Origin of the sequence: Nocardioides sp. T5, assembly GCF_048161455.1 — a bacterium.
Taxonomy (GTDB): domain Bacteria; phylum Actinomycetota; class Actinomycetes; order Propionibacteriales; family Nocardioidaceae; genus Nocardioides.
This window is the reverse complement of sequence record NZ_CP182415.1, coordinates 2303272-2359596: the sequence shown is the minus strand read 5'-3', so window position 1 is coordinate 2359596 and position 56325 is coordinate 2303272. Positions and strand designations below refer to the sequence as shown.

The following is a 56325-nucleotide window of genomic DNA, read 5'->3' as shown; positions in this document are numbered from 1 at the left end:
CGCTGCGCCGGCCTCCCGAGGTGCTGGTCACCGACTCGCTGCCTCCGGTCGCCGACGCGGCGGCCCTGGCCGTCCCGGTCGTCGCCGGCGAACCACCGCCGAGCGACCTGCACACCGACACGTCCCAGCTCGCCGTGCTGGGTTTCTCCGGCGCGCCGAACGAGGTGGTCGTGCTGCCGGATCCCGGCGGGCGGGCGCTGGTGGCGCTGGGCGTGGGTGAGGCCCCTTCCGTGGACGCCAGCCTGGTCCGCGACCTGGCCGCGACCTTTGCGCGGGCGGTTCCACGCCACACGACGCTCGCCGTGGAGCTGCCGGGGACCGACCTCCCCCTCTCCCCCGACGACTTCGCCCAGGCCGTGGTGGAGGGCGTGCTGCTGGCCCGGTGGCGCTTCTTCCTCGGTGCCGGCAAGGACGAGCCGAGGCTCACCCGCCTGACGCTCGTCGTCCCGCCCGGGCTGGTCGAGCAGGCACGCGCCGGTGCGACGCGGGGGGAGGTCACCGCACGGGCGGCCGCGATCAGTCGGGACCTGTCCAACTGCCCGGCCGCGACGCTCTCGGCCGAGCGCATGGGCCAGGTGGCCGAGGAGGTCGCGCCGCTCGCCGGCCTGGAGGTCGAGCTCTTCGACCGCCAGCAGCTCGAGGAGATGGGATGCGGCGGCATCCTCGGCGTCAACCGGGGCAGCGTCGACGAGCCGCGGCTGATCAAGGTCTCCTACCGGCCGGACTCCCCCACCGGGCACCTGGGCCTGGTCGGCAAGGGGATCATGTACGACTCCGGCGGCATCAGCCTGAAGCCGAGCGACGAGTCGCACGCCCAGATGAAGAACGACATGACGGGCGCGGCCGCCATCCTGGGAGCGATGACCGCCCTGCGCGACCTCGGGTGCACGAGCGCGGTCACCGCCTACCTCTGCTGCACCGACAACATGCCGTCGGGCTCGGCGATGAAGCTCGGCGACGTGCTGCACATGCGCAACGGCACCACGGTCGAGGTGCTCAACACCGATGCCGAGGGACGGCTGGTGATGGCCGACGGGCTGTGCCTCGCGGTGGAGGACGGCGTCGACGCCGTGGTGGACGTGGCGACGCTCACCGGGGCGTGCCTGCGCACGTTCGGCGTGGACATCGCCGGCGTCATGGGCAGCGATCCCGGACTCGTCGAGCAGGTGCGTTGCGCGGGTGACGTCGCCGACGAGCCGGTGTGGGAGCTGCCGCTGCACCGCGGCTACCGCTCACAGCTCGACTCCCAGGTCGCCGACATGACCAACATGGGTGGCCCGAACGCCGGGTCGATCACGGCGGCGCTGTTCCTCGAGGAGTTCACCGACGGCATCCCGTGGGCGCACGTCGACATCGCCAGCACGGCCCAGCAGCCGACGGAGCGCACGTGGCGCAACAAGGGTGCGAGCGGGTTCGGCGCGAGGCTGCTCGTCGAGCTGGCGACCCGCTTCGAGTCACCCCGGACCGGGCCGTGAGCGCCTCGGCCGCTGCGGAGCAGTCCTCCGGGGGGTTCCTCGGCTGGATCGAGCGGGTCGGCAACAAGGTGCCGCACCCGGCCATCATCTTCCTCGCCCTGATCGTCGGGGTGATCGTGCTGTCGGCGGTCCTCGCCTGGGCCGACGTGAGCGTGACGACCGAGGTGGCCGAGCCGGAGGACACCCCGGTCAGCCAGGAGTACAACGGCGGCACGTCCTACCCGTCGCTCGAGCACGACCCCGAGGTGGCGATCCCGGAGTACACCGTCCGTACCGAGACGATCGAGGTCGAGAGCCTCCTGTCCGGTGACGGGATCCGCTACATCTTCACCACCGCGGTGCAGAACTTCAACGACTTCGGCGTCGTCGCGGTCATCCTCGTCGCCATGATCGGCGTCGGCGTGGCCGAGGAGGCCGGACTCATCGCGGCGCTGATCCGCAAGATGGTCCAGGTCGCACCGGCGGGGGCGATCACCTTCATCATCGTGCTGCTCGGCGGGATCTCGAGCGTCGCCTCGGATGCCGGCTACCTCGTGCTCATCCCCCTGGGGGCCGCGGCATTCGCCAGCCTGGGGCGCAACCCGCTCGTCGGCATCGCCGCGGCGTACGCCGGTGTCAGCGCCTCGTTCTTCGTCAACGTCCTGATCACGCCGGCGGACGGGATCATCACCGAGGTCACCAACGAGATCATGGCCGGCGTGGCGCCGGATGCCGCGCCGCTCAACGTCACCCACAACTTCTACTTCGCCGTCGTCTCGACCCTCTTCACCGCGGCCGTCATGACGGTCCTCACCGAGCGCTACATCGAGCCCCGCGCCGGGAGGTGGGACCCGTCGGAACGTCCGGCCGACGCGCCGGTGGACCACGTCCCCACCGGGGACGAGCTGTCGCACGAGTCCCGCGGGCTGCGGATGGCCGGGATCTACAGCCTGGTCGCGATCGCGATCATCTCGGCGCTGACCTTCCTGCCCAACGCCCCCCTGCGCAACCCGGAGACCGGCGAGATCTTCGGCAACTCCCCGTTCATGAGCAGCCTGCTCTTCATCATCTCGATGCTCTTCCTCGCGGCCGGGCTGGGGTACGGCTCCGGGTCGGGCAGCCTGACCGGTGCCACCAACGTCATCAACGCGATCATCAAGACCTTCAACGGCCTGGGCGGGCTGATCTTCCTGATGCTGCTGATCGCGCAGTTCATCGCGTTCTTCAACTACTCCAACATCTCCAACGTGGTCGCGACCCAGCTCGCGGACCTGCTCGGCCAGGCCGACATCGGGGCGCTGCCGCTGCTGATCGGCTTCATCCTGCTGGTCGTCGTGATCGACATGATCATGCCGGGCGTCATCCCCAAGTGGGCGATCATCGCGCCCATCTTCATCCCGCTCTTCTACAACCTGGGGATCGCGCCGCAGACCCTGGTCGCGGCATACCGCGTGGGAGACGGCCCGGTCAACGTGATCACGCCCCTGATGGTCTACCTGCCGTTCATCATCCTGGTCTGCCAGCGCTACCGCGCATCGGCAGGCATGGGCACCGTCATCTCGTTGATGATCCCCTACACCGTCGTCGTGCTGGTCACCTGGACGCTGCTGTTCACCGGCTGGTACCTGCTCGAGATCCCCTGGGGCCCCGGCTCGCCGGTCCAGCTCGACTAGGGCTGCGGGATGGCACTGGACGAGGCGACCACGGCGCTGGTCGTGCTGGGGCTCGTGGTCGCACTGTTCGTGTGGAACCGCCTGCCCGTCGGCGTGGTCGCCATCCTGGCGGCGCTCACGCTGTGGGCCACCGGGCTGGTCACCACCGAGGAGGCCGTGGCCGGGTTCGGGGATCCGGTCGTCATCTTCATCGCGACGCTCTTCGTGGTGAGCGAGGCGATCGACTCGACGGGCGTCACCACGTGGGCGGGGCAGGCACTGCTCGAACGCGCCGGGACCGGGGCGACCCGCGTGCTGGTGGCGGTGTGCCTGCTGTCCGCGGTCCTGACGTCGCTCATCACGCTCAACGGGGCGGTCGCCGCGCTGCTGCCGCTGGTCGTGCTGGTCGGCCACCGCATCGGGCTGCCGCCGTCCCGGCTGCTGATGCCCGTGGCCTTCGCCGGCAGCGCCGGCGGGATGCTGCTGCTGATGAGCAGCCCCGTCAACGTCATCATCTCCGAGGCGGCCGACGACGCCGGCGAGGGACCGTTCCCGTTCTTCTCCTTCGCCCTTGTCGGCATACCCCTGCTGGTCGGCACGGTCGCACTCTGTGCGCTCCTCGGTCCTCGCCTGCTCCCGCAGCGCACCCCCGAGCACGCCCCGCCCGACCTCGGCTCCCTGGGCGAGACGCTCGAGGGCCAGTACCAGCTGACCGACGGCTTCTACCGCCTCCGCGTGCGCTCGCGCTCGGACCTCATCGGACGCGGCCCGTCGCGCACCCTCGGTGGGGACGAGCGCGTACGCGTCGTGGCTGCGGAGTCGCCGACGGGGCAGGTCGTGGTCGGTCCCGTCGGTGACGACGACACCCTCGTGGTGACCGGGGATCCGCACGACGTGACGCGGTTCGCCCTCGAGCACGGCCTCGCCGTCGGCATGGTCGGCCTCGGTGACGGGGCCGGGCTCATGAACCGCGAGGCGGGCCTGGCCGAGGTGGTCGTCCCGCCTCGCTCGCGGCTGGTCGGGGAGCGCGTCCACCGTGGCATGAAGCGCGAGAACGCGCTCATCATCCTGGCCGTCCAGCGTCTCGGCACCGACCGGGGAGACGGGCCGATCGAGCTGGCGGAGGGTGACGCCATCCTGCTCCACGGCCGGTGGTCGGCCCTCGACAAGCTCAACCGGGACCGCGACGTCCTGCTGGTCGACTCCCCCGACCTCGTCCGTCGCCAGACCGTCGCGTGGGGACAGCGGGCCACGCTGGCCGTCCTCGTCCTGCTCGGTCTCGTCGTGATGCTGGGCTCGGGCCGGGTGCCGCCCGCCATCGCCGGGCTGAGCGCCGTGGTCGCCCTCGTGCTCCTGCGGGTGGTGTCCGTGACACAGGCCTACCGGAGCGTCTCCTGGCAGACCGTCGTGCTCGTCGGCGCCCTCATCCCCCTCTCCACCGCGATCCGCACGAGCGGGGCGGCCGACCGGGTGGCGTCGTTCCTCATCGACGCCGTGGGTCCGGGGCGCCCGATCCTGCTGCTGGCGGCGCTCTTCGTGCTGACCGCCGTCCTCGGCCAGGTGGTCAGCAACACTGCGACGGTGCTCGTCGTCGTACCGATCGCGTTGGCCGCGGCCGAGGCGACCGGCGCGGGCGCGAAGCCCCTGCTCATGGCGGTGGCGATCGCCGGCTGCGCCGCGCTCCTGACCCCCATCTCGACCCCCGGGAACATGATGATCATGAGTCCGGGCGGCTATCGCTTCGGCGACTACTGGAGGCTCGGGCTGCCCGTCATGGTCTGGTGGTTCGTCGTGGCGCTGGTCGTCGTGCCGCTCGTCTGGCCCCTCTGACGGGCGGCTGGCCGGCCTTCACCCGAAACTCGTGAGGGCCGCGCCCACCCGCCGGTGGTGGGGTGACGTGGCGCGCGTGTCGATGCGCGGGTGGGCGACGAGGAGGACGACATGCTGACGCCGTCGAGCAGGCGCCAACGGCCCGGCGCGGGCGGTCCCGGCACGAGGGCGGTGCTGGCCGCGGTCACCGTGGCGCTGCTGACGGCGTGCGGCGCTGACGGTGACGAAGACGCTGCCAGTGCGTCCGGACGTGAGCCGCTGCAGAGCGACATGGCGTTGCTCGAGGCGGCCACCTTCGTCTCCACGTCGGTCGAGGGGTACGAGCTGGTGCCCGGCACCGAGCTCCGACTGTCCTTCGACGAGGACACGTTGGCGGTGACGGGAGGCTGCAACACCGCGTTCGGCGCCTTCAGCGTCGAGGACGGCACGCTGAGCTGGGAGTCAGGACCTGCGACCACGATGATGGCGTGCTCGGACGAGGACGCCGTCCAGGACCAGTGGGTCGCCGACCTGCTGGGCGCGGGTGTCGCCGCGACCACGGACGGCGCCGACCTGCACCTGACGACCGACGACGTCAGCCTGGTGCTCGAGCGCGAGCCACCGGTCGACCTGAACACCCTGCTGGGGCGCACGTGGTCGGTGGTCGGCACCCTGTCCGACGGCTCGACCTCACGCCTTCCGTCGCGGGTCCGCACGCCCCGCCTGGTCGTGGGCGAGGACGGCCTGGCGCGGCTCGACACGGGGTGCAACACCGGACGCACGCGGGTGCAGGTCGACCGCGTCTCGGTCTCGTTCGCCCCACCCACCGTCACCCGGGTCCGCTGTCGCGAGCCCGATCGCACCATCGAGCGCATCGTCCTCTCCGTCGTGGACGGACGCTCGGACTACGTCACCTTCAATGGTTGGATGCTGCTCGTGGTGCGCGACGGGTACGGCCTGGTCTTCGAGGTGGCCTGACCTTGGCGAGCGAGGTCGAGCCGCGCTGGTCGCGCCTGCTCCGACGTCCCAGCCTCCTGGGCGTGGTGCTGGCGACCTGGTTCGCCGCCCAGTCGCTGGCGCCGTCGCTCCTCGTCCGCTCGTGGCTCTTCCAGGGGGTGCTGACGGGCATCTCCTTCGCCCTCGGGTACGGCATCGGGCTGGGCCTGACGCGGCTCGCGAGGCGCCTGCGGGCGAGGTTCGACTGGCCGTGGCACCCGTTCGACCCGTCGCTGGACCGGCAGGTCCGCCTCGCGGTGCTCGGTGTCTGCCTGGCGTACGCCACGTGGGCGGCGCTCGAGGCCGTCGACGCCCACCGGTGGACCTGGGAGCGGCTCGGCTACGCGCGGTCGTCGTACTGGGTCGTCTTCGGTGGCGCGCTGCTGCTGGCGACCGCGGTGGCCCTCGTGCTGTTCGCGGTGGGCCGCCTGCTCAAGGTCGTCTGGCTCGCCGCCACCCGGGTGGGGTCCCGGATGCTGCCGGCCTGGATCGCCGGCGGGCTCGCGCTGGTCCTGGTCGCGTGGGTGGTGCTCGCCTCGCTCAACACGTTCGTCCTCGAGCGGACGCTCGACGGGCTCAACGCCGGTTTCGCCCTCGGCGACCGCGATGTCGGCGGCGCACCTGCTCCGCCGACCTCGCTGGTGCGCTCCGGTGGACCGGACTCCGCCGTGGTGTGGGAGGAGGCCGGCCGCGAGGGCCGGCGCTTCCTGACCCGGGGACCGACCACGGAGGACCTCGAGGAGATCTCCCCCGGGGAGGTCGTCGAGCCCGTGCGGGTGTTCGTCGGGCGCGCCTCCGCCGAGACCGTCGAGGAGCGGGTCGACATCGCGATGAGCGAGATGGACCGCTTCGGCGGGTTCGACCGCAGCGCGCTGCTGGTGGTCATCCCGACGGGCACGGGATGGATCAACGAGCAGCTCGTGCAGCCGCTCGAGTACTTCTACGACGGCGACATCGCCACCGTCACCGTGCAGTACTCGCACCTGCCCAGCCCACTGGCGTTCCTCTCGGAGTCCGCCGCGGCCGGCGACACCGCCGTCGCCCTGTTCGAGGCGGTCGAGGACCGGCTCGCGAGCGCGGGCGCCGACCGGCCCGACCTGTACATCGCCGGGGAGAGCCTCGGCTCGTTCGGGGGCTCCCAGGTCTTCGACTCCCTCGTCGACAGCCGGGACCGCGTCGACGGCGCGGTGTGGGTCGGTCCGCCCGAGACGATGCGGCTGCGCAGGGAGGCCGAGCGGGTGCGGGAGCCGGGGTCACCGCAGGTGCGGCCCGTGGTCGGTGACGGCGAGAGCTTCGTCTTCGCCAACCGCGTGCAGGACCTCGAGGGCAGGACAGCCCACTCGGTGTTCCTTCAGCACGGCGACGACCCGATCGTGTGGTGGGACTGGGACACCCTCGCGGACGAGCCCGACTGGCTCGAGGAGCCGCTCGACGCCTCGGTGAATCCGGCCATCCGGTGGACGCCGGTGACGACCTTCCTCCAGCTCGCCGTCGACATGGCGGTGAGCAACGACTTCGACGAGGACCACGGCCACAAGTACGGCACCCAGCCGCTCAGCGCGTGGTACGCCGTGGTGCGACCGCCCGGGTGGGACGCCGCTCGCCTCGCGGAGCTGAGGGAGCGCCTGGCCGTCATCTCGCGGTGACCGACTCGGCGTCGCCCAGCGGGCCATCTCCCCCGGTTCGGGGGAGTTCGCGGCCCCGGTGGTTCGGAAGAGTGCACCGCGACGCGGACCAGGGTGGGCTGGCCAGCGACCCGGCTGGGAGGGAGAACGCATGCGCATCGTGACGGTGCTGGTCCGATGGGCCCTCCTCGCCCTTGCCGTGGTCCTGGCCGCCTGGGTGACGCCGGACGTCGACTTCAGCGGCGGCCCGGTCTCCGCGCTCGTGGTCGCCGTCCTCGTGGCCGCGGCCAACGTCGTCGCCCAGCTGCTCCTCAGGTGGCTCCCCACCTCGGAGCACATGCTGGTCCTCGCGGCTGTCACGCTCGTCGTCAACGGGTGCGTCGTCTGGCTGGCCTCGGCCCTCACCACGCGCCTGCGCATCGACAACATCATCGCGGCGATCACGTTCGCGCTCATGGTGACCGTGTTCTCGGTCGCCCTGACCTGGGTCGGCGACCGCCTCGTCGCCCGCTCCTCACGCTCCACGGCCGAGGCCGGCTGACGCCGCTGGCGCGTCGGCGGCATGTCCTCGACCGCCCCGGCTGGCCAATTCCCCACCCGTACCGGTAAACAGAGGGCCACTCGCCCCTCGGGGACGCCGCCTTTCTCGGGGAGAGCTCATGGTCGCCCTGCACACCACCGTCGCGATCGTCCTGGTGATCGCCCTGATCATCAAGGGACGCATCGACCCGGTGATCTCGCTGATCCTCGGATCGCTCTACCTCGGCCTGGCCGCAGGTGTCGGCTTCGCCGGGACCATCGAGGCCATCACCACCGGCTTCGGCGGGATCATGGCGGAGGTCGGGCTGCTGATCGGCTTCGGTGTGCTCATCGGGTCGCTGCTGCACTCCACGGGAGCGTTCCGGCGCCTGGTGGCCATCCTGGTGCAGCGCGTCGGGTCGGGCCGGCTGCCGTACGCGTTGACCTCGATGCTCGCGGTCGTCATGCCGTCGATCTACGTCGACGTGCAGGTCGTGCTCGCCGCACCCGTCGCCCGGTCCGCGTCGCCCTTCATCGGCAAGGTCGGCCTGCCCGTGCTCGCGTCCGCGCTCGGCTGCGGGATCTTCGCCGGCTACGTCTTCGTGATCCCCGGTCTGGCTGCGATCTCCATCGCCGGCCTGCTCGACATCCGACTCGGCGACTGGCTCGTGTACGGCGTCGTGATCGGCCTCGTGACCGCCCTCGTCTCGACGCTCCTGATGCGCCTGCTCTTCTCGGCCGGCGGCTTCTGGAACCCGGAGACCGACGAGGAGGTCGACGAGGCGATGGCCGAGCAGGAGGCCGCCGACCGGGCCTACCTCACGGGCGAGGCGGAGTCCTCGGAGGCGGCGCTCGCGCGCAGCGAGTCGGAGGCGACCGCGGTGAAGGAGCGGGAGGGCGTGCGCCAGCTCCCCCTGGCCACACTGATGCTGCCCATCCTGGTCCCGCTGCTGCTGATCGCCTTCGGGGCGTTCGCCGAGCTCGGCGGCTGGTCCAACGCCTTCATCGCGTTCCTCGGCGACGCCAACATCGCGCTGTTCCTCGGCCTGCTCGGGGCCTACGGCCTCTCGCGCGCCTCGTCGGGCCGCGAGCACACCAACGAGGCGATGGAGGACGGCTTCCACACGACCGGTGAGATCCTCCTCATCACCGGCGTCGGCGGCTCGCTCGGTGCTGTCATCGAGGCGACCGGCCTGGACAGCGTGCTGGGCGACCTCTTCCAGGCCGACGCCGGCGCGCCCGTGGTGCTGAGCATCCTGCTGGCCTGGTTCATCGCCGCGGTGCTGCACCTCGCCATCGGCTCGGTCTCGGTGGCCGCGATCACCGCGGCCGGCATCATCGCCCCGATCCTCGACTCGCTGACCGTGTCCCCCATCGTGATCGGACTCGCGATCGCGTCCGGTGCGATGTTCGCGCTGCAGGTCAACAGCAACTTCTTCTGGATGTTCAAGTCGCTGCTCGGCCTGTCGACCAAGGGCACGCTCAAGACACTGACCCTGGTGACGTCGGTCGCCTCGGTCGTCTCGCTGCCCCTCGTGATGCTCGCGGGCGTCGTGCTCTGAGGCCGGGGCGACCCGACGCTGCTCAGTCCTCCGGGTCGTAGCCGAGGTTGGGCGAGAGCCAGCGCTCGGCCTCGGCCAGGGTCCAGCCCTTGCGCTCGGCGTAGTCGGCCACCTGGTCGCGGGCGAGCCGGCCCACCACGAAGTACTGCGACTGCGGGTGGGAGTAGTAGAAGCCGCTCACGGACGCCCCCGGCCACATCGCCATCGACTCCGTGAGCCGGATGCCGGTGTGCTCCTCGACGTCGAGGAGCTCCCAGAGCGTCTGCTTCTCGGTGTGCTCGGGGCACGCGGGATATCCAGGGGCGGGGCGGATGCCGTCGTAGTGCTCCTTGATGAGCCCGACGTTGTCGAGCTGCTCGTCGGGGGCGTAGCCCCACAGCTCCTTGCGCACGAGCTCGTGGAGGTGCTCCGCGAACGCCTCTGCCAGTCGGTCGGCGAGCGACTCCAGCAGGATCGCGTTGTAGTCGTCGAGCTCGGCGCGAAAGGCTGCGACTCGCTCCTGCACCCCGTCGCCCGCCGTCACCGCGAACGCACCGACGTGGTCGCGCAGCCCGGTCTCCTTGGGCGCGACATAGTCGGACAACGACCGGTTGGGTACGCCGTCGCGGTGCTGACCCTGCTGCCGCAGGTGGTGGAGCGTGGTGTGGACCGTGCTGCGGTCGCCGTCGAGGTAGAGCTCGACGTCGTCGCCGACCGCATTGGCGGGGAAGAAGCCGACCACGCCGTGGGCGCGGATCCACTTCTCCTCGATGATCTGGTCGAGCATCTCCTGCGCCTCGTCGTAGAGCTTGCGCGCCGCGGGGCCCGAGCCGGGGTTGTTGAGGATGTCGGGGAATGCGCCCTTCATCTCCCAGGCGTTGAAGAACGGCTGCCAGTCGATGTAGCCGCGCAGGACCGTCAGGTCCTGGTCGCGCAGGACGCGCACGTGCCGCGACACCGGGGTGCCGGCAGCCGAGACCTCGTCGTCGTGCTGGAGCACCCGTGGCGCGGGCGGCTGGTAGCCGGTCCAGTCGACCGGGGTGGCGTTGGCGCGGGCCTGCTCCACCGGGACCATCGGCCGCTCGTTCTTGGCCGAGTGGCGTGTGCGCAGCGAGTCGAAGTCGGCCTTCACGTCCGCCAGCAGTGTGGCGCGACCGGTCTCGTGCAGCAGCGCTGCGGCCGTGGGCACGGAGCGTGAGGCGTCCTTGACCCAGACCACCGGGCCGTCGTACTTCGGGTCGACCTTAACCGCGGTGTGCGCCCGCGAGGTGGTGGCACCGCCGATGAGCAGCGGGATGGTGAGCCCCTGACGCTGCATCTCCGTGGCGAAGTTGACCATCTCGTCGAGGGAGGGCGTGATCAACCCGGACAGGCCGATGATGTCGGCGCCCACCTCGGCTGCGGTGTCGAGGATCTTCTGCGCCGGTACCATGACGCCGAGGTCGATCACCTCGTAGTTGTTGCACTGCAGGACGACGCCGACGATGTTCTTGCCGATGTCGTGGACGTCGCCCTTGACCGTCGCCATGACGATGGTGCCGTTGGTGTCCTTGACGGTGGCGTACTCGGGGTTGTCGAGCTTCTCCTGCTCGATGAAGGGGATGAGGTAGGCCACGGCCTTCTTCATCACGCGCGCGCTCTTCACGACCTGGGGCAGGAACATCTTGCCGGCGCCGAAGAGGTCACCGACGACGTTCATGCCGTCCATCAGGGGACCCTCGATGACCTCGATGGGCCGACCACCCCGGGCGGCGATCTCCTGACGCAGGATCTCGGTGTCGGCCTCGACGTGGGCGTCGATGCCCTTCACCAGGGCATGGGTGATCCGCTCCTTGATGGGCAGCGCACGCCACTCGTCCTCAGCGACGTCGACCGCCTCGGCCGAGCGGTTGTGGGTCTCGGCGATCTCGAGCAGACGCTCGGCGGCGTCGGGCCGACGGTTGAGGATGACGTCCTCGATACGCTCGCGCAGCTCGGGGTCGACCTCGTCGTAGACCACGAGCGCCCCGGCGTTGACGATGCCCATGTCGAGCCCCGCCCGGATGGCGTGGTAGAGGAAGACGGCGTGGATGGCCTCACGGACGGGGTTGTTGCCGCGGAAGGAGAAGGAGACGTTGGAGATGCCGCCGCTGACCTTGGCGCCGGGGAGGTGCTGCTTGATCCAGCGCGTGGCCTCGATGAAGTCCTGGCCGTAGGTGGCGTGCTCCTCGATGCCGGTGGCGACGGCGAAGACGTTGGGGTCGAAGATGATGTCCTCGGGCGGGAAGCCGACCTCGTCGACCAGGATGCGGTAGGCACGCTCGCAGATCGCCTTGCGGCGCTCCAGGTTGTCGGCCTGGCCGTCCTCGTCGAACGCCATCACCACGACCGCGGCGCCGTACTTGCGGCACAGGCTCGCGTGGTGACGGAACGCCTCCTCGCCCTCCTTCATCGAGATCGAGTTGACGATCGCCTTGCCCTGCACGCACTTGAGACCGGCCTCGATGACCTCCCACTTGGAGGAGTCGACCATGACCGGGACACGGCTGATGTCGGGCTCGGAGGCGACGAGCTTCAGGAAGCGGTCCATCGCCGCGACCCCGTCGATCATGCCCTCGTCCATGTTGACGTCGATGACCTGCGCGCCGGCCTCGACCTGCTGGGCGGCGACGCTGACGGCCGTTCCGTAGTCGCCGTCCTTGATGAGCTTGCGGAAGCGCGCCGAGCCGGTGATGTTGGTGCGCTCGCCGACGTTGACGAACAGGCTGTCGTCGGTGATGGTCAGCGGCTCGAGGCCGGACAGCCGCATGACCGGCTGGTGGTCGACCGGCTCGCGGCGGGCCTTGCCCTCGACCGCGCCCGCGATGGCGGCGATGTGTTCAGGCGTCGTGCCGCAGCAGCCGCCGACGAAGTTGAGGAAGCCGGCGTCGGCGAACTCCGCCAGGACAGCGGCGGTCTGGTCGGGGGTCTCGTCGTACTCGCCGAACGCGTTGGGCAGCCCGGCATTGGGGTAGACACTGACGAAGGAGTCGGCCAGGCGCGACAGCTCGGCGACGTAGGGCCGCATGTCGCGCGCACCCAGGGCACAGTTGAGGCCGACCGCGAGCGGGCGGGCGTGGCGTACGGAGTCCCAGAACGCCTCGGTGACCTGGCCCGACAGCGTGCGGCCCGACGCGTCGGTGATGGTGCCGGAGATGATGACCGGCCAGCGCCGGCCCTGCTCCTCGAAGAGCGTCTCGACCGCGAAGATCGCGGCCTTGGCGTTGAGGGTGTCGAAGATCGTCTCGATCATCAGCAGGTCGCAGCCGCCGTCGACGAGGCCGCGGGCGGCCACGAGGTAGGCCTCCGCCAGCTCGTCGAAGGACACGTTGCGAGCACCCGGGTCGTTGACGTCGGGCGAGATGGAGGCCGTGCGCGTCGTGGGACCGAGTGCTCCGGCGACCCAGCGCGGGCGGTCGTCGGTGGCCACCGCGTCCGCGGCCTGGCGGGCGAGCTGCGCCGACGCGTGGTTGAGCTCGTAGGCGAGCTCCTCGAGGCCGTAGTCGGACAGCGAGATCGCGTTGGCGTTGAACGTGTTGGTCTCGATGACGTCGGCGCCGGCGCGGAGGTACTCCTCGTGGATCGTCCGGATGATGTGCGGCTGGGTGATCGTCAGGAGGTCGTTGTTGCCGACCAGGTCGCTGGGGTGGTCGGCGAAGCGTTCTCCGCGGTAGCCCGCCTCGTCAGGACGGTCGCGCTGGATCGCCGTACCCATCGCGCCGTCCAGCACCATGATCCGCTCTCGAAGGATCGCCGTCAGGGCGGCGGTGGCGTCTGGTCGGTGCTGCGGCTCCACGGGTGGGTGGCTCCTCTCGGGCGGCGGTGACGCCAGCCTAGGAACATCGTCCGACACTCGGACCGGATTCCCACATGGTGGCACCCGGCGCGGCGGGCGGCGAAATCACGACGGCAGGCTGGGGCCGGAGCCCTAGGCTGGGCTGGTGATCGAGTTCGACGACGTGCAGGACCTGGTGTCCCCCGTGGTGATCGCGGCCTTCGAGGGCTGGAACGACGCCGCCGACGCCGCCTCCGGGCTGGTGGACCACCTCATCGAGCAGTGGAAGGCCGAGGTCATCGGCGCGATCGACCCCGAGGAGTTCTACGACTTCCAGGTCAACCGGCCGATCATCGGCACCGACCACAACGGCTACCGCCGGCTCACCTGGCCCACCACCCGCATCGCCGTCGCGCGTCCCGCCGAGCTGGACCGCGACGTGATCCTCGTGCGGGGCATCGAGCCCAACATGAAGTGGCGCCAGTTCTGCGCCGAGCTCCTGGCCGCCTGCGACGACCTCGGGGCCGAGCTCGTGGTGACCTTGGGTGCGCTGCTCGCCGACACCCCGCACACGCGACCCATCCCGGTGACCGGCACCGCCAGCGAGCCCGAGCTCGTCGACCGCCTCGCGCTCGAGCAGTCCACCTACGAAGGCCCCACCGGCATCGTCGGCGTCTTCAACGACGCATGCACCCAGCTCGACATCCCGGCCGTCTCCTACTGGGCCGCGGTCCCCCACTACGTCGCCCAGCCCCCGTGCCCGAAGGCCACCCTCGCCCTCCTCGGCCAGCTCGAGGAGCTCCTCCAGGCGCCGATGCCGATCGGTGAGCTCGCCGACGACGCCAAGGCCTGGGAGCGCGGCGTCGACGAGCTCGCCGCGGAGGACGAGGACGTCGCCGACTACGTCCGCGCCCTCGAGGAGACCCGCGACACCGCCGACCTCCCCGAGGCCTCCGGCGAAGCCATCGCCCGCGAGTTCGAGCGCTACCTCAAGCGTCGCGACACCGACTGACGACTCCGCCGCTCGCCGACCGCTTGCCCGAGCGGTGGTCCACCCACCTTCCGCGCCCACGGAACGTCGCTCAGCCACCGCTCGTACGCCGCCCACCCCCAGGAGCGGTGAGCCACGCACGTTCTGCAGCGCGAGAAGCTGCGTCACGCACCGCCCGTACGACGACCCGCCGGGCAGGGGTGAGCCACGCACGTTCTGCAGCGCGAGAACCCGCGTCACGCACCGCCCGTACGACGACCCGCCGGGCAGCGGTGAGCCACGCACGTTCTGCAGCGCGAGAACCCGCGTCACGCACCGCCCGTACGACGACCCGCCGGGCAGCGGTGAGCCACGCACGTTCTGCAGCGCGAAAGGCTGCGCCACGCACCGCGCACCCCGTGAGCGGTGGTCCACCCGCCTTCCGCGGCCCCGGAACGTCGCTCAGCCACCGCCCACCCGCGCGTCGTACGCCGACACGCCGGGCAGCGGTGGTCCACCCACCTTCCGCGGGCGCGGGACGTCGCTCAGCCACCGCTCGTACGCCGCCCACGCGCCGGGCAGCGGTGAGCCACGCAGCTTCTGCAGCGCGAGAAGCTGCGTCACGCACCGCCCGCCCCGTGAGCCACCGCACACCCGCGAGTCGTACGCCGACACGCCGGGCAGCGGTGGTCCACCCACCTTCCACGCCCGCGGAACGTCGCGCAACCACCGCCCGGGAGGCGGGGCAAGGCGAGGGTGGCGGGGCGGCGCGTACGTCAGAGGGACAGGCCGAGGGCGGCGTCGAGGAGCCGGTGGACGGTCGCCGCGGCCTCGGGGTCGGAGGTGTCGGCGAGGCCGGTGGTACCGAGGGTCGCCTCGACCCACTCCTGGACGGCGGCGACGGCGGTCGGGGCGTCCAGGTCGTCGGCCAGGGCGGCCAGCGCCCGCTCGACGACCGGCAGGGCCGGCGCGCCGGAGCCGAGGGCCAGCGCACGGCGCCAGGTGGCGAGGGTGTCGACGGCGTCCCAGAGCTGGTCGTCGGTCCACTCCCAGTCGCTGCGGTAGTGGTGGCGCAGCAGCACGAGGCGGATCGCCATCGGGTCGACCTCGCTCAGCCGGAGCGCGGAGACGAAGACGAGGTTGCCCTTGGACTTCGACATCTTCTCGCCGTCGTAGGCGACCATCCCGGCGTGGGCGTAGGCGCGGGCGAAGCGCTCCCCCGGGTGGGCGACCTGCGCGTGACCGGCCGACATCTCGTGGTGCGGGAAGACCAGGTCGCTGCCGCCGCCCTGGACGTCGAAGGTGGCGCCGAGGTGGTCGAGGGCGATGGCCGAGCACTCGATGTGCCAGCCCGGCCGACCCGGTCCCCAGGGGCTGTCCCACGCCGGCTCGCCGGGTCGCTCGGCGCGCCACAGCAGGCAGTCGAGGGGGTCCTTCTTGCCCTCCCGGTCGGGGTCGCCGCCCCGCTCGGGGAAGATCGCGAGCATGGCATCGCGGTCGAGCCCCGACACCGAGCCGAAGGCGTCGTCGGCGGTGACGGAGAAGTAGAGGTCGTCCTCGACCCGGTAGACCGCACCGACCTCCTCGAGGAGCTGGATCAGCTCGATGACCTGCGGGATGGACTCGACGGCGCCGGTGTAGTGCGCCGGCGGCAGGACCCGCAGCGCCTCCATGTCGTCGCGGAAGAGCTGGGTCTCGCGCTCGGCGAGCTCGGCCCAGTCGACGTGGACCTTGGCGGCCCGCTCGAGCAGGGGGTCGTCGACGTCGGTGACGTTCTGCACGTAGGTCACCTCGTGGCCGGCGTTGCGCCAGGCGCGGTGGAGCAGGTCGAAGCCGACGTAGGTCGCCGCGTGCCCCATGTGGGTCGCGTCGTAGGGGGTGATCCCGCAGACGTACATCCGCGCCGGGCCCTCCGGCCGGGTCTCGACGACGGCGCCGCTCGCGGTGTCGTGCACCCGCACGACGGGGCCCGTCACGGGCAGTGAGGGAACGTCGGGCGACGACCAGGCACGCATGTCGCGCAGCCTATCCGCCGCTCGTGAGCGTCCGGACGGGTGACCTCAGAACGGCGGCCAGGGGATGACGGGGTACGACGACGAGCGCGGGCCGGGGAACGTGCCCCGGGCCAGCAGCCGGGCGACCCGTCGCCTCGTGGTCGCGACCTCCTCCTCGGTGAGCAGCTCGCAGAGCGTCGTGCCGAGCGGACCGTCGAGAGCGGAGACGAGCCCGCGCAGCCCCTTGGCCTCCTCGGTGGTGATCGCGTCGCCCACGAAGCCCCACAGCACCGTGCGCAGCTTGTGCTCGACGTGGAAGGTCAGTCCGTGGTCGACGCCGTGGCGGTGGCCGTCGGGCATCGGCAGGACGTGGCCGCCCTTGCGGTCGGCGTTGTTGACCACGACGTCGAAGAGCGCCATCCGGCGCAGGGGGGCGCTGTCCTCGTGGATCAGCGACACCGGCTGGTCGTGGGCGTCGAGGCCGTCGAAGACGTGCCGGTAGCCCGGCGGGAGCTCGCCCTCGCCGACGATGTCGACAGGCGCTGCGTCCTCCACCTCGTCGCGCCACAGCTGCACCATGCCCGGACCGTGCGGTCCGTCACCGAGGACGGTCGGCGGCACGATGTCCCAGCCGAGCGCCTCGGAGACGGCGTACGACCCGACCTCGCGCGCGGCCAGCGTGCCGTGGGGGAAGTCCCAGAGGGGCCGCTCCCCCGCGATCGGCTTGTAGACCACCCGGACGCCTCCGAGCTCGCCGACGAAGGTGGCGTTGGACGCGGGCAGCACCCGGCCGTGGAGCGTGAGCTCCCCCGTGGGGAAGCCGTCGGGCAGGTCAGGGGTCACGGCGCCGGAAGCCGTTGGCCCGCACGCACAGGTGTCCGTCCGGGTCGACGGGCTCGCCGCAGAACGGGCAGTCAGGACGCCCGGCGCCGATCACCGACAGCGAGCGCTCGACGAACGACCGGGCCGCGGCTGCGGTGATCCGGACCAGGAAGATCTCGTCGGGGTCGGGCTCGAGGAGGTCCTCGAGGTCTTCCTGGAGCTGCTCGGGCGAGACGACCGCGGCCTCGGTGAACGGGAAGACCTCGATCACCACGCGCTCGTCGGCGCCGTCCCAGGACAGCGTCATCGTGCCGGCGCGGAACTCCTCCTCGATCGGCTGCTCGAGGGGCTGGGTGTCGGTGAGGTCGCGCGGCGCGATCGCCGGGATCATGACGTCGCCGCCCGCGGCGCGCATCAGCTCGTCGAGGAGCTCGTCGACACGCTCCGCGAGGGCCTGCACCTGCTGCTTCTCCAGCGAGACGCTCACCAGCCGCGCACCCTCTCGGGCCTGGAGGAAGAACGTGCGCTGGCCGGGCTCGCCAACGGTGCCGGCGACGAAGCGCTCGGGCGGGTCGAAGCGGTGCACGACGGGCATGCCACTCACCCTAGGACCTCGCTGGCTGAGGTCCGGCCCCTCCACCCACCTCGGCGTCCGAGCGCCGGGTGCGGGACGCGCGGCGGGCCTTCTTCGGCGGGGTCAGCCAGGACAGGTCGCCGGCGTGCGTGTTGGTGCCGATGACGAACGGCCGCGACTCGGTGTAGCGCACGACCGACACGGACGCCGGGTCCACGTGGATGCGCTGGAAGAGGTCGAGGTGGGTGCCGAGGGCGTCGGCGAGGATCGACTTGATGACGTCGCCGTGGCTGACCGCGACCCACACGGCGTCGTCACCGTGCTCGGCGGCCACCCGCGCGTCGTGGCGTCGTACGGCGGCCACCGCGCGGTCCTGCATGGCGCGCATGGACTCACCGCCGGGGAAGGTCGCCGCCGAGGGCTGCGCCTGGACGGTCCTCCAGAGCTTCTCCTTCGCGAGGTCCTTGAGCGGGCGCCCCTGCCACTCGCCGTAGTCGCACTCCGAGAGCTGCTTGTCGGTGCCGGCCCGCAGCGGCTCGCCCTGGCGGGTGGTGATCTCGCGGCAGGTCTCCCGGCAGCGCTCGAGCGGGCTGGTCACGGCCGCCGCGAGGCGTACGCCCGCCAGCCGCTCGCCGACGGCGACCGCCTGCTGCACCCCCGCGTCGTCGAGGTGGACGCCGGGCAGGCGCCCGGCGAGGACTCCGGTGGCGTTGGCCGTCGAGCGGCCGTGTCGCACGAGGATGACGGTGGGCATTCTCCAGAGGCTAGTGGGGCTAGCCTCAGCCTGTGATCGTCGACAACGCTCTCTACCACCGGGGCAGGCGGGTCCCGCTCGGTGACAGTGACGACCAGAGCCTCGGCTACGCCCGCGTCCCGTGCGACCCGGGCGACTTCCAGTGGATCGGCATCCACGACCCGAGCCCCGACGAGCTCGAGCTGATCGCACGCATCTTCGACCTGCACCCCTTGGCGGTCGAGGACGCCGGCGACTCCCACCAGCGGCCCAAGCTCGAGCACTACGGAGACACGCTCTTCCTCGTGCTCAAGACGCTCTGGTACGTCGACGAGGAGGACGCGGTCGAGACCGGCGAGATCAACATGTTCGTCGGCACCGACTTCATCGTCACCGTCCGCCACGGTGAGGGCATCGACCTCGCCGACTCCAGGCGTGACCTCGAGGAGCGAGCCCAGGTGCTCGAGCACGGCCCGATGGGTGTCATGTACGCCATCTGCGACCGCGTCGTCGACGAGTACGAGCGCGTCGGTGCCGCGCTCGAGGAGGACGTCGACGAGGTGGAGGAGTCGGTGTTCTCCCCCGCGCGCACCGACGACGCGAACCGCATCTACGTCCTCAAGCGCGAGATCGCGGAGGTGCGCCGCGCGGTCATGCCGCTGCGCGAGCCGATGCGCAAGTTCTCCATGCACTCCGACACCACGCCCACCATCCGCACGCCGATCCCGATCACGGCCGACACCGCGACGTACTTCCGCGACGTGGCCGACCACCTCCAACGTGTCTCGGAGGTCATCGACAGCCTCGACGTCCTGCTCTCCACGGCCTTCGACGGCCACCTGGCGCGGATCTCGGTCCAGCAGAACGAGGACATGCGCAAGATCTCCGCGGGTGCCGCGCTCGTCGTCGTACCGACCCTGATCGCCGGCATCTACGGCATGAACTTCGACCACATGCCCGAGCTGCACTGGACCTACGGCTACCCGTTCGCAATGGCGTTGATGATCGGCGTCGCGGGCGGGCTGTTCGCCCTGTTCAAGAAGTCCGGGTGGTTGTGACCCGACCTCTCGCCGCGCCGACCGCGTGGCGCGTGGTGTGGTGGTTCGGCTTCGTCAGCCTGGCCGCCGACATGGTCTACGAGGGCGCCCGCTCCGTCTACGGCCCGGTGCTCGCGGCGCTGGGTGCGTCCGCGGTGGTCGTCGGCCTCGTGACCGGCGCCGGCGAGGCCGTGGCCCTGGTGCTGCGCCTCGCCTTCGGCCCGCTCGCCGACCGCACCGGGCGCTACTGGTCACTGACGATCCTGGGCTACGGCCTCACCGCGGTCTGCGTGCCCCTGCTCGCCCTCGCACCGCGCCTGGGCGCCGCCGGGCTCGCCTTCGCGAGCACGATGATCCTGCTCGAACGCCTGGGCAAGGCGATCCGGTCACCGTCCAAGTCGGCCCTGCTCGCCCACGTCGCCTCGGCCGTGGGCCGCGGTCGCGGTTTCGGGGTGCACAAGGCGCTCGACCAGGTCGGCGCCTTCGCCGGGCCGCTGGTCGTGGCCGGCGTCGTCGCGGTCGCGTCCCTCTGGTGGGGACTCGCCGTGCTCGCCGTCCCGGGGGCGGTGGCCATGCTCCTCCTGCTCACGCTGCGCCGGCGCGTGCCCGACCCCAGCGTGTACGACGACACGCTGCCGCCGGCGGCCCCGGAGCACCCGGCCCCGCGCCGCGGCTGGTGGGCCGAGGTGGTCGGAGCGGGGCTGCCTCGCGAGTTCTTCCGCTACGCGGTGGCCGCGTCGCTGACGACGGGAGCCCTCGTCACCTTCGGCATCATCGGTTACCACCTCACCGTCGACGGTCTCCTCCCGGTCGCTGCCGTCCCGGTGGTCTACGCCGCCGCGATGGCGGTGGAGGCGGTGGCGGCGCTGGCCGTCGGGTCGGTCTTCGACCACGCCGGTCCGCGGGTGCTGCTCCTCGTCCCGGTCCTGGTCGCGCTCGTGCCTGCGCTGGCCCTCGGCCCGACCCTGGTCGCCGTCCTCGCCGGCGTCATCGCGTGGGGCGTCGCCCAGGGCGTCCAGGACTCGACGGTCAAGGCGGTGGTGGCCGACCTCGTCGAGGCGCCGCGCCGCGCGACGGCGTACGGCGTCTTCGCAGGGATCCAGGGACTGTTCGCGATCGTCGGTGGCGTCACCGCCGGCTGGCTCTACGACTGCTCGCTGCCCGCGCTCGTCGCCGTGGTCGCGCTCACCCAGCTCGTGGCGCTGGTCCTGCTGGCACACACGTTCCGGCGCTCGCGCGCTGCCGGCGCACCACGATGACGGCGACCGCCACCAGCCACAGGGGCATCAGCAGGTAGTTGACCAGCCCGCCGGGCGGGACGCCGGCGTTGCCGAGCGCGCCCAGCGTACCCATCACGATGCTCGTCACGGCGAACCACCGCGGGAGCACTGCGTTGGCGAGGCCACCGAGCCCGGTGGCGAGCATCGCCGCCGACAGGCCGATCCCCATGCCGGCGAAGCCGAAGAACGAGACCTGGCTCAGCACCCCGAGGGCCAGGTCGTCCCCGGCGTCGGCGGCACCGTTGACCAGGCCCCAGCTCCACACCACCATCTGCGAGAGCCCGGCAGCCGCCAGGAGCAGCCCGCCGTGGGCGACGGCGCTGTAGGTCGCCTCCCGCGCCTCGCCGGAGCGGAGGTGGGCCCGGAGGGCCGAGGCGAAGAACACCAGCGCGACGCCCATCACCACCAGGCAACCGATGGCCGCGTGGTTGCGCACGAGATCGGCCTGGATGACGTCGGTCGAGGCCCGCCCGGGCCTGGCCTCGGTGTCCGTGCGGAACAACGCCGACTGCCCGACCCACGCCAGCGCGGCGAGCACCCCGGTCCACGGAAGCGTCCTCTCGAACCTGCTGAGCGGCATGGCACTCCCCCTCACCCTCCGGCGACGGTCGCCGGTCGGGTCGACCCTGTGCCGCCGACCAGCCCGGGCGCACGGGCTCGGCGTCCCGGACCGGCCGGGAAGTGTTCCCGGGACCCATGACACGCCGCAATGCCTTCGGCACACTCGTGGGATGGACAACGCGGCGGTGGCGGTCGCGGCGGTCACGCCGCTGGTCCTCGGCGTGCTCGTCGTCGTACGTTCCGAGCGCCGGGCACTGGGGTGGCTGCTGGTCGCCCACGGCGTGTCCGTCGCGCTGCTCCTGGGCCGGTCGAGCAGCTGGGAGCAGGGTGACGCGACACCGGGCGACCTCGGTCGTGCCGGCCTGGTCGCCGACCAGCTGCTCGCCGGCGCGTGGGTGTTCCTGTTCCTGTGGCTGGTGCTGGTGGTCCACCTCCTGCCGGACGGCAGGCCCGGGTCCCGGCGGTGGCGTGCGGTCCTCGTCGCCGGCGTCGCGGGCGCTGCCCTGCTGGTCGTCGGCGCCGCGGGAGACCGGACCGGCTTCGCCGAGCGTCACGGTGGCGCGTCCGCTCCCCTGCCGTGGCTGCCGGAGTGGTTGTCGGGGGCCCTCGGCGCCACCGGGCTGGCCCTGACCGCCGCGCTGGTCTTCCTCTCCCCCGTCGTGGTGCGCTCGCGGTGGGCCACCGCGGACGAGCAGGGCCGCGACCAGCTGCTGTGGGTCGCGTGGGGTGCCCTGTCGGTGCCGCTCGGCCTCGCCGTGCTCTGGGCCAACCACGTCTGGCTCGGCGACGACGACGCCGTCACCGCCGCCGTGCTGGCCGGGATCAGCGTGGCGGTCCCGGCATCCATCGCGATCGCAGTGGTGCGGCACGGCCTGCTCGACATCCGGGTCGTCCTCGGGCGCACCCTGACCTACGGGATCCTGCTCCTCGCCGTCTCGCTGCTCTACGCGGCGCTGCTCCTGGCCACCCGTCGTCTCGTCGGCGACGCGACCGTCGGCGGCTGGCTCGCGGTGACCGTCGTCGCGGTCGCGGTGCACCCGGCCTACGTCTGGCTCCGCGAGCACCTCGAGCGCCGGGTGCACGGCTACCGCTCCCAGCCCCACCGGGCGCTGCGGCTGCTGGCCGACCGGGTCGAGCGCGCCGAGGTCACCCGCACGGTCGACGGGGACGGACCCGCGGGCGGGCCGTCGGGCGACCTGACCGGGGTCATCACCGAGGTCGTGGTCGAGGTGCTGCGCGCGGAGGCCGCCTGGATCGCGGACGTGGACGACGCGGACGAGGAGGTCGTAGCCCGGCCCGGAACCGTCCGGACGCCGATGGTGCACCGGGGCGAGCGGCTGGGCGACCTCGTCATCGCCGTGGCGCCCGGAGCGCGGCTGACACCACGCGACGAGCGGTTGCTGCACGACCTGGCGAGGTACGCCGCGGTGCTGGTGCACGCCGAGCGCCAGTCACGTCGCCTGAGCGCGTCGCGTGCCCGCATCGTGGCCGGGCGCGAGGAGGAGCGCCGACGCCTGCGCAACGACCTGCACGACGAGGTCGGCCCCACCCTCGCGGCCGTGGTGCTCCAGCTCGACGCCGCGCAGTCCCGGAACGACGACCGCGCCCGCGCGGCGCACCTGCAGGAGGCACGTGCCGGCGTCCGCGACGCCATCGCCGAGCTGAGGCGAGCGGTGGACGACCTCCGACCACCCGCGCTCGACGAGGTCGGTCTCGTCGGTGCCATCCGGCACCGGGCCGCCGCCCTGGCACTCGGTCTGGAGATCGAGGTGACCGGTCCCGACCCGCTGCCCGTGCTGCCGGCGGCGATCGAGGTGGCGGCGTTCCGCATCGCGTCCGAGGCGATGCTCAACGTCGTACGTCACGCGCGTGCGACGCGGTGTCACGTCGACCTGCAGGTGGCCGACGCGTGCGTCCTCACCGTCTCCGACGACGGCCGCGGGCACGTGCGCGACGCGAGCCGGGACGCGAGCCGGGACGGTGGTCTCGGCTGGACGTCGATGCGCGAGCGGGCGGCGGAGGTCGGCGGCACCTGCCAGGTCTCGGCGCGGCCGGGTGGTGGTGTGGTCGTGCGCGCGGAGCTGCCCGTCCGCGACCACGTCGCAGTCCCGCTCACGCGGAGCTCGGCATGACGCGGGTGCTGGTGGCCGACGACCACCCCGCCTACCGCCGTGGCCTGGAGGCGATGCTGCGCGACGTTGAGAGCATCGAGGTCGTCGGCGTGGCCGCCACGGGCCAGGAGGCGGTCGACCTGGCCGGTCGTATGGCGCCTGACGTGGTGCTCATGGACCTCCGGATGCCCGGCGTGGACGGCATCGAGGCCACCCGGAGGTTGATCGGCCACGACCCGACGGTCTCGGTCGTGGTGCTGACGATGCTCGACGACGACGGGTCGGTCTTCGCGGCCATGCGGGCCGGGGCGCGGGGCTACCTGCTGAAGGGCGCCGACCAGGACGAGATCGTGCGGGCGATCCGGGCCGCGGCTGCCGGTGAGGTGCTCCTGGGCCCCGAGGTGGCTCGCCGCGTCGTCACCCACTTCGCTACCGGTGCGTCCCCCGAGGACGTGGCACGGGCGCGATCCTTCCCGACGCTCACCGAGCGCGAGCGTCAGGTACTGCACCTCGTCGCCGCGGGAAAGGGCAACGCCGCTATCGCCCACGAGCTGACGATCAGCCTCAAGACCGTGCGCAACCACGTCTCCAACGTCTTCACCAAGCTGCAGGTCTCGGACCGCTCGGCGGCCATCGTCCGGGCGCGGGAGTCGGGCCTCGGCGGGGTGTCTCCCTGAGCCGGGTCAGGCGGTCAGCACCCCGGCGCTGAGCAGGGCGAGGACACCGGCGCCCAGCAGGATCCGGTAGATGACGAAGGGCGTGTAGGAGTTCGTGCTCACGTAGCGCAGCAGCCACGCGATGGCGGCGTAGCCGACGACGAAGGAGACGATCGTCGCGGTGATGGTGGGTCCCCAGCCGAAGTCGTTGTGCCCGTGGGGGATCTCCTTGAGCTCGAAGAGCCCGGCACCGACGACCGCGGGGATCGCGAGCAGGAAGGCGAACCGGGTCGCGGCCTCCCGCTCGAAGCCGAGGAAGCGGCCCATCGAGATCGTCGCCCCGGAGCGCGACACGCCGGGGATCAGGGCGAGGGCCTGCGCGATGCCCATCAGCACCGCGTCCTTGAGCGTGAGCTTGCCCAGCGGCCTGTCGGTGCGACCGACACGGTCGGCGATGCCGAGGACGATGCCCATCACGATGAGGGTGCAGCCGACGATCCAGAGGTTGCGGAAGTCCCGCTCGATGACGTCCTTGAGCAGCACGCCGAGCACCACGATCGGCAGCGAGCCGATGATGATGAACCAGCCCATCCGCGCGTCGATCGTGCCGCGGTACTCCGCCTTGAACAGCGAGCGCACCCACGCGCTGCCGATGCGCCAGATGTCCTTGCGGAAGTAGATCAGGACGGCGAGCTCGGTGCCGATCTGGATGACGGCCGTGAACGCCGCTCCCGGATCGCCCCAGCCGAACAGCTCGGGGAAGATGCGCAGGTGGGCGCTGCTCGAGATCGGCAGGAACTCGGTCAGCCCCTGGATGACGCCGAGGACCACTGCCTTGAGGAGATCGATCACAGGGCGTGAGCCTACGGGCGAGTCCCGTGCCGTCCGCGCACCACCCGTGGCTACCCTCACCACCATGCAGCAGCGTTCCCTCGGCGCGACCGGGCTCAAGGCCTCCCGGCTCGGCCTCGGCACCATGACGTGGGGCCGAGACACCGACGAGCACGAGGCGCGCGACCAGCTGGTCGCGTTCGCCGAGGCCGGGGGCACCCTGGTCGACACCGCCGCGGGATACGGCGACGGCGCCAGCGAGGAGCTGATCGGCACGCTCATCGGCGACGTCGTCGCCCGCGACGAGGTCGTCCTCGCCACCAAGGCGGGCATCTCCCGTCGTACGGGCGAGCGCGTCACCGACACGTCCCGCGGCCACCTGCTCACCACCCTCGACGCGTCGCTGAAGCGTCTCGGGGTCGACCACGTCGACCTGTGGCAGGTGCACGTGTGGACCGACGAGGCGCCGGTCGAGGAGACGCTCAGCGCGCTCGACCTCGCGGTCACCTCCGGCCGCGCCTCCTACGTCGGCATCTCCAACTACACCGGGTGGCAGACCGCGCAGGCCGCGACCTGGCAGCGGGCCGTGCCGGGTCGGGTGCCGCTCGCGTCGACCCAGGTGGAGTACTCGCTCCTCAACCGCCAGGTCGAGCACGAGGTGATCCCCGCCGCGCGGGCGCTGGGACTCGGCGTCCTGCCCTGGTCGCCGCTGGGCAGGGGCGTGCTCACCGGGAAGTACCGCACCGGTACGCCGTCGGACTCGCGCGCCGCCACCGAGCACTTCGCCCGGTTCGTGGGCGCCTACCTCGACGAGCGCGGCCGCGGGATCGTGGAGGCGGTCGCACGTGCCGCCGACGGGCTCGGCTGGTCGCCGTTGGAGGTGTCGCTCGTGTGGGTGCGGGACCGGCCCGGGGTGACCGCCCCGATCGTCGGCGCCCGTACGGCCGCGCAGCTCAAGGGCGCGCTCGGCATCGAGGAGCTGACGCTGCCGCCCGAGATCATCGACGCCCTCGACGACGTGTCGGCCGACTGAACGCACCCCCTTCGAGGAGACGGGAGAGAACATGGCCAGGATCCAGCGCCGCCCGCCGGGCCGCGGAGTGGAGTGGGAGTTCGAGACGCTCGTGCTGCCCGAGGACTTCTCCCGCAACGTCGTCACCCGCGTGCTCGTCGATCGCGCCGAGCACGGTGGCTGGGAGCTTGACCGGCTCCGCATCGGCAACGACGGCAAACGGCGCGTCGTTCTGCGGCGCAAGATCATCCGGCAGCGGCTCACCCTCTTCGCCGGCTGACCCGGCCCATGGGGCGCGGACCCCATGGACATCTCGCACGTGCCGTGGTGGAGTCGAGGAGCGGGGCCGTCCCGGCCCCGGTGAGGGGACGACTGACATGGCGACACGAAGGCACAAGCCGGATCTCGGGATCGTGGAGCTGGCGGTGGACCCGGCCGACGTGGACCGGGAGACCTACCCCGTGCGGATCAGGCTGACCAGACCTTTGACGCCACACGAGGCGGACGGGCTGGCGTCGATTGAGCCGGGCATCCGCAGCGAGGGCGACGCGATCGTGCTGCCCGCGGCCCGTCTGGACGACGTCGCGCGCGACGTCGACGCCTGGACGGCCCGTCTCGAGCGCGTGCAGACGCGCGCCGACCAGCTCGACGGCGAGACGTTGATGGCCGACCAGCGACGCTGGCAGGACCACGAGCGGCACGCACCGCACCTGCAGAGCCAGCAGGTCAACGACCGCGGCCTGCACTGAGGTGTGATCGCCGGCGTCAGGGCTACCAGCCCGACGAGCCCGGAACGCCCTTGAACGGGCCGGTCACCCGCGAGGTGATCCAGCCGCCGTAGAAGCTGCCCGGCTGCGGCTGGACGACCTCGCCGTCGACCGTGCACCGCTCGACGCGGCCCGGGTAGAGCGCCACGTGGTCGACCAGCGCCTCGAAGCCCTTCGACGGGGTCGGGTAGGTCCAGGCCACGGCCGGGAGCACCTCGTCGCCGACCACGAGGTCGTAGTAGGCCGCCTGGCCCTTCCACTCGCACCACGACGCGCCCTGCCCCGGCCTCAGCACGCCGTCGGCGAAGTCTGCGGCCGGCAGGTAGTACGTCGGCGGGTGGCTGGTCTCCAGCACCCGCAGGCTCGCGGTGGTGTCGGCGACGACGAGCCCACCGTGGGTGACCACGACGTGCTCGCTGCTCGGGTCGACCCGCGGCGGCCGGGGGTAGTCCCACACGGACTCGGTCATGCCGCCAATGTACGGAACGGCTCCTACGGCTCCAGGTCGCGCGACGCGAGCCACGCGCGGCCGCGACGATCCGAGGCCTGCGCGAGCCAGGCCTCCTCGATCACCTCGACGAGCTCGTCGCGCGCGATCTCCGCCACCCGGGAGGTGCGCAGCAGCACCGACGCATGACCGTCGAAGTGCGCCGTCGTGAAGAACGGCAGGCGCTCGTCCTGCAGCAACGCCTGCTTGTCCCCCTCGGAGGCGACCCAGATGACCACGACGTCGTCGTAGCGCTCACCAGTCTCGGGGTCCACCGCGTCGCGTCGTGGCGTCCGGAAGAACACGAACGACTTGCCACCCACCTGGTAGACGGGGTTCTTCTCCGGGCGTACGACGGTCACGTGGGGCATCGCCCGCGCAGTGGCGTGGATGTCGTCGACCCTCGCCGGGCGGCTCATGACGGCTCGTCCGGCGAGGGCAGGTGGGCGCGCATCTGCAACGGCTTCTCGCGGGCCGTCGGAGGGAATGACCCGTAGCGGATCCCCACCAGCTCGGACCGCTCCTGCTCCGTCATCACGATCTCGATGTCGTGGCGCTCGACGGCGAGCCGGATGCGTCCCGGGGCGCTCGCGTCCCCCGTCCCGAGTGTGTCGAGCACCTGGAGCAACCGCTCCCACAGCCGGTCGTAGCGGTGCTCGAGGTCCATCAGTCCTGCGCCTGCTCGGCCTTCGCCCGCAGCGCCTCCACCATCGCATCGGGGTCGTCGGCGGAGTAGACCGCGGACCCGGCGACGAAGACGTCGGCTCCTGCCTCCGCGCACCGCTCGATGGTCTCCAGGGAGACCCCGCCGTCGACCTGCAGCCACGTCTCCACGCCGTGCTTGCGCATCAGCTCGCGGGCGGTGCGGATCTTGGGCAGGCACAGGTCGAGGAACTTCTGGCCGCCGAAGCCGGGCTCGACGGTCATGATCAGCACCATGTCAAGCTCGGGCAGCAGCGCCTCGTAGGGCTCGATCGGCGTCGCGGGCTTCAGCGCCATCGACGCACGCGCCCCCTGGGCGCGGATCTCACGCGCCAGGCGCACGGGCGCCTTGGCCGCCTCGACGTGGAACGTGACCGACCCGCACACCTCGGCGTACGCCGGTGCCCACCGGTCGGGGTCCTCGATCATCAGGTGCGCGTCGAGCGGCTGGGACGCGTGCTTGCCGAGCGCCTCGATGACCGGCAGGCCCAGCGTCAGGTTGGGGACGAAGTGGTTGTCCATGACGTCGACGTGCACCCAGTCGGCGCTGGGGATCCGGGCCACCTCGTCGGCGAGGCGCGACAGGTCGGCGTTGAGGATGCTCGGCGTGATCTGGATGCCCACGAGGGCGAGCCTAGTGACCCTCGGGGCCGTCGAGGCGCGCGGCACGGCTCCCGGACGGTACGACGACGTGGAGCGCGTTGCGGTCCACCTCGAACGTCGCGGTCGTGGTGGCCGCGATCTCCCCGTCGAGGTTGACCGGCAGCGGCTCGTCGGTGACCAGGCGCAGACGCCGGGTGGTGACGTGGTGCACCCGGTCGTGCTCGACGAGGTGGCCGGTCCGGAGCAGCCGGGCGACGGACACGTGGTCGCGCAGCCGCCCCTGCTCGACGGCGTACACGTCGAGGAGGTGGTCGTCGATGGACGCGTCGGGGGCGACGGTCAGCCCGCCGCCGTAGTGGCGGCCGTTGCCGACGGCGACCTGCATGAGGTCCGCGAGCTCCAGCGTGGTGCCGTCGTCGAGCTCGAGGCGGGCGGCGAACGGCCGGTGGGAGCGGTAGGCCGCGAGGGTCGCCGCCGGGTAGGCGAAGCGGCCGAGCCGCTGCTTGAGCGCCGGGGTCAGTCGCTGGGTGACGGCGACCGAGAGGCCGACCGAGGCGACGTTGAGGTAGGCGCGCCCGTCGACGCGTCCGAGGTCCACGTCGACGACGTGACCGTGGACGAGCGTGTCGACCGCTGCAGCGAGGTCGCCCGGGATCGCCAGGGTGCGGGCGAAGTCGTTGGCCGTGCCCAGCGGGAGCACACCGAGGGTTGTCGAGGAGTGGGCGACCATCGCGGCCGCACATCCGATCGTCCCGTCGCCGCCGCCCACCACGAGGAGGTCCGGCCCGGAGTCGACGGCTGCCGCCAGCGCGTCCAGGAGCTCGAGTCCGCCGTGCACCGGGTGCACCGTCACGTCGTCCGACACACCCCGCATCGCTGCCGCGACCAGCGGAAGCGCCCGTGCTCCCTGCCGGGCTGCGGTGTTGACCACGACCGCGACCCGGTCGGTGCGGGGCTGGGCGGAGCTGTGCTGCTGCATGCCTCGACGGTAGGTCGCGTGCGTGAGAGGACGATGAGGACGACCTGTGCGCCGGCTGTGCCGTTCCCCGGACAGGTGCGGGCCACAGCGACGAGGATCGGCGCATGGGCCTCTTCTCACGTCGCAAGCCTCACCCGTCGGTCGCCTGGCAGCCGCCGCAGCGTCCCGGCTGCACCTGCCCCCGTCACCTCGACGACGACCTGCTGCGGACGGTGGTGCCGTACTCGACCTCGCTCGCCGCGGACCTGGGGTACGCGCCCGAGCCGGTCATGGTCGCCGACCTGCTGGGGCCGGGTGGGTTGTCGGTGCAGCCCGCGCTGGACGACGAGCAGGTGCCGGACGAGCCGGCGGACCTCACGTGGAGCCTCGGCGTGAACGACGACGCGCGCGCCCACTACGACGACACGGACGACGGCGCCGAGGTCGACCTCGACGTCGCGCTGGCCGGGCAGCCGGGCGTCGAGCGGGTCGAGTGGGCCGACCGTGAGGTCTTCCTCCTCGCCGCGCCCACGTTGTGCGCTGACGGGGTCCTCGCGACGGCTGCGCTCACCCTGCTCGATGACCGGGTGCGTTCGCGCTGAGGCCGTCGGTGTCGCGCTGCTGGCCCTCCAGCAGCGAGGTGTCGTGTGCGGCTGTGAGCGGCCCGCCCGCCGCACCGGTGTTGACGACGCCCGTCGGCTCGAGGAGCAGCAGGCTGACCTCTTCCTCGGCCACCGGGCAGTGCTCGACGCCACGCGGGACGACGTAGAGCTGACCCGGTCCCAGGACGACGTCACCGTCCCGGAGTCGGATCGTGAGCCGCCCCGACACGACGAGGAACAGCTCGTCGGTGTCGGGATGGTCGTGCCAGACGAACTCGCCCTGCACCTTCACGAGCTTGACCTCGTAGTCGTTGAGGAGTGCCACGACCTTCGGCGACCAGTGGTCGGAGAACGACGACAGCCTCTCTCCGATGTCGACGACCCGCGGTCGCGGGCGGTCGTCCAGGGAATCGAGGATGGCGTCCATCTCCGTGGTCGTGGCCGCGTCCCGGGCCTCCACCTCCTGGGTGTCGACGAGCTCCATCGCGTCGAGCCACCGGATGGCTCGACGCTCCTGTCCCAGCGAGCGGTAGCGGATCCAGGCCCGGCGGACCTCCTCCGGCTGGTCGTCCATGACCGACCGGAAGCGGCGGAACGCACCGCGACCCGTGAGCGCGTCCTCCAGCCGACGCCGTAGGCGGGCGTCGGCGACATGGTGGGCGAAGAGCGCCATGTCGCGGTAGGCGCCGCGCGAGCCCTCGCCCGCGACGAAGATCCATCCCTTCTCGGCCGGGTCGTCCTCGTCGTCGCTCCCGTAGTCGTCGTCGAGGGCCGGCCACACCTCGCCGGTCTCGGGGTCCAGGTGACCACCCGGGAAGGGCTGACCGTCCAGCAGGTCGCCCAGCCCCTGGAGGTCGACGGCGTCGAGGTCGATCATCACTCCTCCTCCGGCTCCGGTGGGGCCTCCACACCCTCTGCCTCGTCACGGTCGGCCCACTCCAGCAGCGGCGCGATGTCGAACGGGTGGTCGTCGATGTCGCCGTGCAGGTCACCGATCGCGGCGAACCGCTCCGGCATGGTGAAGATCGTGAAGTCGTCGGGCCGGCAGTCGTCGACCTCGTCCCACCGGATGGGTGCCGACACGCGCGCCTCGGGGACGCCGCGCACCGAGTAGGCGGCGGCGATCGTGTGGTCGCGGGCGTTCTGGTTGTAGTCGACGAAGAGCTGGGTGGGGTCGCGGTCCTTGCGCCACCACGCCGTGGTGACCTCTCCCCCGGCTCGTCGCTCGACCTCCCGGGCGAACGCCAGTGCGCCGCGGCGTACGTCCTGGAAGCCGTGGTCGGGCGGGATCCGCACGTAGACGTGCATCCCCGACCCGCCACTGGTCTTGGGGAAGCCGACGGCACCGAGCTCGTCGAGCACTTCCTGGGCGACGTGGGCGACTCGCTGCACGGTGGCCCAGTCGCACTCCGGCCCCGGGTCGAGGTCGATGCGCCACTCGTCGGGCTTCTCGGTGTCGGCGCGCCGGCTGTTCCACGGGTGGAACTCGACCGTCGACATCTGCACCGCCCAGATGACGCTGGCGAGCTCGGTCACGCACAGCTCGTCGGCCGTGCGCTTCCACCGCGGGAAGAACAGCTGGACGGTCTCGACCCACTCGGGCGCTCCGGCCGGCAGCCGCTTCTGGTGCACCTTGTCGCCGGCCAGGCCCTTGGGAAACCGGTGCAGCATGCACGGGCGCTCGAACAGCGCGTTGACGATCCCGTCGCCGACCGAGAGGTAGTAGTGCACCAGGTCGAGCTTCGTCGCGCCGTCCGGTGCAGCGTCGGTGGGCGGGAAGTAGACCCGGTCGGGGTTGGTGACCTTGACGACCCGGTCGTCGACCTCGACCTCGGTGAACGGCGACGCCATGTCCGGGAGCCTAGCCGGGAGCCCGGACGCCGGGGTCCGTCACTGCTGCGCGGGGGCCTCGGACTCGCCCGGCTGGTCACCCTGCTGGTCACCCTGCTGGCCACCCTGCTGGTCGCCCGGCTGGTCCTGGCCCTCCGGCTGCTGCGGCGGGGTCTGCTCAGCCTGCTTCTCGACCGTCACCGTGACGGTGCCGGACCAGCCCTCGTCGGCGTACTGGCCCTGCGGACGGTGCCAGCGGAACTCCGTGGTCTCCGTGACGGGTACGGCGACGCGGGCCACGCCGTCGCGGCCGGCGAGGACGGGCTTGCCGACCGCCGCCCACTGGCCGCCGGGGGCACGCGACTCCAGCACGAGCGGGTCACCGGTCACCCGACCGGAGCCGTCGGTGACGCGTCCGGTGAGCTCGACGTCCTGCCCCGGCTCGGCCTGCTGCCTCGAGGCAGCGACGGTGGTCGTGAGCGAGACGCCCTCGAAGTCGAAGGTCGAGCCGGACGCGCGCACGGCATCCAGGTTGAAGGCCTTGCCGTCACAGCCGAAGCCCGTGACCGCGAAGCCCGAGCCGTCGCCGTGCTGGGCGGCGAACTGCGCGGCGGTGGCGGATCCGACCTGGTCGACGGTGGCGCCGGAGGCGAGGTCGACCAGTGCCCAGTCGTAGGTCAGCGCGGCTGAGGACACCGTGGTCCACGAGCCGGCGGGCGCGGACAGGGCCGCCCGCCCGCGCCAGGCGGTGCCGGCCGGGCTCTGCCGGGTGACGGCCATGACCCACGAGACGCCGGTGCTGCCACCGGTCGCGGCGACCGCCACCGAGGTGTCGAGGCCGGCGAGCGACCCGAAGGCGGCATAGGGACCGGCTGCGCTGCCCGCGGCTGACGGGACGAGGCCCAGCGACCGTCGCCCGAGCGGGGCGGCGTAGGGCCCCAGGTTGATCCGGGAAGCGGGAGCGGCGGCGGCGCCCAGCAGGTCGGCACAGCCGACATAGGTCAGGTAGACGTCGGGATCGCCGGTTGCGGGCCCCGCCACCGTGTGCGAACCGCCCACGGCGTGCGCGGGACTGCCGACCACGGTCGTTCCCATGGTCAACGTCAAGGTGGTGGCGGCCAGGGCCGTCATGATGCTGCGCACGCGCATGATCTCCTGCTCCCCGTGACACGACGCACCCCTCCGGTGCGCCGAGCTGACTCCATCATGCTGGTCAAAGCAAAGGATGTGAACCGTCCACACGCGGAAGTCACCCCAATTGGTGGCCAATCCACGGACAACCTTGGGTCGGGCTGTGGCCTCGGCCCTTCGGAGGCGACGGGCTGTCCGAGGTCCCGACTAGGTTGGGCGCCATGCCGCTGCGGGGTCAGGACGTCGCTCGCCACCCCGTGCGCCGCGTCGAGGCGCGTGCCGGTCATGCCCTCGCCACCCACCGCTACCCCGCGTCCATCCCCGCCGTCGCCCAGGTCCTGCGCGACGGCCTCGACCTCGGCCCGGGCGTCACCTTCCTGGTCGGCGAGAACGGCTCCGGCAAGTCGACGCTGGTCGAGGCCGTCGCCATCGCGTTCGGCCTCTCGCCCGAGGGTGGCAGCACGCACAGCCGCCACTCCTCACGTGCCACGGAGTCGCCGCCCGGCGACGCGCTCCAGCTCGCGCGGGGAGCCGGGGCGAGCAAGTGGGGGTTCTTCCTGCGCGCCGAGACGATGCACGGCTGGTACTCCTACATCGAGGACCACCCGAGGACGAGTGGTGACGACGACGTCGCCTTCCACGAGATGAGCCGCGGCGAGTCGTTCCTGGCAGTGCTGGAGTCGCGGTTCACCGGGCAGGGCTTCTACTGCCTCGACGAGCCGGAGGCCGCGTTGTCGTTCTCCTCCACGCTGGGGCTCGTCGCCACGCTGCAGCGCGTGGTCGCCCGTCGCGGCCAGGTGCTCTGCGCCACCCACTCCCCCGTGCTCGCCGCCATGCCGGGCGCCCGCATCCTGGAGGCCGGGCCGTGGGGGCTGCGAGAGGCCGCCTGGGAGGACCTCGAGGTCGTGGACCACTGGCGGCGCTACCTCGCCGAGCCGTGGTCCTACCTGCGCCACCTCCAGGACGACTGAGTCAGGCTCGATGTGCGCTCGTCAGGCCCGGCGCCGGACGGTCGCCGCGAACATCGCGTCGGTGCCGTCGCGGTGCGGCCACAGCTGGAAGCGGTCGACCTCGTCGGTGTCGCCGCGGCGCTCGAGCACGGCGCGTACGACGTCGCTGGTCTCCGCGACCACCGGCGAGCAGGTCGCATAGACGACCACGCCACCCGGGCGCACCGACTTCAGCGCGGCATCGAGCAGCACCTGCTGGATCGCGACCAGCTCCTCCACGTCGTGGGGCGTACGCCGCCAGCGCGACTCGGGACGTCGACGGAGGGCTCCGAGACCGGAGCAGGGCGCGTCGACGAGCACGCGGTCGAAGGTGCCCGGCAGCCAGGCGGGACGCATCCCGTCGCCGGCGAGCACGTGGGCGGACCCGCGCGGCGTGGCGCGCAGGGCGGAGGAGACCAGCGCGGCCCGGTGGGGTTGCCGCTCGTTGGCGACGAGCACGGCCCCGCGCTGCGCGGCGAGGGCCGCCAGCAGGGCCGCCTTGCCGCCCGGTCCGGCGCACAGGTCGAGCCACCGCTCGTCCCGTCCGTCCACCGGAGCGTCGGCGAGCGCGAGCGCCACGAGCTGCGAGCCCTCGTCCTGGACGCCCGCACGGCTCTCGGCGACCGCGGGGACGGCGGCCGGGTCGCCACCGGCCAGCGTGACGGCGTACGGCGACCGGCCGGTGCGGGTGCCACCGGCGGCATCCAGCTCCTCGAGCGTCGCCATGCCGGGGCGGGCGACCAGCGTGACCCGCGGCGGGGCGTTGTCGGCCTCCAGCAGCGCGTCGAGCTCGTCGTCGGTGCCCTCGGTCGCGGTCAGCGCCTCACCGAGCGCCTCGACGACCCAGCGCGGGTGCGAGCGCGCGACGGCCAGGTGGCCGAGCGGGTCGTCGTTCCGGTCCGGGGCGACCTCGGCGACCCAGGCGTCGAGGTCGCGACGGCTGATCGCACGCAGGACCGCGTTGACGAGGCCGGCAGGTCCCTGGCCGACGGTGGCGCGGACGAGGTCGACGCTGGTCGAGATCGCCGCGTGGTCGGGGACCCGCATGGAGAGCAGCTGGTGCGTGCCGAGACGCAGGACGTCGCGCACCTCGGGCTGGAGCCGCGGCTTGGTCAGGCAGGCGTCGATCACCGCGTCGTACAACCCGTGCATCCGGATGGCCCCGGACGACAGCTCGGTCGCGAGCGCGGCGTCGCGGCCCTGGAGCCCGTGCTTGCGCAGCACCTGGGGCAGCACGAGGTTGGCGTAGGCGTCGTCGGTGCGCACGGCCGTGAGCACGTCGAGCGCCGCGCGGCGCGCCTTGTCGACGGGGCGGCGACGCTCACCCACCGAGGTGCTCCCGCACGAGCCGCTTGGGCGCCCTGGCTGCCCAGGCGTCGGTGATGATCTCCTCCAGCTCGTCACGGCCGATCTCGCCGAGCCGGGACTGCTGCACGAGCACCGCGGCGTAGCCCCGGAAGTGGTCGATGGTGAAGAACGGCGTGGACTCGTCCTCGACCAACGCGTGCTTCTCGACCTCGGTCGGCGTCGTGATGACGACCAGGTCGTCGTACATCTCCCCCGTCACCGGGTCGACCGCGCTCTTGTGGGGCGCGCGGTAGAGCACGAACCCTCTGCCCTTGTCGCCGCGCGGCACCTTCCAGGTGGGCCGGTCGCCCCAGGAGATGCCGAGCTCGGTCTCCGGCAGGCTGCCGCAGATCTCGTCGACGTCCTCGGGCCGAGCGGGCCGGCTCACGACGCGGCGTCCTGCTCACCGAGTCGTACGCCCGACTCCAGGCGCACGCCGCGGGCCCAGTCGGCGGCGGCCATCTGCTTCTTGCCGAACGCCTTGACCTGGCCCAGCTCGACCGGGGTGGTGGCGGTGCCGACGAAGACGGCGTTCTTGGTGACCTCCAGGACGCCGGGCTCGAGCGCCTCACGGTCGACGGGGCGCACCGGACCGATCTTGATCCGCTCGCCCTCGAAGGTGCTCCAGGCGCCCGGGGCGGGGTCGCAGGCGCGCACCTGCCGGTCGATGGCGACCGCGGGGTGGGTCCAGTCGATCCGCGCGTCGTCGACGACGATCTTCGGCGCGAACGAGACGCCGTCCTCGGGCTGCTCACGCGCCTCGAGGGTGCCGTCCTCGATCCCGTCGAGGGTCTGCACCAGCAGACCTGCCCCGCCCTCGGCGAGGCGGGCGAGGAGGTCGCCCGCGGTGTCGGTGGGCCGGATCGTCTCGGTCATCACGCCGAAGACCGGTCCGGCATCGAGCGCCTTGACGATGCGGAAGGTCGTCGCGCCGGTGACCTCGTCACCGGCCCACAGCGAGTGCTGCACGGGCGCGGCGCCGCGCCAGGAGGGCAGCACCGAGAAGTGCAGGTTGATCCAGCCGTGCGGCACCAGGTCGAGCGCCGACTGCGGGAGCAGCGCGCCGTAGGCCACGACGGGGCAGGCGTCGGGACGCAGGGCCGCGAGCGCGGCCTGGAAGTCCGGGTCACGCGGGTGCTCGGGCTTGAGGACGGGTACGCCGAGCTCCTCCGCCCGCTGCGCGACCGGGCTGGCGACCAGCTTGCGACCGCGGCCGCTCGGGGCATCGGGGCGGGTGACGACGCCGACCAGCTCGTGGCGGCTGGCGGCGATCGCGTCGAGGGCGGGCACGGCGACCTCGGGGGTGCCGGCGAACACGACGCGCATCAGCTGGTGACCTTCATCGGGCGAATCCGTTCGTCGGGTGTGGGGAGAGCCGGACCGTCGGCCGCTCCAGGCCGAACCAGTCCGACTCGCGGATCTCCTTCATCGCAGCCTTGCGTGCGGCCGTGTCGAGCTTGTCGATGAAGAGGATGCCGTCGAGGTGGTCGGTCTCGTGCTGCATGGCGCGGGCGAGCAGCTCCGAGGCCTCGATGCGCTGCGGCTCGCCGTACATGTCGAAGCCGGTGGCGACCACCGACAGCGCGCGCAGGCAGTCGTAGGTCAGCTCGGGCAGCGAGAGGCACCCCTCGGCGCCGTCCTGCGTCTCGTCGGAGAGCTCGAGGGACGGGTTGACCAGGTGGCCGACCTCGCCCTCGACGTTCCACGTGAAGACCCGCAGGCCCACGCCGATCTGCGGTGCCGCGAGGCCCGCGCCCGGGGCTGCGAGCATCGTGTCGGTCAGGTCGGTGACGAGCTGGCGGACCTCGCGGTCGAAGTCGTCCACCTCCACCGCGCGCTGGCGCAGCACGGGATCGCCGAAGAGACGGATGGGCTGGACGGCCACGGAGCTCCTTCGCTCGTCTGGGTGGGATCGACCTGCGGGGTCGATCGAGCAGTGGCCAAGTCTAGGGAAGCGCACCGGGTGGCGCATGGCCGGTGGTCGGCGGGCGGGCGGGTGGCCGGGCGACCGGGTGCCAGGAGACCGCGTGTGCGAGGCGCCGTACGAGGTCGGGGAACCGTCGGGTCGCTCACGGGGCCTCCGCACGACCCGACGGTTCCCCATTCAGCTCGCCGAGGCGTCATGGCCGGGGGCGTCGCGCGCGCCGCTGCCCCCCTCGCCCCACCCTCACCGTCATCCGAAGCGGGACCCATGGGTGCGGATCGGGATGACGCTGACCGCCCGGCAGTGGCCGTACGACGTCGCGCCGGCGCTGTCGCCGGGCCGGTGGCCGTCGGGCAGCCGGGTCAGATGGTGAGGGGGTCGACCTGGATCCGGACGGGGTCGAGCTTGCGGGCCGAGCGGACCCGCTGGAGGTCGCCGAGGGAGCGGGAGAGCGCCTCTCCGCTCGAGCGCGGGACGCGGAGCAGCACCCGGTGCTCGTCGTCGGCCGGGACGGGACCGAGCACCTCTGCCCCGTCGGGCAGGTCGAGCAGGTGCAGGACGTCGTCGAGGGCGCCGAGGTCGCCGGTGACCGTCGCCAGCCGGGCGGCCGGCGGGAGGTGCGCCTGGGAGCGCTCGTGGGCCTCGCGGCGAGCGAAGCCGGCGGGGTCCCACCGGACCAGCGCCTGCAGCGCGGGGTGCGCCGGGTCGCCCACCGCCACGACGTGGCCGCCGGGGCGCACCAGGACTGCCGCGTTGAACCACCGGCGCAGCGCCTCCTCCGCAACGCGCAGGTCGTCGCGGGCCAGGCTCAGCCAGGTGTCGAGGACGACGACGGCCGCGTAGCCCTCGTCGGCGACGGGCTCGGCCCCGACGGTGGCGACGACGAGGTCGGCCGACGCGCCGACCCGGTCGACCACCCGGTCACCGCTGGAGCTGCGGACCGTGGTGCCGGGGAACATCCGGCCCAGCTCCTCGGCCGTGCGGGCCTCACCGCGCACGGGTGCGCGCAGCCCGTGACCACCGCAGGTCGGGCATGCCCACGCCGGCTCGACGTGGCCGCACCACCGGCAGTGCGGCGGCACCGCAGGACCGTCGACGACCAGAGGTCCGGTGCACACCGGGCACCGGGCGGGCGAACGGCAGGTGTCGCACGCCAGAGAGGCGGCGTAGCCGGCGCGGGGGGTCTGCACGAGCACCGGCCCGGTCGCGAGTCCGTTGCGGATGGCGTCGTACGCGGCGCGCGGCACGCGGGTGCCGACGGAGCGGTCCTCGGCGGGCACCACCTCGACACGGGCCCGGCGGCGCAGCACCTCGCGGGGCACGGCCAGCTCGTGCGCCCAGCCGGTGGCGACGAGCTGCTGGGCCTCGGGGGTGCGGGCCACGCCGCCGAGGAGCGCCGCCGTGCCCTGCTGCCCGGCCCGCAGGAGGAGCACCTCGCGGGTGTGCGGGTAGGGAGCCCTTGGCTCTGCGTGGAGGTCGTCGCCGTCGTCCCACAGCACGACGAGCCCGAGGTCGTGCACCGGCGCGAACGCGGCCGATCGGGTGCCGACGACGATGCGCCGCGCCCCGCGGGAGACGGCCAGAAAGTCGCGGTAGCGCGCGGCCGGCCCCCCGTCGGCCGTCAGGCACACGTGGTGCCCCTCCCCCAGCAGGTGTGACAGGGCGGCGTCGACCCGGGCGACGTCGCGCCGGTCGGGCACGCAGACCAGCGCACCCCGCCCCGAGGCGTACGTCATCGCGACCGCCTCCGCGACCATGGCGGGCCAGTCGTCCCCGGGCGCGGCCGCCCAGACCGCACGGGGCGACTTGCCGGTCCCGAGGTGGCCCAGGAACGCGTCGGCGTGTGCGACCTCCGACCAGGTCGTCGGCGCGCCGAGCGCCGGCGCCTGGGGAGCGGGCGTGGAGGCGACCTTCTCGGTGGCGGCGTGGCGGGGCGGGACGGCCAGCCGCAGCACGTCGGACCGGGCACCGGCGTACCGCCGGGCGATCGTCTCGCTGAGCTCGGCGATCTCCGGTGCGAGCACCCGCTCGGGGCTCACCACCCGGCGCAGCGGCTGGAGGGTGCCGGTGTGGTCGGTGCTGCCGGCCCTCTCCACGACGTAGCCGTCGACGTCCTGGCCGGCGAAGCGCACCTTCACCCGGGCCCCCGGGACGGCCGACTCTGCCATCGAGACGGGCACGGCGTAGTCGAACGGGCGGTCGAGGTGGGCGAGCGCGATGTCGACCAGGACTCGGGCGACGGGGTCGGTCTCGGCGGGCTGCCACGCCGCGGCCTTGCGGCGGCGGGTGGCGGCCGCCTTCGCCCGGGCGTCGTCCACGGCAGCACGAAGCCCCGGGAGCATCTCTGCTTCCGGGGCTTCGTGGGACGACATGCCGCAGATTCTGTCAGCGGGCGCCGACAGCCCGACCTGGTGGGGAAGTCCGACACCTGGAGGGGGTTGTTTGCCCCTCGAAGTGGCGGACTCCCCGCTCGAGCGGGGAGTCCCCGCAAGGCGCGAGCCTCAGATGCCCGCGGCGGCCTTGAGCTTGTCGGCGCGGTCGGTGTTCTCCCAGGTGAACTCGGGGAGCTCGCGGCCGAAGTGGCCGTAGGCCGAGGTCTGGGCGTAGATCGGGCGGAGCAGGTCGAGGTCGCGGATGATCGCGGCGGGACGGAGGTCGAACACCTCGAGGACGGCGTCCTGGATCTGCTCGTCCGGCACGACGCCGGTGCCGAAGGTCTCGATGAACACGCCGACGGGGGCGGCCTTGCCGATGGCGTAGGCGACCTGCGCCTCGCAGCGGGTGGCCAGGCCGGCGGCCACGACGTTCTTGGCGACCCAGCGCATCGCGTAGGCGGCCGAGCGGTCCACCTTCGAGGGGTCCTTGCCGGAGAAGGCGCCACCGCCGTGGCGGGCCATGCCGCCGTAGGTGTCGACGATGATCTTGCGACCGGTGAGCCCGGCGTCGCCCATCGGGCCGCCGATGACGAAGGTGCCGGTGGGGTTGATGAGCACCCGGTAGCCCTCGGAGGGCAGGTCGACGTCGGCGAGCACGTAGTCGATGACGTGCTGCTTGATGTCGGCCTCGAGCTGCGCGTGCTCGACGTCGGGGTCGTGCTGGGTCGAGAGCACGACGGTGTCGATGCGCAGCGGGCGGTCGTTCTCGTCGTACTCGATGGTGACCTGGGTCTTGCCGTCGGGACGGAGGTAGCCGAGCGTGCCGTCCTTGCGGACCTCGGTCAGGCGCTGCGCGAGCCGCTGGGCGATGGTGATCGGGAGCGGCATCAGCTGCGGGGTGTCGTCGCAGGCGTAGCCGAACATCAGGCCCTGGTCGCCGGCGCCGCGCTTGTCGAGCTCGTCCTCCGACGACCCGACGCGGGACTCGTGGCCGGCGTCGACACCGGCGGCGATGTCGCTCGACTGGGCGCCGATCGCGACCTGCACGCCACAGGTGGTGCCGTCGAAGCCCTTGTCCGAGGAGTCGTAGCCGATGTCGAGGATCGCCTTGCGGACGATGTCGGCCACCGGGGCGTAGGCACCCGTGCGGACCTCACCGGCGACCACGACGAGGCCGGTGGTCAGCAGCGTCTCGACGGCCACCCGGAGGTTGGCCTTGTCGGGGTCCGCGGCCATCAGGTGGTCGAGGACCGAGTCGCTGATGCGGTCGGCGATCTTGTCCGGGTGACCCTCGGTCACGGACTCGGAGGTAAAGAGGCGTCCAGCCACGTCGTCACTCGCTTCTTCTGTCGAACGGTTCGGTCAAACGTACCTGCTGACCAGCATCCGGGACGCGTGTCTCACCCGACGAATCGCCGGGCGACCTCGTCCCAGATGACGTGGGCGAGCGCGGTCTTGGACCCGCGCGGCACGTCCACGGTCGCACCGTCGGCGGCCAGGACGACCGCCTCGTTGTCGGCGCTGCCGAAGACCGCGCCCCCGCTGACGTCGTTGACGACGAGGAGGTCGCAGCCCTTGCGGGCGAGCTTGGCCCGCCCGAGGTCGAGCACCGTGCCGGTGGCGTCACCGGTCTCGGCGGCGAAGCCCACGATGACGGCGTCGTCGCGAGCCCGGTCGTGGGAGATCTCGGCCAGGATGTCGGGGTTCTGCGTCAGCTCGATGGCCGGCGCCGACCCGTCGTCGGCCTTCTTGATCTTGGCCTCGCTCACCCCGGTGGGGCGGAAGTCGGCAGGGGCTGCGGCCATCACGACCGCGTCCGCCGTGGCGGTCGCGGTCACCACCGCCTCGCGCAGCTGCGCGGTCGTCTCGACGCGTACGACGTTCACGCCGGCCGGGTCGGGCAGCGTCACGTTGGCGCTCACCAGGGTGACGTGGGCGCCCCGGGAGGCCGCCGCCCGGGCGAGGGCGTAGCCCTGCAGCCCCGAGGACCGGTTGCCGAGGAACCGGACCGGGTCGAGGTACTCCCGGGTGCCGCCGGCCGAGACGACCACCTTGCGCCCGGCGAGGTCCAGCGCGGCGTCGGCGCCGCGGTCGAGCAGCCCACGCACGAGCTCGAAGATCTCGGCGGGCTCGGGCAGGCGACCCTTGCCGGTGTCGGCGCCGGTGAGCCGGCCGACGGCGGGCTCGATGACGACCACGCCGCGCTCCCGCAGGGTGGCGACGTTGGCCTGGGTCGCGGGGTGCTCCCACATCTCGGTGTGCATCGCCGGTGCGAGGACGACCGGGCACCGGGCGGTGAGGAGGGTGTTGGTGAGCAGGTCGTCGGCCAGGCCGTGGGCCGCACGGGCCAGCAGGTCGGCGGTCGCCGGCGCGACCACGACCACGTCGGCCTGCTGGCCGATGTGGACGTGGGGCACGGCGTGGACGTCGGTCCACACGTCGGTGGCGACGGGCTTGCCCGACAGGGCCGACCAGGTCGGCGCGCCGACGAACTGCAGGGCCGAGGCCGTGGGCACGACGGTGACGTCGTGCCCCGACTCGGTGAACCGGCGCAGCAGCTCGCAGGCCTTGTAGGCCGCGATCCCGCCGGAGACCCCCAGGACCACCTTGATGGTCACCAGGAGGCTCGCGTCACTCTGTGGCGTCGCCGGCAGCGGCCTCAGCGGCAGCGGCCTCGGCGGCGGGGTCGATGTCCTCGCAGGTCAGGAGGTCGTCGTTGATCTCGCGGAGCGCGATCGAGAGCGGCTTCTCCTGGACGTGGGTGTCGACGAGCGGGCCGACGTACTCCAGCAGGCCCTCGCCGAGCTGGGAGTAGTAGGCGTTGATCTGGCGGGCACGCTGGGCGCTGTAGAGCACCAGCTTGTACTTGCTGTCGGTCTTGGTGAGCAGGTCGTCGATCGAGGGGTTGGTCACGCCCTCGGCGGCGATGGTGGGAGAAGCCACGGTGTGGGTGCCTCGCTAGTCAGATGCGGATGGAGCAGGTCCAACCATCAAGGCTACCAACTCGTCGGCAGCGGCGTGAACTTCGTGGTTCACGATGGTGACGTCGAACTCGCTCTCGGCGGCCAGCTCCGCGCGGGCGGTCTCGAGCCGACGCTCCCGCTCGGCCTCGGTCTCGGTGCCGCGACCGACGAGACGGCGTACGAGCTCCTCCCACGACGGCGGCTTGAGGAAGACGAACAGCGCCTCCGGCATCGTCTCCCGCACCTGCCGGGCGCCCTGCAGGTCGATCTCGAGCATCGCGGGGTGCCCGGAGGCCAGGGCGAGGTCGACCGGGCCGCGGGGCGTGCCGTAGCGGGCGGCCTTGTGGACCACCGCCCACTCGAGCAGGTCGCCCTTGTCGATCATCGCGTCGAACTCCTCGTCGGAGACGAACCAGTAGTGCACGCCATTCTCCTCGCCGGGGCGGGGCGCGCGCGTCGTGGCGGACACGGAGATCCACACCTCGGGGTGGGTCTCACGCACGGCCGCGGCGACCGTGCCCTTGCCCACGGCCGTGGGGCCGGCGAGGACGATCAGTCGGGAACGGGCGGAGTCGGTCACGAGGCGTCGGGACCGAACTCACGCTCGAGCGCAGCGACCTGCTTGACGCCCAGGCCGCGCACCCGGCGGCTCTCGGCGATGCCGAGGCGCTCCATCACCTGGCGGGCCCGCACGCGGCCGAGGCCGGGCACCGACTGCAGGAGCTCGACGACGCGCATCTTGCCGATGACCTCGTTGGTCTGGCCCTCGCGGAGCACGTCGACGATCGAGCCGCCGGAGTTCTTGAGGCGGTTCTTCACCTCGGCCCGCTCGCGTCGGGAGGCCGCAGCCTTGTCGAGGGCTGCCTGGCGCTGCTCGGGCGTCAGAGGGGGCAAGGCCACGAAAGCGATCCTTCTGGGGTCGGACGTGCGGGGTGCATGGTGCAGGAACTAGAGGCGTCGGACGGGGATCCGGGCGGTGCGGGTCAATCTAGTCAGGTCCCGTCGGGGCAGGCAATCGAGCCCGCGCGATTGCTCGGACGAGGTGACGTGCACGACACCCCCGGGCCGTCGCTACCTCGACAGCGGCGTCCCGCACACGTCGAGCGCGTGCTGCTCCACCTCGGTCATCGCCTCGACGGTGCCCGGCGAGCCGACCGCGCGGGCAGCCGCCTCGATCTCCTCGCGGGCGTCGGCGGCCAGGCCTGCCGGCGGCTCGTCGGCAGTGTACGTCGACGGGTCGACGTCGTGCGCGGCGAGCACGTCCTCGAGCGTGCGCAACGGCTCCACGACCGCCGCCCAGTCGTCGGCGATGTCGCGTGGGGCCAGCTCGGCCAGCTGCTCGTAGTCGTCGAGGGCGTCGAAGACGGCTCCGGCGTCCTCCGACGCCGCGACCTCGCTGAGCGCTGCCTGGTGCGCCTCGACCGCCTCGCAGTAGTCGTCCTGCGGGTCGCCCGAGCAGCCGCTCAGCGCCAGGCCGGCCACGCAGACCAGCAGGATCGCCGGGGCGACGAGCTTCACGCCCCCAAGCCTCGCACGGCGTCGTTGCCGCGCAGGGCAGCGTCACGCAGCGCGCCGACGTCGGGTCCGGCGCGCAGCACGTCGCGCGACGCCTCGGGAGCGCCCACCGCGCGGCGGCTCCGAAGATGCGCGTCAGGTCGTCGACGGTGCCGCCCTGGGCGCCGAAGCCGGGCACCAGCAGGGGGCCGTTGATGTCGAGGTCCTCGTCGGTGTCGCCGATGGTGGCGCCGACGACCGCCCCGAACGAGCCGACGGGCGAGGCCCCGGCGTTGGCGGCGCGCAGGTGCGCCAGCACCGTGCCGGCCACGGTGCCGTCGCCGGTGCGCGCGTGCTGCACCTCCGGTCCCTCCTTGTTGGAGGTCAGCGCGAGGACGAACAGGCCGCCGCCGTGGCGGCGGCAGGCCTCGAGCATCGGCTCGAGCGAGCCGAAGCCCAGGTAGGGGCTCGCGGTGACCGCGTCGGAGCCGAGCGGCGAGGTGGGGTCGAGGTAGGCGTCGGCGTAGGCCTGGCTGGTCGAGCCGATGTCGCCGCGCTTGGCGTCCATCAGCACCAGGGCCCCGGCCGCACGGGACTCCGCGACGACCCGTTCGAGGACCGCGACGCCGCGGCTGCCGAAGCGCTCGTAGAACGCGCTCTGCGGCTTGACGACCCCGACGACGGGGGCGACCGCCTCCACCACGGTGAGGGCGAACCGCTCCAGGGAGGCGACGTCGTCGCCGAGGCCCCACTCGCGCAGGAGCGCGGCGTGCGGGTCGATGCCGACGCAGAATCGTCCGCGGTCCTCGATCGCGTGGGCCAGGCGGGTGCCGAACGGCGTCATCGGTTCTCCTCGGGAGGGGCGGGGCGGGAGTCGTTGCGGGGACCGGGCGCGAGGGCGGCCCGCAGCCGGGCGACCGTGGTCGGGTCGTGGAGCAGGGCGGTGCCGACCTGTACGGCGTCGGCGCCGGCGTCGAGGTAGGCGTTGGCCGACCGGACGTCGTGGACGCCGCCGCACCCGATGGTGGGGACGTCGGGCAGGGCGCGGTGCACCTCGGCGACGCACCGCAGGGCGACCGGCGCGATGGCCGGCCCGCTGAGGCCGCCGGCCCGCCCGTCGGGGAAGGCGGCGGGTACGGCGTTGCCGATCACGACCGCGGTGGCACCGGCCTCGTGGCACGAGCGGGCGCCCTCGACGATGCGGGACACGTCGGGGCGCAGCTTGGCGAGCACGGGCCGGTCGGAGGGGAACTCGCGGCGTACGGCAGCGATGACGCTGGCCGAGTGGTAGGGCTCGCGCACCTCGAAGAGGCCCGCACCCACCTCGTCGGGCGCTCCGACGTTGACCTCGAGCCCGGCGACGCCGGGCGCGCGGCTGAGGCGGCGGGCGAGGTCGGCGTACTCCCCCATCGTCGAGCCGGCGATGGACACGAAGACGCGGGCACCTGCCCGCACCAGCCAGGGCAGCTCGGTGGCGAGGAAGTGCTCGAGCCCGGGGTTGGGCAGGCCGACGGCGTTGACCAGCCCGCCGGGCACCTCCGCGACGCGCGGCCCGGGGCCGCCGGCGCGGGCGTCGAGGGTGATCGAGCGGGTGACGAGGTCGAGGCCGACGAGGCCGTCCGGACCGGCGTAGGGCTCGAGCTCGCGCCCGGTGCCGCCACACCCGGCTGCGACCATCACGGGCCCCGGCAGGTCGGCGCTCACCGGTCGTCTCCCAGGGCGTCCCACCGGACCCGGTCGCCGCGGAGGACGGGGCCCTCGGCGCATGCGCGGACGACGCGCTCGACACCGTCCTCGCCGACGACGGGCAGCGGGCACCCGTGGCACAGGCCGGTGCCGCACGGGGTCGGCGTCTCGACCGCGACCTGGCTCCACGCACCGGCGCGCTCGGCGGCCCCTGCCGCGCTGCGGAGCACGGCGTGCGGTCCGGCGGCGTAGACGACGTCGGCGTCGCTGCGACGGACGAGGTCGTCGACGTGGTCGGCGACGGTGCCGCGCTGGCCGACCGAGCCGTCGGCGGTGAGGACGGTGACCGAGCGGGCCGAGCGGCGCGCCTCGAGCGCGGACAGCAGGCGCGCCTCGTCGGGTGCGGAGACGACGAGCGAGACGGCGCACCCGCGCTCACGGAGCCGTTCGGCGAGCGGGAAGAGCGGGGCCGCGGCGTAGCCCTCCCCGACGAGCAGGCACGACACCGCGTCCTTGGGCAGGGCGAAGGGCCGGCCGAGCGGACCGGTGATCGCGATCCGGGCGCCGACGGGCTGGGCTGCGAGCCACGCGGTGCCGCTCCCCCGGGCCTCGACGACGACGTCGAGCGTGGGACCGAACGCGCTGGAGGCCCTGACCCGGTGCACCCACAGCGCCCGCCGCGCGACGTGCCCGGCGACGGTGACCGCGACGAAGTTGCCCGCGCGGAACCGCTCGGGGACGCCCGGCGCGGTGAGGGTCAGGTGGCGGTAGCCGCCGACGCGCTTGGTGGCGACGACCTCGCCGTCGACGTGCACGCTGGGGTGGACGCTCCCCCGGGCCGGTCCCCGCTCGTCAGGCATCCGTGGCGAGACCCCGCACGATGCGTCGGGGCCACAGGGGCCCCTCGTAGACGAACGCGGTGTAGGCCTGCAGCAGGTCGGCACCGGCCGCGAGCCGGCGCCGCGCGTCGTCGACGGTGGTGATGCCGCCGACGCCGACCAGGGTGAGGTCGGGACCGACCCGCTCGCGCAGGAGGCGTACGACGTCCTCCGACCGCTGGGTGAGCGGACGCCCGCTCAGGCCGCCGGCGCCGACCTCCTCGACGCGGGCGGCCGGGGTGGCGAGGCCGTCGCGGCTGATCGTGGTGTTGGTGGCGATGATGCCGTCGAGCCCGGTCGCGAGGGCGAGGTCGGCCACGGCCAGGACGTCGTCGTCGCTGAGGTCGGGGGCGATCTTCACCAGCAGCGGCACCCGGTGGTCGGGGCGCACCTCGTCGGCGCGACGGCGTACGGCCCGCAGCAGGGGTTCGAGCTTCTCGACCGCCTGGAGGTCGCGGAGGCCGGGGGTGTTGGGCGAGGACACGTTGACGACGAGGTAGTCGGCGTAGGGGGCCAGCAGGCCGGCCGACTTCTCGTAGTCGCGGGCGGCCTCGTCCTCGGGCACGACCTTCGTCTTGCCGATGTTGACGCCGAGGATCGTCGAGCCGCCGCCGGCACGCCAGGCAGCGAGCCTGCGGGCCACGACCTCCGCGCCGTCGTTGTTGAAGCCCATCCGGTTGACGATCGCCCGGTCGGCCGTCAGCCGGAACAGGCGCGGCGTCGGGTTGCCGGGCTGCGTCTCACCGGTGACGGTGCCGACCTCGACGTGGCCGAAGCCGAGCGCGGCGAGCCCGTCGATGCCGACGGCGTTCTTGTCGAACCCGGCCGCCAGGCCGAGCGGGTGCGGGAACGTCAGGCCCAGGGCGCGCACCGGCGCCGAGGGCACGCGGACCGCCCGCCCGGTGACGGGGGCCGCCGCGCGGATCGCGCGGAACGCCGCGTGGTGGATCCGCTCGGGGTCGAACCGGGTCAGCGCCTGGTCGAAGACGACGTCGTAGGGGCGCACGGTCACACGGTCCGCGAGTCCGCGGCGAGCTGGGCCCAGTCCTGCAGCGAGCGCACGCCGATCTCACCGCGCCGCATCGCCTCGAGCCCCTGCACCGCAGCGCCGAGGCCCTGGATGGTGGTGATGCAGGGGATGTCGGTGAGCACAGCTGCGGTGCGGATGTCGTAGCCGTCGGCGCGCGGCGAGCCGCCACTGGTGGCGCCGTGCGGCGTGTTGATCACCAGGTCGACCTCGCGGTCGAGGATCAGCCCGACGATCGTCCGCTCGCCGCCCGGGCCCTCGCCCTCGGACTGCTTGCGCACCACCGTGGACTCGACGCCGTTGCGGCGCAGCACCTCGGCGGTCCCCGCGGTCGCGAGGATCTCGAAGCCCATGTCGGCGATCTGCTTGACCGGGAAGATCATGTGCCGCTTGTCGCGGTTGGCGACCGAGACGAACACCTTGCCCGACAGCGGGAGCGAGCCGTAGGCCGCGGCCTGCGCCTTGGCGAAGGCGGTGCCGAAGAACGCGTCGAAGCCCATCACCTCGCCGGTCGAGCGCATCTCCGGCCCGAGCAGCGCGTCGACGGTGCGACCGTCGGAGGTCTTGAACCGGTCGAAGGGCATCACCGCCTCCTTGACCGCGATCGGCGACCCGTCGGGCAGGTGCCCGCCGTCTCCCTCGGCCGGCAGCACGCCGGCGGCGCGCAGGTCGGCGACCGACTCGCCCAGCATCACCCGCGCCGCGGCCTTGGCCAGCGGCGTGGCCGTCGCCTTGGACACGAACGGCACGGTCCGCGAGGCACGCGGGTTGGCCTCGAGGACGTAGAGCACGTCGGAGGCGAGGGCGAACTGGATGTTGAGCAGTCCGCGCACCCCGAGCCCGCGGGCGATGGCCTCGGTGGAGCTGCGGATCCGGTCGATCTCCTCGCGACCGAGCGTGATCGGCGGCAGCGCGCACGAGGAGTCGCCGGAGTGGATGCCGGCCTCCTCGATGTGCTCCATCACGCCGCCGAGGAAGAGCTCGTCGCCGTCGAAGATCGCGTCGACGTCGATCTCGACCGCGTCGTCGAGGAAGCGGTCGACCAGCACCGGCTGGCGCTCGTTGATCAGGCCGTTGGCGACGTAGCGCTCGAGGTAGTGCTCGAGCGCGGCGTCGTCGTACACGATCTCCATGCCGCGCCCGCCCAGCACGTAGGACGGACGGACCAGCACCGGGTAGCCGATCTCGTGGGCGATCCGCTGCGCCTGGGGGTACGACGTCGCGGTGCCGTGCTTCGGCGCCGGCAGGCCGGCGTCGGCGAGGACGCGGCCGAAGGCGCCGCGCTCCTCCGCCAGGTGGATCGCCTCGGGGGTGGTGCCGACGATCGGCACGCCCGCGTCGGCGAGGCCCTGCGCCAGGCCGAGGGGCGTCTGCCCGCCGAGCTGGCACACGACGCCGGCCACCGGGCCGGCCTGCTGCTCGGCGTGGACGATCTCGAGGACGTCCTCCAGCGTCAGCGGCTCGAAGTAGAGCCGGTCGGAGGTGTCGTAGTCGGTGCTGACCGTCTCCGGGTTGCAGTTGACCATGATCGTCTCGTAGCCGGCCTCGGCCAGCGCGAGCGAGGCATGGACGCAGCTGTAGTCGAACTCGATGCCCTGGCCGATGCGGTTGGGGCCGGAGCCGAGGATGATCACGGCCTCCTTGCCCTCGGCGCGGGGCTGCACCTCGGTCTCCTCGTCGTAGGACGAGTAGTGGTAGGGCGTCTGTGCGGCGAACTCGGCCGCACACGTGTCGACGGTCTTGAAGACCGGCCGGATGCCCAGCGCATGGCGCACGCCGCGCACGACGTCGGCGGACAGCCCGCGGATCTTGCCGACCTGCTCGTCGGAGAAGCCGTGGCGCTTGGCCAGCCGCAGCAGGTCGGGCGTCAGCTCGGTGGCCTCGATGAGCTGCACGGCGACCTCGTTGATCAGCGCGAGCTGGTCGACGAACCACGGGTCGATGGCAGTGGCCTCGAAGATCTCCTCGGGCGTCGCGCCGGCCCGGATGGCGTCCATGACCTTCTTGAGCCGGCCGTCGTGCGGGACGCGGATCTCCTCGAGCAGCGACGCCTTGTCGAGCTCGACGTACTCCTTGTGCCAGTCGAACGGCGCGTGCTTGCTCTCCAGCGAGCGCAACGCCTTCTGCAGCGCCTCGGTGAAGTTGCGACCGATCGCCATCGCCTCGCCGACCGACTTCATGTGCGTGGTGAGCGTCGGGTCGGCCTCCGGGAACTTCTCGAACGCGAACCGCGGCACCTTGACCACGACGTAGTCGAGCGTGGGCTCGAACGACGCCGGCGTCTCCTGGGTGATGTCGTTCTGGATCTCGTCGAGGGTGTAGCCGATGGCGACCTTGGCGGCGATCTTGGCGATCGGGAAGCCGGTGGCCTTGGACGCGAGGGCGGAGGACCGCGAGACGCGCGGGTTCATCTCGATGACGATCAGGCGGCCGTCGGCGGGGTTGACGGCGTACTGGATGTTGCAGCCGCCGGTGTCGACGCCGACGGCGCGGATGATGGCGATCGCCAGGTCGCGCATCTTCTGGTACTCGCGGTCGGTGAGCGTCAGGGCCGGGGCGACGGTGATCGAGTCACCGGTGTGGACGCCCATCGGGTCGAGGTTCTCGATGGAGCAGACGATGACGCTGTTGTCGGCGCTGTCGCGCATCACCTCGAGCTCGTACTCCTTCCAGCCGAGGATGGACTCCTCGAGGAGCACCTCGGTGGTCGGGCTGGCGGCCAGGCCGGCACCGCCGATGCGACGCAGGTCGGACTCGTCGTAGGCCATCCCGGACCCGGTGCCGCCCATCGTGAAGGACGGGCGGACGACCATCGGGTAGCCGAGGTCGTCGGCCGCGGCGAGCAGGTCGTCCATCGAGTGGCAGATGACGCTGCGGGCGGACTCACCGCCGAGCTGCTCGACGATCTTCTTGAACTGCTGGCGGTTCTCGCCGCGCTCGATCGCCTCGATCGAGGCGCCGATCAGCTCGACGCCGTACTTCTCGAGCACGCCGGCCTTGTCGAGGGCCATCGCGCAGTTGAGCGCCGTCTGGCCGCCGAGCGTGGCGAGGAGCGCGTCGGGGCGTTCCTTGGCGATGACCTTCTCGACGTAGTCGGGGGTGATCGGCTCGACGTAGGTCGCGTCGGCGAACTCCGGGTCGGTCATGATCGTGGCCGGGTTGGAGTTGACCAGCACGACCCGCAGGCCCTCCTGGCGCAGCACCCGGCACGCCTGGGTGCCGGAGTAGTCGAACTCGCAGGCCTGGCCGATGATGATCGGCCCGGAGCCGATGACCAGGACGCTCTGGATGTCGGTGCGCTTGGGCATGTCAGGCGTCCTTCCGGTCGGACATGAGATCGCAGAAGCGGTCGAAGAGGTACGCCGCGTCGTGCGGGCCGGCCGCGGCCTCGGGGTGGTACTGCACCGAGAACGACGTGAGCCGGCCGTCGGCGTCGCGGAGCTCGAGGCCCTCGACGACGTCGTCGTTGAGGCACACGTGGCTCACCGTCGCCACGCCGAACTCGGTGGTCGTCGAGCCCTCGAGCGGGGCGTCGACGGCGAAGCCGTGGTTGTGCGCGGTGACCTCGACCTTGCCGGTGGTGCGGTCCATCACCGGCTGGTTGATGCCGCGGTGGCCGTACTTGAGCTTGTAGGTGCCGAAGCCCAGCGCGCGACCGAAGAGCTGGTTGCCGAAGCAGATCCCGAAGTAGGGGATGCCTGCGCGCAGCGCGTCCTGCAGCAGCTGCACCTGACCGGTGGTGGCCGCGGGGTCACCGGGCCCGTTGGAGAAGAACAGCCCGTCGGGGCCGACCGCTCGGACCTCGTCGATCGTCGCGGTGGCCGGCAGCACGTGCACCTCGATGCCGCGCTCGCTCATCATCCGCGGGGTGTTGGACTTGATGCCGAGGTCGATCGCGGCGACCGTGAAGCGCTTCGTGCCCTGCGCGGGGACGACGTAGGCCTCGCTCGTGCTCACCGCCTCGCTGAGGTTCGAGCCGGCCATCTCGCCGGAGGCGAGGACCCGCTCGAGGAGCCGCTGGGGGTCGGTCTCCGTGGTCGAGATGCCGACGCGCATCGCACCGCGCTCGCGCAGGTGGCGGGTCAGCGCGCGGGTGTCGACCCCGCTGATGCCGACCACGTCCTGGTCGCGCAGGTCGTCGTCGAGGCTGCGCACGCTGCGCCAGCTGGACGGGACGCGGGCGGGGTCGCGCACGACGTAGCCGGCGACCCAGATGCGCGAGGACTCGGTGTCCTCGTCGTTCATGCCGGTGTTGCCGACGTGCGGGGCGGTCATCACGACGACCTGGCGGTGGTAGCTGGGGTCGGTCAGCGTCTCCTGGTAGCCGGACATGCCGGTGGAGAACACCGCCTCGCCGAAGGTCTCACCCTCGGCTCCGAACGACTCACCGCGAAAGGTGCGCCCGTCCTCGAGGACCAGCAGTGCCGATCGGGGGCCAGATCGAGTCTGGACTGGGGCAGGCAGAGCCATGCCGTACCTCCTTCTCCGCCTCACGGGACGGATCGTTAAAGGATGTTCGAGCCGACGCCGACCCTACCAGCGACGCCGCCTCCCTCCGGCATCGCGTCGGCCTGTCGAGACGGCGCCCTCGGGCGGCCTCACCACGGCGCGAGGGCGAGCTCCGGGCCGTCCCACCGGCGGCGCAGCCAGCGGTCGTGTGAGGCCACCACGACCCCGCCGGGTGCCGTCGCGAGCGCCTCCTCGAGCTCGCCCGCGAGCGCGAGGGAGACGTGGTTGGTCGGCTCGTCGAGGAGCAGGAGGTCGGGCGCCGCTGCGATCGCGACCGCGAGACCGAGCCGTCGGCGCTGGCCCACGGAGAGGTGGCCGACCGGCGTGCGGTGGTCGCGCGGATGGAGCAGGCCGAGCTCCCGCAGCGCGGGCGCCGCGGGCAGGTGCCGCACCGCGTCGTCGTACGTCGCCAGGGCGGAGCGGCGGCGGTCGCTGGGCGCCGGGTCCTGGGTCAGCTCGCGGACGGTGCGGGCCGAGACGTGCACCGTGCCGCCCGTGGGCTCCAGCCGGCCGGCCAGGACGCCGAGGAGCGTGGACTTGCCCGACCCGTTGGACCCGGTCAGGAGCAGGTGCTCGCCGGCTGCGAGGTCGACCCGGTCCACCCGCATCCGCCCCGCGACCTCGACGTCGCGCCCCTGGACCAGCCGTCCGCTCGCTGCCGCCGTGAGCGCGCCGCGGAACGCGAGCGGCGCCGGGGGCTTGCGCACCTGCTCCCGCTCGGCGGCCGCCAGCCGGCGCTGCGCGTCCTTCTTGCGCCGGGCGAGCGTCTGCTCCACGCGCCCACCCTTGAAGGAGTAGATGAACTTGTCGCCGTCGCTGGGGCCCCGGTCGTGCGCGATCGCCGACGTGCCGATCCGGGTCGCGTCCCGCAGCCGGCCGATCTCCTCCTGCTGCGCGGCGTAGGTCTCCTCCCAGCGCCGGCGGGCGTCGGCGCGGGCGGCCTCGTAGGCCGTCCACCCGCCACCGAAGCGGCGCCCTCCGCGACCGTCGGTGCCCATCTCGCCCGCGTCGAGGTCGACCAGGTCGGTGCACACGTCGTCCAGCAGCACCCGGTCGTGGCTGGCCAGCACCACGACGCCCGGCAGCTCGCGCAGGAACCCGGTCAGCACCTCGATGGCGTCGTCGTCGAGGTGGTTGGTGGGCTCGTCGAGCAGCAGGCAGGCCGGACGCGTGGTCATGATCGTGGCGAGCGCGAGCCGGGTGCGCTGGCCGCCCGACAACGTGCCGACGACCCGGTCGGCGTCGAGGTCGGCGAGGCCGAGCCGGGCGGCAGCGACCTCGGCGCGCCGGTCCGCGTCCCACGCGTCGTGGGCGACGGCCGTCTCCAGAGCACGCTCGTAGGCGGCGGCGCCCTCGGAGGTGCCGACCGTGGCGGCGAGCCGCTCGACGTCGGCGACGGCGGTCCGCAGGGGCGCCAGCGTCATGGCGAGCACCTCGGCGACGGTCGCTGCGTCCCGGAACGGCGGCTCCTGGCCGAGGAGCACCAGGTCGTCGGGGGCGGTGACGGTGCCCGACACCCTCGCCCGCTCGGGCAGCCGGCCGGCCACCGCGCGCAGGAGCGTGGACTTGCCGACGCCGTTCTCGCCGACGAGACCGATGCGCCGGCCCGGTTGCGCGAGCAGGTCAATCCCCGTCAGGACCGTGCGGTCGGGGTAGGTGACCGAGAGGCCGGTGACGACCAGCGGCACGAGGCCGGAGGGGACGGCGGCACCGGTGGCGGCGGTGGGCGACGAGGAGGGGGAAGAAGACGAGGAAGCAGGCATGCGGACGTCCTGGAGGGGTCAGGGAGGACTCGCCGGGCTCGGGCGCACGTGTGCGCCGCCGCGGACGCGAGTCGGGTCAGTCCTGGATCCACATGATGACCAACAGCCTAGGCGGTCCGGGCCGGACGGCCCAGCGGTTTTCCGCGCTCTCCTGCCACGCTGGGGCCATGGCTGATCGCATGCGTGTCGTCGAGGTCGAGCAGGCCGTCCGTGAGGTGCGCGAGCACTGCGCGTCCCTCGAGAGCCCACGGGTGGTGACGAGCGGCAACTTCGCCTCGCCGGTCACCCTGCTGGGCCCGCTGCTGGCGGACCTGCCGGCTGCCCGGCTGCACGCGCTCAACGCGCAGCCCGACCTGCCGATCCACGACGGCGTGGTCCCGGAGACGACGTTCGTGGGTCCGGGGTTCCGCCGGCACCCGCGGCTGGTCTACGTGCCCTGCCGGCTGTCGATGGTCCCCCGGCTCTTCCACGGCCCCCTCGCCCCCGACGTCGTGGTCGTGCACACCACGACGCCGCGCGACGGACAGGTCTCCCTCGGCCTCGAGGTCAACGTGCTGCCCGCCGCCATCGAGGCGGCCCGCGCCCGCGGTGCCCTCGTGGTCGCGCAGCTCAACCCGCGGATGCCGTGGACCTTCGGCGACGCGGAGGTCCCGCTCGACGCCATCGACCTCGGGGTCGAGGTGGATGTACCGCTGACCACCCACGTCGCCCGGCCACCGAGCGACGACGCCCGGTTGATCGGCTCCCGCGTCGCCGCCGAGATCGGCGACGGGGCGACCCTGCAGGCCGGCATCGGCGAGGTGCCGGACGCCACGATCGCGGGCGTGCTGGAGCGTCGCAGCCTGAAGGTGTGGACCGAGATGTTCAGCGACGGCGTCCTCGTCCTCGAGGAGGCCGGAGCCCTCGACCGCGGCACCCCGCTGCGTACGTCGTTCGTGTTCGGCAGCCAGGCGCTCTACGACTGGGTCGACGACAACCCCCGGGTGCGGATGCTGCGCACCGAGACGACCAACTCCCCCGCCGCGATCGCCCAGCAGCCGGCGATGACGTCGATCAACACGGCCCTGCAGGTCGACCTGTTCGACCAGGCCAACGCGTCCCGGATCGGCACCCGCATCTACAGCGGGTTCGGCGGCCAGACCGACTTCACCGTGGGCGCCAGCCACTCACCCGGCGGTCGGGCGTTCCTCGCCCTGCGCAGCTGGCACCCCCGCGCCGACGTCTCGACGATCGTGCCGCTCGTCGACGAGCCGGTGACGTCGTTCCAGCACGGCGCGGTGGTCACCGAGCAGGGCATCGCGTGGATGTGGGGCCGCAGCGAGCGCGAGCAGGCCCGCAACCTGATCGAGCACGCCGCCCACCCCCGCGTCCGTGACGACCTCTGGGAGGAGGCACGCGGGCTGGGGCTGGCTTGAGCGCGCGGCGCGGCGTCAGGCGACGAACACGCAGAAGATGTGCCCCTCGGGACTGGCGTAGGCCCGCAGCGGCTCCTCCGCGTCGTCGCTCCGGTCCAGGCGCAGCTCGCCGCCGAGCTCGAGCACGAGGTCGTGCACCGCGTCGAGGGCGGACCGTGACGGGACGGTGGTGTCGAGGTGCGAGACCGACGGGTGGCCGGGCTCCGGCCACCGGCTCTCCGGCAGCTCCGCCACCTCCTGCACGGCCAGGCATCGCCGCCCGTCGGGGTGGGTGAGCGCCAGCCAGTCCTTGACGTCGTCGGTCCCGTCGTCCGGCTCCTCGTCTCCGGGCCGGTAGGTCAGCCCGAGCAGCATCCGCCAGAACTCTGCCTCCCGGCGCACGTCCCGGGCATCGAGCACGGTGTGCAGCAGCTGCGGAACGGCTGGCGGGAAGTCGGCGGGATGACGGGCGTCCATCGTTCGACCCTAGAGCGTGTGAGGATCTCTCGATGACCGCCCGACCCGACTGGATCCAGCTGTTCCTCGACACCCCGGCAGGCGCGTACGAGGAGGCAGTCGCGTTCTGGTCGGCCGTCACGGGCTGGACGCCGTCCGAGCGGCGCGGCGAGGACGGGCAGTTCCTCACGCTGCTGCCGCCGGCGGGAGCGGCGTACGTCAAGGTGCAGGCCGTCGACGGGTCCGCGGGCGTGCACCTCGACCTCGACTCCGCCGACCGCCCGGCAGCGGTCGCCCGGGCCCGTGAGCTCGGGGCGACGTCCGCCTGGACCCACCACGACGTCGAGGTGATGCGCTCGCCCGGCGGCCTGGTCTTCTGCCACACCCTCGTCGACGGCGAGCCGAGCCTGGTCCGCGACGGAGCGACGATCCTCGACCAGGTCTGCCTCGACATCCCCGCCGCACACTGG

The 56325-nt window shown here is 72.6% G+C and carries 53 protein-coding genes and 1 pseudogene (2 of these 54 cut by a window edge); 19 read left to right on the top strand and 35 right to left on the bottom strand.

Annotation, left to right across the window (positions count from 1 at the left end; genetic code table 11):
- The 7 genes from ACNKF0_RS11405 to ACNKF0_RS11375 all read left to right on the top strand — a co-directional run.
- Positions 1-1475, top strand: partial view of a leucyl aminopeptidase family protein gene (locus tag ACNKF0_RS11405; RefSeq protein ID WP_416952208.1) — the 3' portion only. The gene continues 40 nt to the left of window position 1, outside the view; 1475 of the gene's 1515 nt are visible here — the last part of the coding sequence; its start codon lies off the left edge, out of view; its stop codon occupies positions 1473-1475.
- The gene (locus ACNKF0_RS11400; RefSeq protein ID WP_299928568.1) at positions 1472-3127 is read left to right on the top strand and encodes an AbgT family transporter; all 1656 of its coding nucleotides are present in this window, start codon (positions 1472-1474) and stop codon (positions 3125-3127) included. The genes ACNKF0_RS11405 and ACNKF0_RS11400 overlap by 4 nt, the downstream gene beginning before the upstream one ends.
- Before the next feature lie 9 nt (positions 3128-3136).
- On the top strand, positions 3137-4936 hold the full coding sequence (locus ACNKF0_RS11395; RefSeq protein WP_416952206.1) for an SLC13 family permease: 1800 nt from the start codon (positions 3137-3139) through the stop codon (positions 4934-4936).
- Positions 4937-5047: 111 nt separating this feature from the next.
- Positions 5048-5893, top strand: a complete 846-nt coding sequence (locus ACNKF0_RS11390; protein WP_416952204.1) for an META domain-containing protein — start codon at positions 5048-5050, stop codon at positions 5891-5893.
- 2 nt (positions 5894-5895) lie between these two features.
- Positions 5896-7557, top strand: coding sequence for an alpha/beta-hydrolase family protein (locus ACNKF0_RS11385; protein WP_416952202.1), 1662 nt, complete (start codon positions 5896-5898; stop codon positions 7555-7557).
- A gap of 130 nt (positions 7558-7687) precedes the next feature.
- Positions 7688-8077 (top strand): phage holin family protein, encoded by a 390-nt coding sequence (locus tag ACNKF0_RS11380; protein WP_299928580.1) that lies wholly within the window; start codon positions 7688-7690, stop codon positions 8075-8077.
- A gap of 118 nt (positions 8078-8195) precedes the next feature.
- Complete coding sequence (locus ACNKF0_RS11375; protein WP_299928582.1) at positions 8196-9617, top strand: GntP family permease; 1422 nt, start codon at positions 8196-8198, stop codon at positions 9615-9617.
- Positions 9618-9639: 22 nt separating this feature from the next.
- On the opposite strand, the gene metH is transcribed toward ACNKF0_RS11375, so the two are convergent.
- Positions 9640-13410 (bottom strand): methionine synthase, encoded by a 3771-nt coding sequence (gene metH / locus ACNKF0_RS11370; RefSeq protein ID WP_299928585.1) that lies wholly within the window; start codon positions 13408-13410, stop codon positions 9640-9642.
- Between the two features lie 145 nt (positions 13411-13555).
- Between metH and ACNKF0_RS11365 the strand changes: the two genes are divergently transcribed.
- Positions 13556-14401: a PAC2 family protein gene (locus ACNKF0_RS11365; protein WP_299928588.1), complete on the top strand. Its 846-nt coding sequence runs from the start codon at positions 13556-13558 to the stop codon at positions 14399-14401.
- Between the two features lie 420 nt (positions 14402-14821).
- On the opposite strand, the gene ACNKF0_RS11360 is transcribed toward ACNKF0_RS11365, so the two are convergent.
- From ACNKF0_RS11360 to ACNKF0_RS11340, 5 genes are all read right to left on the bottom strand, one after another.
- The gene (locus ACNKF0_RS11360; protein WP_416952198.1) at positions 14822-14983 is read right to left on the bottom strand and encodes a hypothetical protein; all 162 of its coding nucleotides are present in this window, start codon (positions 14981-14983) and stop codon (positions 14822-14824) included.
- A 152-nt stretch (positions 14984-15135) separates the two neighbouring features.
- On the bottom strand, positions 15136-16374 hold the full coding sequence (gene mshC / locus ACNKF0_RS11355; protein WP_416952196.1) for a cysteine--1-D-myo-inosityl 2-amino-2-deoxy-alpha-D-glucopyranoside ligase: 1239 nt from the start codon (positions 16372-16374) through the stop codon (positions 15136-15138).
- 45 nt (positions 16375-16419) lie between these two features.
- On the bottom strand, positions 16420-17196 hold the full coding sequence (locus ACNKF0_RS11350) for an SCO1664 family protein (RefSeq protein WP_416952194.1): 777 nt from the start codon (positions 17194-17196) through the stop codon (positions 16420-16422).
- Positions 17186-17770 (bottom strand): DUF3090 domain-containing protein, encoded by a 585-nt coding sequence (locus ACNKF0_RS11345; protein WP_299928601.1) that lies wholly within the window; start codon positions 17768-17770, stop codon positions 17186-17188. Before ACNKF0_RS11345 ends, ACNKF0_RS11350 begins: the two co-directional genes overlap by 11 nt.
- 10 nt (positions 17771-17780) lie before the next feature.
- Positions 17781-18503, bottom strand: coding sequence for a histidine phosphatase family protein (locus tag ACNKF0_RS11340; protein WP_299928604.1), 723 nt, complete (start codon positions 18501-18503; stop codon positions 17781-17783).
- Positions 18504-18535: 32 nt separating this feature from the next.
- Here ACNKF0_RS11340 and corA point away from each other — a divergent pair, with 32 nt between their 5' ends.
- Positions 18536-19540 carry a magnesium/cobalt transporter CorA gene (gene corA / locus ACNKF0_RS11335; RefSeq protein WP_299928608.1) on the top strand — a complete coding sequence of 335 codons (1005 nt, stop codon included), beginning with the start codon at positions 18536-18538 and terminating at the stop codon, positions 19538-19540.
- Positions 19537-20778, top strand: a complete 1242-nt coding sequence (locus tag ACNKF0_RS11330; protein WP_299928611.1) for an MFS transporter — start codon at positions 19537-19539, stop codon at positions 20776-20778. The genes corA and ACNKF0_RS11330 overlap by 4 nt, the downstream gene beginning before the upstream one ends.
- Here ACNKF0_RS11330 and ACNKF0_RS11325 read toward each other — a convergent pair.
- Complete coding sequence (locus ACNKF0_RS11325) at positions 20705-21379, bottom strand: hypothetical protein (RefSeq protein ID WP_416952191.1); 675 nt, start codon at positions 21377-21379, stop codon at positions 20705-20707. The two genes, ACNKF0_RS11330 and ACNKF0_RS11325, sit on opposite strands and share 74 nt — an antisense overlap.
- 151 nt (positions 21380-21530) lie before the next feature.
- Between ACNKF0_RS11325 and ACNKF0_RS11320 the strand changes: the two genes are divergently transcribed.
- A complete protein-coding gene (locus ACNKF0_RS11320) occupies positions 21531-23492 on the top strand; it encodes a sensor histidine kinase (protein ID WP_299928617.1) in 1962 nt (653 codons plus the stop codon).
- Positions 23489-24148: a response regulator transcription factor gene (locus tag ACNKF0_RS11315; protein WP_299928620.1), complete on the top strand. Its 660-nt coding sequence runs from the start codon at positions 23489-23491 to the stop codon at positions 24146-24148. Before ACNKF0_RS11320 ends, ACNKF0_RS11315 begins: the two co-directional genes overlap by 4 nt.
- A gap of 6 nt (positions 24149-24154) precedes the next feature.
- On the opposite strand, the gene ACNKF0_RS11310 is transcribed toward ACNKF0_RS11315, so the two are convergent.
- On the bottom strand, positions 24155-24976 hold the full coding sequence (locus ACNKF0_RS11310; RefSeq protein ID WP_299928867.1) for an undecaprenyl-diphosphate phosphatase: 822 nt from the start codon (positions 24974-24976) through the stop codon (positions 24155-24157).
- Between the two features lie 67 nt (positions 24977-25043).
- On the opposite strand from ACNKF0_RS11310, the gene ACNKF0_RS11305 reads away from it, so the two are divergent.
- The 3 genes from ACNKF0_RS11305 (at position 25044) to ACNKF0_RS11295 (ending at position 26719) form a co-directional block, all read left to right on the top strand.
- On the top strand, positions 25044-25991 hold the full coding sequence (locus ACNKF0_RS11305; RefSeq protein WP_416952188.1) for an aldo/keto reductase: 948 nt from the start codon (positions 25044-25046) through the stop codon (positions 25989-25991).
- A gap of 31 nt (positions 25992-26022) precedes the next feature.
- Entirely contained in the window at positions 26023-26250 is a 228-nt protein-coding gene (locus ACNKF0_RS11300; RefSeq protein WP_299928626.1) for a DUF5703 family protein, read from the top strand.
- Positions 26251-26347: 97 nt separating this feature from the next.
- Positions 26348-26719, top strand: a complete 372-nt coding sequence (locus ACNKF0_RS11295; RefSeq protein ID WP_416952186.1) for a hypothetical protein — start codon at positions 26348-26350, stop codon at positions 26717-26719.
- A gap of 22 nt (positions 26720-26741) precedes the next feature.
- Here ACNKF0_RS11295 and ACNKF0_RS11290 read toward each other — a convergent pair whose 3' ends face one another.
- The 5 genes from ACNKF0_RS11290 to ACNKF0_RS11270 are packed head-to-tail and all read right to left on the bottom strand — an operon-like array spanning position 26742 to position 29508.
- Entirely contained in the window at positions 26742-27206 is a 465-nt protein-coding gene (locus ACNKF0_RS11290) for a DUF427 domain-containing protein (RefSeq protein WP_416952184.1), read from the bottom strand.
- Positions 27207-27229: 23 nt separating this feature from the next.
- Entirely contained in the window at positions 27230-27643 is a 414-nt protein-coding gene (locus tag ACNKF0_RS11285) for an MmcQ/YjbR family DNA-binding protein (RefSeq protein ID WP_416952182.1), read from the bottom strand.
- The gene (locus ACNKF0_RS11280) at positions 27640-27891 is read right to left on the bottom strand and encodes a hypothetical protein (protein ID WP_416952180.1); all 252 of its coding nucleotides are present in this window, start codon (positions 27889-27891) and stop codon (positions 27640-27642) included. The genes ACNKF0_RS11285 and ACNKF0_RS11280 overlap by 4 nt, the downstream gene beginning before the upstream one ends.
- The gene (gene rpe, locus ACNKF0_RS11275; protein WP_416952178.1) at positions 27891-28550 is read right to left on the bottom strand and encodes a ribulose-phosphate 3-epimerase; all 660 of its coding nucleotides are present in this window, start codon (positions 28548-28550) and stop codon (positions 27891-27893) included. The genes ACNKF0_RS11280 and rpe overlap by 1 nt, the downstream gene beginning before the upstream one ends.
- A 10-nt stretch (positions 28551-28560) precedes the next feature.
- Positions 28561-29508: a lipid kinase gene (locus ACNKF0_RS11270; protein ID WP_416952176.1), complete on the bottom strand. Its 948-nt coding sequence runs from the start codon at positions 29506-29508 to the stop codon at positions 28561-28563.
- 104 nt (positions 29509-29612) lie between these two features.
- On the opposite strand from ACNKF0_RS11270, the gene ACNKF0_RS11265 reads away from it, so the two are divergent.
- Positions 29613-30089: a hypothetical protein gene (locus ACNKF0_RS11265; RefSeq protein ID WP_416952174.1), complete on the top strand. Its 477-nt coding sequence runs from the start codon at positions 29613-29615 to the stop codon at positions 30087-30089.
- Here the strand turns inward: ACNKF0_RS11265 and ACNKF0_RS11260 are convergent.
- Genes ACNKF0_RS11260 through ACNKF0_RS11250 form a run of 3 tightly spaced genes read right to left on the bottom strand, consistent with a single transcriptional unit; the run spans position 30055 to position 33068 of the window.
- Complete coding sequence (locus ACNKF0_RS11260) at positions 30055-30966, bottom strand: cupin domain-containing protein (protein ID WP_416952172.1); 912 nt, start codon at positions 30964-30966, stop codon at positions 30055-30057. The genes ACNKF0_RS11265 and ACNKF0_RS11260 overlap by 35 nt on opposite strands.
- Complete coding sequence (gene ligD, locus ACNKF0_RS11255; RefSeq protein WP_416952170.1) at positions 30966-31940, bottom strand: non-homologous end-joining DNA ligase; 975 nt, start codon at positions 31938-31940, stop codon at positions 30966-30968. Before ligD ends, ACNKF0_RS11260 begins: the two co-directional genes overlap by 1 nt.
- 39 nt (positions 31941-31979) lie before the next feature.
- Positions 31980-33068, bottom strand: coding sequence for a hypothetical protein (locus ACNKF0_RS11250; RefSeq protein ID WP_416952168.1), 1089 nt, complete (start codon positions 33066-33068; stop codon positions 31980-31982).
- 203 nt (positions 33069-33271) lie between these two features.
- On the opposite strand from ACNKF0_RS11250, the gene ACNKF0_RS11245 reads away from it, so the two are divergent.
- Complete coding sequence (locus tag ACNKF0_RS11245) at positions 33272-34021, top strand: AAA family ATPase (RefSeq protein ID WP_416952166.1); 750 nt, start codon at positions 33272-33274, stop codon at positions 34019-34021.
- Positions 34022-34042: 21 nt separating this feature from the next.
- Here ACNKF0_RS11245 and ACNKF0_RS11240 read toward each other — a convergent pair whose 3' ends face one another.
- The 18 genes and pseudogenes from ACNKF0_RS11240 to ACNKF0_RS11155 form a co-directional block, all read right to left on the bottom strand.
- Entirely contained in the window at positions 34043-35368 is a 1326-nt protein-coding gene (locus ACNKF0_RS11240; protein ID WP_416952164.1) for an RsmB/NOP family class I SAM-dependent RNA methyltransferase, read from the bottom strand.
- Positions 35361-35774 (bottom strand): MmcQ/YjbR family DNA-binding protein, encoded by a 414-nt coding sequence (locus tag ACNKF0_RS11235; protein ID WP_416952162.1) that lies wholly within the window; start codon positions 35772-35774, stop codon positions 35361-35363. Before ACNKF0_RS11235 ends, ACNKF0_RS11240 begins: the two co-directional genes overlap by 8 nt.
- Positions 35771-36712, bottom strand: a complete 942-nt coding sequence (gene fmt, locus ACNKF0_RS11230) for a methionyl-tRNA formyltransferase (protein WP_416952160.1) — start codon at positions 36710-36712, stop codon at positions 35771-35773. Before fmt ends, ACNKF0_RS11235 begins: the two co-directional genes overlap by 4 nt.
- Positions 36713-36725: 13 nt before the next feature.
- The gene (gene def / locus ACNKF0_RS11225; RefSeq protein WP_416952158.1) at positions 36726-37271 is read right to left on the bottom strand and encodes a peptide deformylase; all 546 of its coding nucleotides are present in this window, start codon (positions 37269-37271) and stop codon (positions 36726-36728) included.
- A gap of 401 nt (positions 37272-37672) precedes the next feature.
- Positions 37673-39682, bottom strand: a complete 2010-nt coding sequence (locus tag ACNKF0_RS11220; protein ID WP_416952156.1) for a primosomal protein N' — start codon at positions 39680-39682, stop codon at positions 37673-37675.
- Between the two features lie 129 nt (positions 39683-39811).
- Positions 39812-41014, bottom strand: coding sequence for a methionine adenosyltransferase (gene metK / locus ACNKF0_RS11215; protein ID WP_299928688.1), 1203 nt, complete (start codon positions 41012-41014; stop codon positions 39812-39814).
- A 71-nt stretch (positions 41015-41085) separates the two neighbouring features.
- The gene (coaBC, locus tag ACNKF0_RS11210; RefSeq protein ID WP_416952154.1) at positions 41086-42303 is read right to left on the bottom strand and encodes a bifunctional phosphopantothenoylcysteine decarboxylase/phosphopantothenate--cysteine ligase CoaBC; all 1218 of its coding nucleotides are present in this window, start codon (positions 42301-42303) and stop codon (positions 41086-41088) included.
- Between the two features lie 13 nt (positions 42304-42316).
- Positions 42317-42628 carry a DNA-directed RNA polymerase subunit omega gene (rpoZ, locus tag ACNKF0_RS11205; RefSeq protein WP_172261153.1) on the bottom strand — a complete coding sequence of 104 codons (312 nt, stop codon included), beginning with the start codon at positions 42626-42628 and terminating at the stop codon, positions 42317-42319.
- Between the two features lie 15 nt (positions 42629-42643).
- Positions 42644-43228, bottom strand: coding sequence for a guanylate kinase (gene gmk, locus ACNKF0_RS11200; RefSeq protein WP_299928696.1), 585 nt, complete (start codon positions 43226-43228; stop codon positions 42644-42646).
- Positions 43225-43548 carry an integration host factor, actinobacterial type gene (mihF, locus tag ACNKF0_RS11195; protein WP_191280582.1) on the bottom strand — a complete coding sequence of 108 codons (324 nt, stop codon included), beginning with the start codon at positions 43546-43548 and terminating at the stop codon, positions 43225-43227. Before mihF ends, gmk begins: the two co-directional genes overlap by 4 nt.
- 171 nt (positions 43549-43719) lie before the next feature.
- Positions 43720-44166 carry a hypothetical protein gene (locus ACNKF0_RS11190; RefSeq protein WP_416952151.1) on the bottom strand — a complete coding sequence of 149 codons (447 nt, stop codon included), beginning with the start codon at positions 44164-44166 and terminating at the stop codon, positions 43720-43722.
- Positions 44163-44986, bottom strand: a pseudogene (gene pyrF / locus ACNKF0_RS11185) (orotidine-5'-phosphate decarboxylase). The gene ACNKF0_RS11190 and the pseudogene pyrF overlap by 4 nt, the downstream one beginning before the upstream one ends.
- Positions 44983-45846 carry a tRNA-dihydrouridine synthase gene (locus ACNKF0_RS11180; protein WP_299928714.1) on the bottom strand — a complete coding sequence of 288 codons (864 nt, stop codon included), beginning with the start codon at positions 45844-45846 and terminating at the stop codon, positions 44983-44985. Before ACNKF0_RS11180 ends, pyrF begins: the two are co-directional and overlap by 4 nt.
- Positions 45843-46688, bottom strand: coding sequence for a hypothetical protein (locus tag ACNKF0_RS11175; RefSeq protein WP_299928716.1), 846 nt, complete (start codon positions 46686-46688; stop codon positions 45843-45845). Before ACNKF0_RS11175 ends, ACNKF0_RS11180 begins: the two co-directional genes overlap by 4 nt.
- Positions 46681-47712, bottom strand: a complete 1032-nt coding sequence (locus ACNKF0_RS11170; RefSeq protein WP_416952148.1) for a quinone-dependent dihydroorotate dehydrogenase — start codon at positions 47710-47712, stop codon at positions 46681-46683. The genes ACNKF0_RS11175 and ACNKF0_RS11170 overlap by 8 nt, the downstream gene beginning before the upstream one ends.
- 2 nt (positions 47713-47714) lie before the next feature.
- On the bottom strand, positions 47715-51041 hold the full coding sequence (gene carB, locus ACNKF0_RS11165; RefSeq protein ID WP_416952146.1) for a carbamoyl-phosphate synthase large subunit: 3327 nt from the start codon (positions 51039-51041) through the stop codon (positions 47715-47717).
- A 1-nt stretch (position 51042) separates the two neighbouring features.
- Positions 51043-52203: a glutamine-hydrolyzing carbamoyl-phosphate synthase small subunit gene (gene carA, locus ACNKF0_RS11160; protein WP_416952144.1), complete on the bottom strand. Its 1161-nt coding sequence runs from the start codon at positions 52201-52203 to the stop codon at positions 51043-51045.
- 128 nt (positions 52204-52331) lie between these two features.
- Positions 52332-54005: an ABC-F family ATP-binding cassette domain-containing protein gene (locus ACNKF0_RS11155; RefSeq protein WP_416952142.1), complete on the bottom strand. Its 1674-nt coding sequence runs from the start codon at positions 54003-54005 to the stop codon at positions 52332-52334.
- Between the two features lie 251 nt (positions 54006-54256).
- Here ACNKF0_RS11155 and ACNKF0_RS11150 point away from each other — a divergent pair, with 251 nt between their 5' ends.
- On the top strand, positions 54257-55420 hold the full coding sequence (locus tag ACNKF0_RS11150) for an acetyl-CoA hydrolase/transferase family protein (RefSeq protein ID WP_416958482.1): 1164 nt from the start codon (positions 54257-54259) through the stop codon (positions 55418-55420).
- Positions 55421-55435: 15 nt separating this feature from the next.
- Here the strand turns inward: ACNKF0_RS11150 and ACNKF0_RS11145 are convergent, their stop codons facing one another.
- Positions 55436-55876, bottom strand: coding sequence for a VOC family protein (locus tag ACNKF0_RS11145; RefSeq protein ID WP_416958377.1), 441 nt, complete (start codon positions 55874-55876; stop codon positions 55436-55438).
- Positions 55877-55908: 32 nt separating this feature from the next.
- On the opposite strand from ACNKF0_RS11145, the gene ACNKF0_RS11140 reads away from it, so the two are divergent.
- On the top strand, positions 55909-56325 hold the 5' portion of the coding sequence (locus ACNKF0_RS11140; protein WP_416958375.1) for a VOC family protein. 315 nt of this gene lie beyond the right edge of the window; only the first 417 of its 732 coding nucleotides appear in the window; its start codon is at positions 55909-55911; the stop codon falls past the right edge of the window.

Bases quoted from the DNA above. Each gene is read 5' to 3' on its own strand.
- ACNKF0_RS11300 (WP_299928626.1), top strand. From the start codon at position 26,023: ATGGCCAGGATCCAGCGCCGCCCGCCGGGCCGCGGAGTGGAGTGGGAG.
- ACNKF0_RS11270 (WP_416952176.1), bottom strand. From the start codon at position 29,508: ATGCAGCAGCACAGCTCCGCCCAGCCCCGCACCGACCGGGTCGCGGTC.
- ACNKF0_RS11145 (WP_416958377.1), bottom strand. From the start codon at position 55,876: ATGGACGCCCGTCATCCCGCCGACTTCCCGCCAGCCGTTCCGCAGCTG.
- ACNKF0_RS11375 (WP_299928582.1), top strand. From the start codon at position 8,196: ATGGTCGCCCTGCACACCACCGTCGCGATCGTCCTGGTGATCGCCCTG.
- carA (WP_416952144.1), bottom strand. From the start codon at position 52,203: ATGGCTCTGCCTGCCCCAGTCCAGACTCGATCTGGCCCCCGATCGGCA.
- ACNKF0_RS11280 (WP_416952180.1), bottom strand. From the start codon at position 27,891: ATGGACCTCGAGCACCGCTACGACCGGCTGTGGGAGCGGTTGCTCCAG.
- ACNKF0_RS11380 (WP_299928580.1), top strand. From the start codon at position 7,688: ATGCGCATCGTGACGGTGCTGGTCCGATGGGCCCTCCTCGCCCTTGCC.
- ACNKF0_RS11345 (WP_299928601.1), bottom strand. From the start codon at position 17,770: ATGCCCGTCGTGCACCGCTTCGACCCGCCCGAGCGCTTCGTCGCCGGC.
- ACNKF0_RS11325 (WP_416952191.1), bottom strand. From the start codon at position 21,379: ATGCCGCTCAGCAGGTTCGAGAGGACGCTTCCGTGGACCGGGGTGCTC.
- ACNKF0_RS11220 (WP_416952156.1), bottom strand. From the start codon at position 39,682: ATGTCGTCCCACGAAGCCCCGGAAGCAGAGATGCTCCCGGGGCTTCGT.
- ACNKF0_RS11245 (WP_416952166.1), top strand. From the start codon at position 33,272: ATGCCGCTGCGGGGTCAGGACGTCGCTCGCCACCCCGTGCGCCGCGTC.
- ACNKF0_RS11340 (WP_299928604.1), bottom strand. From the start codon at position 18,503: ATGCCCACCGTCATCCTCGTGCGACACGGCCGCTCGACGGCCAACGCC.
- ACNKF0_RS11295 (WP_416952186.1), top strand. From the start codon at position 26,348: ATGGCGACACGAAGGCACAAGCCGGATCTCGGGATCGTGGAGCTGGCG.
- ACNKF0_RS11390 (WP_416952204.1), top strand. From the start codon at position 5,048: ATGCTGACGCCGTCGAGCAGGCGCCAACGGCCCGGCGCGGGCGGTCCC.
- ACNKF0_RS11320 (WP_299928617.1), top strand. From the start codon at position 21,531: ATGGACAACGCGGCGGTGGCGGTCGCGGCGGTCACGCCGCTGGTCCTC.
- fmt (WP_416952160.1), bottom strand. From the start codon at position 36,712: ATGCGCGTCGTGTTCGCCGGCACCCCCGAGGTCGCCGTGCCCGCCCTC.
- ACNKF0_RS11315 (WP_299928620.1), top strand. From the start codon at position 23,489: ATGACGCGGGTGCTGGTGGCCGACGACCACCCCGCCTACCGCCGTGGC.
- ACNKF0_RS11290 (WP_416952184.1), bottom strand. From the start codon at position 27,206: ATGACCGAGTCCGTGTGGGACTACCCCCGGCCGCCGCGGGTCGACCCG.
- ACNKF0_RS11305 (WP_416952188.1), top strand. From the start codon at position 25,044: ATGCAGCAGCGTTCCCTCGGCGCGACCGGGCTCAAGGCCTCCCGGCTC.
- ACNKF0_RS11260 (WP_416952172.1), bottom strand. From the start codon at position 30,966: ATGATCGACCTCGACGCCGTCGACCTCCAGGGGCTGGGCGACCTGCTG.
- ACNKF0_RS11265 (WP_416952174.1), top strand. From the start codon at position 29,613: ATGGGCCTCTTCTCACGTCGCAAGCCTCACCCGTCGGTCGCCTGGCAG.
- ACNKF0_RS11250 (WP_416952168.1), bottom strand. From the start codon at position 33,068: ATGCGCGTGCGCAGCATCATGACGGCCCTGGCCGCCACCACCTTGACG.
- ligD (WP_416952170.1), bottom strand. From the start codon at position 31,940: ATGGCGTCGCCGTTCACCGAGGTCGAGGTCGACGACCGGGTCGTCAAG.
- carB (WP_416952146.1), bottom strand. From the start codon at position 51,041: ATGCCCAAGCGCACCGACATCCAGAGCGTCCTGGTCATCGGCTCCGGG.
- mshC (WP_416952196.1), bottom strand. From the start codon at position 16,374: ATGCGTGCCTGGTCGTCGCCCGACGTTCCCTCACTGCCCGTGACGGGC.
- ACNKF0_RS11175 (WP_299928716.1), bottom strand. From the start codon at position 46,688: ATGCCTGACGAGCGGGGACCGGCCCGGGGGAGCGTCCACCCCAGCGTG.
- ACNKF0_RS11155 (WP_416952142.1), bottom strand. From the start codon at position 54,005: ATGCCTGCTTCCTCGTCTTCTTCCCCCTCCTCGTCGCCCACCGCCGCC.
- ACNKF0_RS11395 (WP_416952206.1), top strand. From the start codon at position 3,137: ATGGCACTGGACGAGGCGACCACGGCGCTGGTCGTGCTGGGGCTCGTG.
- ACNKF0_RS11285 (WP_416952182.1), bottom strand. From the start codon at position 27,643: ATGAGCCGCCCGGCGAGGGTCGACGACATCCACGCCACTGCGCGGGCG.